Source organism: Streptomyces gobitricini (assembly GCF_039532985.1).
Classification (GTDB): domain Bacteria; phylum Actinomycetota; class Actinomycetes; order Streptomycetales; family Streptomycetaceae; genus Streptomyces; species Streptomyces gobitricini.
On sequence record NZ_BAAASR010000008.1, the window covers coordinates 1 to 52,982 of the forward strand.

51 protein-coding genes, 5 tRNA genes, 1 other RNA gene and 1 pseudogene are annotated in these 52,982 nt (G+C 72.9%); 34 read left to right on the top strand and 24 right to left on the bottom strand.

Translation table 11 applies throughout. The features are described 5' to 3' along the window. The coding region (locus ABD347_RS08100; RefSeq protein WP_344358293.1) for a DNA polymerase III subunit gamma and tau at positions 1-1,383 on the bottom strand (1,383 nt) is incomplete at its 3' end. A gap of 60 nt (positions 1,384-1,443) precedes the next feature. Beyond that, an RNA gene (ffs, locus tag ABD347_RS08105) (signal recognition particle sRNA small type) lies at positions 1,444-1,542 on the bottom strand. Positions 1,543-1,661: 119 nt separating this feature from the next. Between ffs and ABD347_RS08110 the strand changes: the two genes are divergently transcribed. The 3 genes from ABD347_RS08110 to ABD347_RS08120 all read left to right on the top strand — a co-directional run bounded on the left by ABD347_RS08110 (position 1,662) and on the right by ABD347_RS08120 (position 2,870). Then, a tRNA-Ser gene (locus ABD347_RS08110) sits at positions 1,662-1,749 on the top strand. A 420-nt stretch (positions 1,750-2,169) separates the two neighbouring features. Next, entirely contained in the window at positions 2,170-2,448 is a 279-nt protein-coding gene (locus ABD347_RS08115; protein WP_344358296.1) for a ribbon-helix-helix domain-containing protein, read from the top strand. After that, positions 2,445-2,870, top strand: a complete 426-nt coding sequence (locus tag ABD347_RS08120) for a hypothetical protein (RefSeq protein ID WP_344358299.1) — start codon at positions 2,445-2,447, stop codon at positions 2,868-2,870. Before ABD347_RS08115 ends, ABD347_RS08120 begins: the two co-directional genes overlap by 4 nt. Positions 2,871-3,308: 438 nt before the next feature. Here ABD347_RS08120 and ABD347_RS08125 read toward each other — a convergent pair whose 3' ends face one another. Next, complete coding sequence (locus ABD347_RS08125; RefSeq protein ID WP_344358301.1) at positions 3,309-3,785, bottom strand: tetratricopeptide repeat protein; 477 nt, start codon at positions 3,783-3,785, stop codon at positions 3,309-3,311. A 106-nt stretch (positions 3,786-3,891) separates the two neighbouring features. On the opposite strand from ABD347_RS08125, the gene ABD347_RS08130 reads away from it, so the two are divergent. The 6 genes from ABD347_RS08130 (at position 3,892) to ABD347_RS08155 (ending at position 10,376) form a co-directional block, all read left to right on the top strand. Continuing rightward, positions 3,892-5,238: an ATP-grasp domain-containing protein gene (locus ABD347_RS08130; RefSeq protein ID WP_344358304.1), complete on the top strand. Its 1,347-nt coding sequence runs from the start codon at positions 3,892-3,894 to the stop codon at positions 5,236-5,238. Positions 5,239-5,317: 79 nt separating this feature from the next. Beyond that, positions 5,318-6,226 carry a LysR family transcriptional regulator gene (locus tag ABD347_RS08135; protein WP_344358307.1) on the top strand — a complete coding sequence of 303 codons (909 nt, stop codon included), beginning with the start codon at positions 5,318-5,320 and terminating at the stop codon, positions 6,224-6,226. A 183-nt stretch (positions 6,227-6,409) separates the two neighbouring features. Beyond that, on the top strand, positions 6,410-6,754 hold the full coding sequence (locus ABD347_RS08140; RefSeq protein WP_344358310.1) for a hypothetical protein: 345 nt from the start codon (positions 6,410-6,412) through the stop codon (positions 6,752-6,754). A 368-nt stretch (positions 6,755-7,122) separates the two neighbouring features. Beyond that, positions 7,123-8,409 (top strand): hypothetical protein, encoded by a 1,287-nt coding sequence (locus ABD347_RS08145; RefSeq protein ID WP_344358313.1) that lies wholly within the window; start codon positions 7,123-7,125, stop codon positions 8,407-8,409. A gap of 169 nt (positions 8,410-8,578) precedes the next feature. Further along, positions 8,579-10,015 (top strand): MFS transporter, encoded by a 1,437-nt coding sequence (locus tag ABD347_RS08150; protein WP_344358317.1) that lies wholly within the window; start codon positions 8,579-8,581, stop codon positions 10,013-10,015. A 142-nt stretch (positions 10,016-10,157) separates the two neighbouring features. Further along, the gene (locus ABD347_RS08155) at positions 10,158-10,376 is read left to right on the top strand and encodes a hypothetical protein (RefSeq protein ID WP_344358319.1); all 219 of its coding nucleotides are present in this window, start codon (positions 10,158-10,160) and stop codon (positions 10,374-10,376) included. Between the two features lie 80 nt (positions 10,377-10,456). On the opposite strand, the gene ABD347_RS08160 is transcribed toward ABD347_RS08155, so the two are convergent. Together ABD347_RS08160 and ABD347_RS08165 are read right to left on the bottom strand one after the other, a co-directional pair. Next, positions 10,457-13,717: an AfsR/SARP family transcriptional regulator gene (locus ABD347_RS08160; protein WP_344358321.1), complete on the bottom strand. Its 3,261-nt coding sequence runs from the start codon at positions 13,715-13,717 to the stop codon at positions 10,457-10,459. A gap of 235 nt (positions 13,718-13,952) precedes the next feature. After that, positions 13,953-14,216 (bottom strand): hypothetical protein, encoded by a 264-nt coding sequence (locus ABD347_RS08165; protein ID WP_344358324.1) that lies wholly within the window; start codon positions 14,214-14,216, stop codon positions 13,953-13,955. 224 nt (positions 14,217-14,440) lie between these two features. Here ABD347_RS08165 and ABD347_RS08170 point away from each other — a divergent pair, with 224 nt between their 5' ends. From ABD347_RS08170 to ABD347_RS08185, 4 genes are all read left to right on the top strand, one after another. Then, positions 14,441-15,100, top strand: coding sequence for an HhH-GPD-type base excision DNA repair protein (locus ABD347_RS08170; protein WP_344358326.1), 660 nt, complete (start codon positions 14,441-14,443; stop codon positions 15,098-15,100). Positions 15,101-15,238: 138 nt separating this feature from the next. Beyond that, positions 15,239-16,783, top strand: coding sequence for a M28 family metallopeptidase (locus tag ABD347_RS08175; RefSeq protein WP_344358546.1), 1,545 nt, complete (start codon positions 15,239-15,241; stop codon positions 16,781-16,783). 221 nt (positions 16,784-17,004) lie between these two features. After that, positions 17,005-17,301, top strand: coding sequence for a type II toxin-antitoxin system VapB family antitoxin (locus ABD347_RS08180; protein WP_003999914.1), 297 nt, complete (start codon positions 17,005-17,007; stop codon positions 17,299-17,301). Between the two features lie 106 nt (positions 17,302-17,407). After that, positions 17,408-18,037: a LytR C-terminal domain-containing protein gene (locus ABD347_RS08185; protein WP_344358331.1), complete on the top strand. Its 630-nt coding sequence runs from the start codon at positions 17,408-17,410 to the stop codon at positions 18,035-18,037. Here the strand turns inward: ABD347_RS08185 and upp are convergent, their stop codons facing one another. Next, positions 18,038-18,673 (bottom strand): uracil phosphoribosyltransferase, encoded by a 636-nt coding sequence (gene upp, locus ABD347_RS08190; protein ID WP_344358333.1) that lies wholly within the window; start codon positions 18,671-18,673, stop codon positions 18,038-18,040. A gap of 84 nt (positions 18,674-18,757) precedes the next feature. Between upp and ABD347_RS08195 the strand changes: the two genes are divergently transcribed. The 8 genes from ABD347_RS08195 to ABD347_RS08230 all read left to right on the top strand — a co-directional run bounded on the left by ABD347_RS08195 (position 18,758) and on the right by ABD347_RS08230 (position 23,229). Further along, entirely contained in the window at positions 18,758-18,961 is a 204-nt protein-coding gene (locus ABD347_RS08195) for a hypothetical protein (protein ID WP_344358548.1), read from the top strand. 215 nt (positions 18,962-19,176) lie between these two features. After that, the gene (locus tag ABD347_RS08200) at positions 19,177-19,707 is read left to right on the top strand and encodes a tRNA adenosine deaminase-associated protein (RefSeq protein ID WP_344358336.1); all 531 of its coding nucleotides are present in this window, start codon (positions 19,177-19,179) and stop codon (positions 19,705-19,707) included. 65 nt (positions 19,708-19,772) lie between these two features. Next, positions 19,773-20,201 carry a tRNA adenosine(34) deaminase TadA gene (tadA, locus tag ABD347_RS08205; protein WP_344358339.1) on the top strand — a complete coding sequence of 143 codons (429 nt, stop codon included), beginning with the start codon at positions 19,773-19,775 and terminating at the stop codon, positions 20,199-20,201. Between the two features lie 90 nt (positions 20,202-20,291). Then, positions 20,292-20,376: transfer RNA gene (locus tag ABD347_RS08210), tRNA-Ser, on the top strand. 179 nt (positions 20,377-20,555) lie between these two features. Continuing rightward, on the top strand, positions 20,556-20,720 hold the full coding sequence (locus ABD347_RS08215) for a hypothetical protein (RefSeq protein WP_198944136.1): 165 nt from the start codon (positions 20,556-20,558) through the stop codon (positions 20,718-20,720). 9 nt (positions 20,721-20,729) lie between these two features. Further along, the gene (locus tag ABD347_RS08220) at positions 20,730-21,023 is read left to right on the top strand and encodes a Dabb family protein (RefSeq protein WP_344358344.1); all 294 of its coding nucleotides are present in this window, start codon (positions 20,730-20,732) and stop codon (positions 21,021-21,023) included. A gap of 239 nt (positions 21,024-21,262) precedes the next feature. After that, the gene (locus tag ABD347_RS08225; protein ID WP_344358550.1) at positions 21,263-22,069 is read left to right on the top strand and encodes an RNA polymerase sigma factor SigF; all 807 of its coding nucleotides are present in this window, start codon (positions 21,263-21,265) and stop codon (positions 22,067-22,069) included. 233 nt (positions 22,070-22,302) lie between these two features. After that, complete coding sequence (locus tag ABD347_RS08230; protein WP_344358347.1) at positions 22,303-23,229, top strand: RNA polymerase sigma factor SigF; 927 nt, start codon at positions 22,303-22,305, stop codon at positions 23,227-23,229. 874 nt (positions 23,230-24,103) lie between these two features. On the opposite strand, the gene ABD347_RS08235 is transcribed toward ABD347_RS08230, so the two are convergent. Further along, entirely contained in the window at positions 24,104-24,304 is a 201-nt protein-coding gene (locus tag ABD347_RS08235) for a hypothetical protein (RefSeq protein WP_344358350.1), read from the bottom strand. Positions 24,305-24,463: 159 nt separating this feature from the next. Between ABD347_RS08235 and ABD347_RS08240 the strand changes: the two genes are divergently transcribed. The 3 genes from ABD347_RS08240 to ABD347_RS08250 all read left to right on the top strand — a co-directional run bounded on the left by ABD347_RS08240 (position 24,464) and on the right by ABD347_RS08250 (position 28,417). Next, on the top strand, positions 24,464-24,919 hold the full coding sequence (locus tag ABD347_RS08240) for a MarR family winged helix-turn-helix transcriptional regulator (RefSeq protein WP_344358353.1): 456 nt from the start codon (positions 24,464-24,466) through the stop codon (positions 24,917-24,919). A gap of 99 nt (positions 24,920-25,018) precedes the next feature. Next, the gene (locus tag ABD347_RS08245) at positions 25,019-27,484 is read left to right on the top strand and encodes an MFS transporter (RefSeq protein ID WP_486388593.1); all 2,466 of its coding nucleotides are present in this window, start codon (positions 25,019-25,021) and stop codon (positions 27,482-27,484) included. 114 nt (positions 27,485-27,598) lie between these two features. Further along, on the top strand, positions 27,599-28,417 hold the full coding sequence (locus ABD347_RS08250; RefSeq protein WP_344358358.1) for a YceI family protein: 819 nt from the start codon (positions 27,599-27,601) through the stop codon (positions 28,415-28,417). Between the two features lie 95 nt (positions 28,418-28,512). Here ABD347_RS08250 and ABD347_RS08255 read toward each other — a convergent pair whose 3' ends face one another. The 6 genes from ABD347_RS08255 to ABD347_RS08280 form a co-directional block, all read right to left on the bottom strand. Continuing rightward, positions 28,513-29,259, bottom strand: coding sequence for a TetR/AcrR family transcriptional regulator (locus tag ABD347_RS08255; protein WP_344358361.1), 747 nt, complete (start codon positions 29,257-29,259; stop codon positions 28,513-28,515). A gap of 29 nt (positions 29,260-29,288) precedes the next feature. Then, positions 29,289-30,809, bottom strand: coding sequence for an MFS transporter (locus ABD347_RS08260; RefSeq protein WP_344358364.1), 1,521 nt, complete (start codon positions 30,807-30,809; stop codon positions 29,289-29,291). A gap of 311 nt (positions 30,810-31,120) precedes the next feature. Next, the gene (locus ABD347_RS08265; protein ID WP_344358367.1) at positions 31,121-31,870 is read right to left on the bottom strand and encodes a response regulator transcription factor; all 750 of its coding nucleotides are present in this window, start codon (positions 31,868-31,870) and stop codon (positions 31,121-31,123) included. Positions 31,871-31,922: 52 nt separating this feature from the next. Next, positions 31,923-32,810 (bottom strand): amidohydrolase family protein, encoded by an 888-nt coding sequence (locus tag ABD347_RS08270; RefSeq protein ID WP_344358370.1) that lies wholly within the window; start codon positions 32,808-32,810, stop codon positions 31,923-31,925. Continuing rightward, on the bottom strand, positions 32,791-32,979 hold the full coding sequence (locus ABD347_RS08275) for a hypothetical protein (RefSeq protein ID WP_344358372.1): 189 nt from the start codon (positions 32,977-32,979) through the stop codon (positions 32,791-32,793). The genes ABD347_RS08270 and ABD347_RS08275 overlap by 20 nt, the downstream gene beginning before the upstream one ends. A gap of 83 nt (positions 32,980-33,062) precedes the next feature. Then, complete coding sequence (locus ABD347_RS08280; protein ID WP_344358374.1) at positions 33,063-33,923, bottom strand: DUF2797 domain-containing protein; 861 nt, start codon at positions 33,921-33,923, stop codon at positions 33,063-33,065. 110 nt (positions 33,924-34,033) lie between these two features. On the opposite strand from ABD347_RS08280, the pseudogene ABD347_RS08285 reads away from it, so the two are divergent. After that, positions 34,034-34,177 (top strand): annotated as a pseudogene (locus ABD347_RS08285) (NUDIX hydrolase); the annotation flags it as partial. Positions 34,178-34,417: 240 nt separating this feature from the next. Here ABD347_RS08285 and ABD347_RS08290 read toward each other — a convergent pair. Continuing rightward, positions 34,418-34,490 (bottom strand) — tRNA-Arg (locus tag ABD347_RS08290). Between the two features lie 227 nt (positions 34,491-34,717). After that, positions 34,718-34,811 (bottom strand) — tRNA-Ser (locus ABD347_RS08295). Between the two features lie 226 nt (positions 34,812-35,037). Here ABD347_RS08295 and ABD347_RS08300 point away from each other — a divergent pair. Next, positions 35,038-35,484, top strand: a complete 447-nt coding sequence (locus tag ABD347_RS08300) for an SSI family serine proteinase inhibitor (RefSeq protein ID WP_344358376.1) — start codon at positions 35,038-35,040, stop codon at positions 35,482-35,484. 87 nt (positions 35,485-35,571) lie between these two features. Further along, positions 35,572-39,309, top strand: coding sequence for a hybrid sensor histidine kinase/response regulator (locus tag ABD347_RS08305; protein ID WP_344358378.1), 3,738 nt, complete (start codon positions 35,572-35,574; stop codon positions 39,307-39,309). A 98-nt stretch (positions 39,310-39,407) separates the two neighbouring features. On the opposite strand, the gene ABD347_RS08310 is transcribed toward ABD347_RS08305, so the two are convergent. The 3 genes from ABD347_RS08310 to ABD347_RS08320 all read right to left on the bottom strand — a co-directional run bounded on the left by ABD347_RS08310 (position 39,408) and on the right by ABD347_RS08320 (position 42,498). Further along, on the bottom strand, positions 39,408-41,054 hold the full coding sequence (locus tag ABD347_RS08310; RefSeq protein WP_344358381.1) for a long-chain fatty acid--CoA ligase: 1,647 nt from the start codon (positions 41,052-41,054) through the stop codon (positions 39,408-39,410). 128 nt (positions 41,055-41,182) lie between these two features. Then, positions 41,183-41,728: a SigE family RNA polymerase sigma factor gene (locus ABD347_RS08315; RefSeq protein ID WP_344358384.1), complete on the bottom strand. Its 546-nt coding sequence runs from the start codon at positions 41,726-41,728 to the stop codon at positions 41,183-41,185. Positions 41,729-42,192: 464 nt separating this feature from the next. Further along, positions 42,193-42,498, bottom strand: a complete 306-nt coding sequence (locus tag ABD347_RS08320) for a hypothetical protein (RefSeq protein WP_344358386.1) — start codon at positions 42,496-42,498, stop codon at positions 42,193-42,195. Between the two features lie 319 nt (positions 42,499-42,817). Between ABD347_RS08320 and ABD347_RS08325 the strand changes: the two genes are divergently transcribed. After that, positions 42,818-43,711, top strand: a complete 894-nt coding sequence (locus ABD347_RS08325) for a bifunctional DNA primase/polymerase (RefSeq protein WP_344358388.1) — start codon at positions 42,818-42,820, stop codon at positions 43,709-43,711. Here the strand turns inward: ABD347_RS08325 and ABD347_RS08330 are convergent. After that, a complete protein-coding gene (locus tag ABD347_RS08330) occupies positions 43,671-43,979 on the bottom strand; it encodes a hypothetical protein (RefSeq protein ID WP_344358391.1) in 309 nt (102 codons plus the stop codon). The genes ABD347_RS08325 and ABD347_RS08330 overlap by 41 nt on opposite strands. 681 nt (positions 43,980-44,660) lie before the next feature. On the opposite strand from ABD347_RS08330, the gene ABD347_RS08335 reads away from it, so the two are divergent. From ABD347_RS08335 to ABD347_RS08345, 3 genes are read left to right on the top strand one after another with little or no spacing between them, the layout of a single operon-like run. Next, the gene (locus ABD347_RS08335; RefSeq protein ID WP_344358394.1) at positions 44,661-45,158 is read left to right on the top strand and encodes a hypothetical protein; all 498 of its coding nucleotides are present in this window, start codon (positions 44,661-44,663) and stop codon (positions 45,156-45,158) included. Then, positions 45,155-45,460, top strand: a complete 306-nt coding sequence (locus ABD347_RS08340; protein ID WP_344358397.1) for a transcriptional regulator — start codon at positions 45,155-45,157, stop codon at positions 45,458-45,460. Before ABD347_RS08335 ends, ABD347_RS08340 begins: the two co-directional genes overlap by 4 nt. Before the next feature lie 52 nt (positions 45,461-45,512). Continuing rightward, a complete protein-coding gene (locus ABD347_RS08345; RefSeq protein ID WP_344358400.1) occupies positions 45,513-46,412 on the top strand; it encodes a GNAT family N-acetyltransferase in 900 nt (299 codons plus the stop codon). Here ABD347_RS08345 and ABD347_RS08350 read toward each other — a convergent pair. From ABD347_RS08350 to ABD347_RS08360, 3 genes are all read right to left on the bottom strand, one after another. Then, a tRNA-Ser gene (locus ABD347_RS08350) sits at positions 46,394-46,478 on the bottom strand. The two genes, ABD347_RS08345 and ABD347_RS08350, sit on opposite strands and share 19 nt — an antisense overlap. A gap of 67 nt (positions 46,479-46,545) precedes the next feature. Further along, on the bottom strand, positions 46,546-46,776 hold the full coding sequence (locus ABD347_RS08355) for a hypothetical protein (RefSeq protein WP_344358402.1): 231 nt from the start codon (positions 46,774-46,776) through the stop codon (positions 46,546-46,548). 68 nt (positions 46,777-46,844) lie between these two features. After that, positions 46,845-48,287, bottom strand: coding sequence for a S1C family serine protease (locus tag ABD347_RS08360; RefSeq protein ID WP_344358405.1), 1,443 nt, complete (start codon positions 48,285-48,287; stop codon positions 46,845-46,847). Positions 48,288-48,510: 223 nt separating this feature from the next. Here ABD347_RS08360 and ABD347_RS08365 point away from each other — a divergent pair, with 223 nt between their 5' ends. The 3 genes from ABD347_RS08365 (at position 48,511) to ABD347_RS08375 (ending at position 51,149) form a co-directional block, all read left to right on the top strand. Next, entirely contained in the window at positions 48,511-49,311 is an 801-nt protein-coding gene (locus tag ABD347_RS08365) for a glycerophosphodiester phosphodiesterase (RefSeq protein ID WP_344358408.1), read from the top strand. Positions 49,312-49,364: 53 nt separating this feature from the next. Further along, positions 49,365-49,985, top strand: a complete 621-nt coding sequence (locus ABD347_RS08370) for an ATP-binding protein (protein WP_344358411.1) — start codon at positions 49,365-49,367, stop codon at positions 49,983-49,985. A 171-nt stretch (positions 49,986-50,156) separates the two neighbouring features. After that, positions 50,157-51,149: a DUF5926 family protein gene (locus ABD347_RS08375; protein WP_344358414.1), complete on the top strand. Its 993-nt coding sequence runs from the start codon at positions 50,157-50,159 to the stop codon at positions 51,147-51,149. Positions 51,150-51,370: 221 nt separating this feature from the next. On the opposite strand, the gene ABD347_RS08380 is transcribed toward ABD347_RS08375, so the two are convergent. Together ABD347_RS08380 and ABD347_RS08385 are read right to left on the bottom strand one after the other, a co-directional pair. Then, complete coding sequence (locus ABD347_RS08380) at positions 51,371-51,955, bottom strand: hypothetical protein (RefSeq protein ID WP_344358417.1); 585 nt, start codon at positions 51,953-51,955, stop codon at positions 51,371-51,373. Between the two features lie 175 nt (positions 51,956-52,130). After that, entirely contained in the window at positions 52,131-52,814 is a 684-nt protein-coding gene (locus ABD347_RS08385) for a bifunctional DNA primase/polymerase (protein WP_344358553.1), read from the bottom strand. Positions 52,815-52,982: the final 168 nt, after the last annotated feature.

Genomic DNA, 52,982 nt, shown 5'->3' on the forward strand with positions numbered 1-52,982 from the left:
CGAGGCGGGCGCCGGCTTGGGCGCCGCCGCGGGCTTGGGAGCGGGCACCTGGGCGGGCGCGGGTCCCGGAGCAGGGGCGTCGCCCGGCCCCCGTACCGCCGCCCGGGCAGCGGCGGGCCCACCGCCCGGCCCGGCGGGCGGCACCTGGGCGTGGGCCTCGGGCCCGGGTACGTATCCCATGGCGGGCCCCGGCCCCGTCGCCTGGAAGGCGGCGCCCTGGACCACCGAGCCGCGCTCCAGCCGGTCCAGCCGGGCCAGCAGCGACCGCTCGTCGGTGAACGCCGCGGGCAGCAGCACCCGGGCGCAGATCAGCTCCAGCTGGAGCCGGGGCGAGGTCGCCCCGCGCATCTCGGTGAGCCCGGTGTTCACGATGTCGGCGGCCCGGCTGAGCTCGGCGGCGCCGAACACCGACGCCTGGGCCTGCATCCGCTCGACCACGTCGGCGGGCGCGTCGATGAGCCCCTTCTCGGCGGCGTCCGGCACCGCCGCCAGGATCACCAGGTCGCGCAGCCGCTCCAGCAGGTCGGTCACGAACCGCCGGGGGTCGTTGCCGCCCTCGATGACCCGGTCGACCACCTCGAACGCGGCGGCCCCGTCCCCGGCGGCGAACGCGTCCACCACCGAGTCGAGCAGCGAGCCGTCCGTGTAGCCGAGGAGCGCCGTGGCCATGGCGTATGTCACACCGTCCTCGGCGGCGCCGGCCAGCAGCTGGTCCATGACGGACATCGAGTCACGCACCGACCCGGCCCCGGCCCGCACGACGAGCGGCAGCACCCCGTCCTCGACCGGGATCCCCTCCTTGCCGCACACCTCGCCCAGGTACTCCCGGAGCGTCCCGGGCGGCACGAGCCGGAAGGGGTAGTGGTGCGTACGCGACCGGATGGTCCCGATGACCTTCTCGGGCTCCGTCGTCGCGAAGATGAACTTCAAGTGCTCCGGCGGCTCCTCGACCACCTTCAGCAAGGCGTTGAAGCCCGCCGAAGTGACCATGTGGGCCTCGTCGATGATGTAGATCTTGTAGCGACTGCTCGCCGGCCCGAAGAAGGCCTTCTCCCGCAGGTCACGGGCGTCGTCCACGCCACCGTGGGACGCGGCGTCGATCTCGATGACATCGATCGACCCCGGCCCGTTCCTGGCCAGGTCCTGGCAGGACTGGCACTCCCCGCAGGGGGTGGGCGTGGGGCCCTGCTCACAGTTCAGGCAGCGGGCCAGGATCCTCGCACTGGTCGTCTTGCCGCACCCGCGCGGCCCGCTGAACAGGTACGCGTGATTGACCCGGTTGTTCCGCAGGGCCTGCTGCAGCGGGTCGGTGACATGCTCCTGCCCGATGACCTCGGCGAAGGACTCGGGGCGATAGCGGCGGTACAGCGCAAGGGACGACACCCTTACGACGATATCGGGCCCCACCGACAAACGACCCGGCCCACCGCGACCCCCGCCCCCAACGCAAGCGCCCCTCACGCACCCGCCAGAGCCGACCTACCCTTGCTGCCTTCCGGCCCTGGGGGAGTTCAGTCAGATAGCGCCACGTGAGGGGCTGCGCCCAGCCTACCCGATGCCCCGGCCTCCCGGAGCACCCCCGGGCCCCTCGGACACCATCGGCCGGCGGCCGGAGGGAACGGGTTCGCGAGCACTCCTCAACGTCTTGTATTGTTTGCGGCGGAGGATTCGCCTAGAGGCCTAGGGCGCACGCTTGGAAAGCGTGTTGGGGGCAACCCCTCACGAGTTCGAATCTCGTATCCTCCGCCAGTGCCTCACCGGGCACGATGTCGAAGGGCTCCACCGTTCGCGGTGGGGCCCTTCGACGTGCGTGGTCGCAGTTTTCGTCGCAGTTCCCGTCTACCGCCTGTTGAGGACGGACCGGCACACGTTGCAGTACATGGCGGCGTTCCGCCCGTAGCGCCGCATCATCTGGCCGCAGTCGGCGCGCTCGGCTTCTCGGCCGAGGGCCGGCCGACGGCGACAGCGGACGGCGACACCGCCGCCTGAGCGCCCCCATCCGGCCTGTGCGCTGAGCTCCGCCGGTGAAACACGCCTGGGGTCGGGCCGCAGGGCATGCGGCCCGGCCTCAGGCCCTGCCCAGACTTCGTGATCAACCCTCCGCGTCCCGAGCCTGACTGGTTCAGCAGCCCTGGTAAGGGTGCTTACACCAGGAGTATGGTCTCGTATATGGCGACGAAGAAAGTCACTGTGACGATTCCCGAAGACCTCCTCGAGGAGATCCGCGCCGACGCGGCCGAGCGGGGACTCTCGGCGTATGTGGCCGAAGCACTGCGGTTCAAGCGCGACCGGGACCGGCTGCTGGAGCTGGTCGACTGGCTGCAGGATGAACACGGCCCGGTCACCGAGGACGAGCACGCGGCAGCACTCGCAGGACTGGAAGATCTCGACGCTGAGCACGAGCGCCGCCGCACCACCGGAGGACACAACGCCGGAGAGGCCGCGTGAAGAAACGCGCCGGTGAGCACAGCCAGCGGCCACTGCGCGTCTTCGTACTCGACTGCGAAGCCCTGTCCCTGGCCGTGCGCGGCGACCGGAAGATGATCGCCTGGCTCGACCTCGCGGCCCGGGGTGAAGCCGAAGTGGTGACGTCCCCGCTGACGCTGATCGAGGCGTACGACGGCAGAACAACCGAACAACGCTGGGACTGGGTGCTCTCCCGGCTCATGGTCGCCGACATCGGAAAGGACGAGGCCCGCCAGGCCCGGCGCCTCCTGGCTGACGCCAAGCTGCACGGTCACGAGTACGCGATCGATGCCGTGCTCGCTGTCATCGCACGCCGGCAGAAGGGGCAGGTCACCGTCTTCACCTCGGACGTGGACGACCTGGAGAAGCTCCTCCCGGACACCATTGTCGTCAAGAAGGTATGACCCGGCGCCCGGTCTCAGTTCTGGTCTCGTTCGCCCCCGTCCAGCACCGTCCACCGCCCGCCCCATCCCGCACTGCGCCCCAGGCCGGGAAGAGCCCGGCTTCGATCGCTCCCCTTGAGGTTGCGGCTCACCAGCGGTCAGCCGTCGGCCAGGGCGGTGCAGGCCTTCCACGGCGGACCACGCCACTGGGCACTTCCCGGCTCCAGGTCGTCGGCATCGGGAAGGACGACGCCCGCCAGGCACGTCGGCCGCCGACCGATGCCGGGTTGCACGGGCACGGGCACGGGCACGGGCACAAGTACGCGATCGATGCCGCGTCCGCCGTCGTGGCCCGACAGCGGAAGGGGCAAGTCACCGTCTTCACTTCGGACGTGTGACCCGGCCCGCGCTGCTCGCTCCGGAGGGCTGGTCCGCGGGAGCGGGCCGGCCCTCCGGCTTTCACCCGGCGAGCGGCCCGGCCGTGGCGTCGAGGTCCTTGGCGTACAGGTCGATGGCGCGGCGGTACTGCTGGACGGAGGGGTCCTGGCTCGTGGTCGCGAGGAGGTCCAGCAGGATGCCCATGGCCTCGTGGTGGTCGCCCGTGTTGTAGAGGGCCATGGCCAGGAAGGTCCGCAGACCGCCGTCGTCCGGGTACTCCGCCACGCCGCGGCGGAAGGTCTCCACGGCGCGGGCGTACTGGCCGAGTACGCGGTAGGTGCTGCCCAGGCCCAGGAGGGCGCCGCGGCGGTCCTCGTCCGGGAGGCCGGTGCCGGCCAGGCAGCGCTCGTAGAAGGGGATCGCCTCGGCCTCCAGGCCCAGCCGGTCGTGGACGCAGGCCGCGCGGTAGTTCACGCGCGCGTCGTCCGGGTCGCGGGCGACCAGGTCCAGCAGTTCGCGGCGGGTAACTTCGAGGTGGTCGTCTTCCGTTGCGCTCATGCGCACATCGTCGCAGCGCCGGCTTCCCGCGGGGCCGGAACCACGAGGGAACGGATCGGGAAGCCCTCCCGCCAGACTCGCCGCAGTCGATGGAGGAGGCCGCCCCATGACGGACACCCTGTCCGGCTCCCCGCCGGACACCCGGTCCGCGGAACGCGTCCTGATGGTGCTGCCCTCGGAACGGCTCGTACGCACGGCCGCCGCGGCGGGATGCCGGGTGTGGTCGGTGTGGGACCCGGCGCTTCGCGAGCGGGCCTATCTCGACGAGGTGGCCCGGCACTCCGAGCGGCTGCTGCTGGCCGACCTGGACGACGAGGCGGGCTTGCGCGCCCTCATCGCCCGTACCGCCCGCGAGCACCGGGTGACCCATGTGCTGCACCTGGGCGGCGCCCGGGCCGTGACCCCCGTCCTCGCGGAGGCCGAGGCCCTGGGGCTCGGGGCCAACCCCGTGGACGCCGTACGGACGCTCGGCGACCGGGGTGCGATGCGGGAGCTGCTGTGGAGCTACCCCCGCCTGCGCGTACGGGCCGAGCGCGCCGTCGACGCCGCCGCGGTCCGGCGGGCGGTGACGCGGTTCGCGGGCTTCCCCGTCGTGGTCAAGTCCGCGGAGGTGTCGGGTTCGTGCGGGGCGACGCTGCTGCGGGGGCCGTACGGGCTGGCCGACTGGGAACGGGCGGTGGTGGCCCGCGGCACGCCCGGGCCCTTCCTCGTCGAGGAGTACCTGCCCGGTCCCCAGTACGCCGTGGAGACGCTCAGCGTCGACGGGATGCACCAGGTCGCCGGCATCACGACCACCCGGACCACCGGTCCGCCGCACTTCGAGACGGTCTCCCACGTGCATCCCGCGCCGCTCGGCGACCGTGCCGAGGCGGAGATCCGGTCGGCGGTGTGCGCGCTGCTGGACCTCGCCGGATTCGAGAACGGTCCCACGCACACCACGGTGGTGCGGACGCCGGACGGGATCCGTGTCCTGGCTTCCCGCGCGGGCCTCGGCGGGGACGGCATCCCCCTGCTCGTGGAGCTGGCCCGCGGCACGGACCTGGAGGCGGAGTCGTTCCGGGCGCTCACCGGCGGTCTCCTGACCCCGCCCGCCCTCGGCCGCACCGCCATGGCCGGTTTCGTCCGGCTCCCCGGCGCACGCCCACCCGGCGGCCCCGCGATCGACGCGCTCCGGGCGCTGCCGTACGTCCGCGACGTCGACGTACGGGCCGACGACGTCCGCGCCGATGAGGGACGGGCCGACGACGCACGTGCCGACGAGGGACGGGCCGACGACGTACGTGCCGACGAGGGACGGGCGCGGGCCGTGGACGTACGGGCACCGGCCGGGCTCCGCGTACGGGTGGTCGTCGTGGGGGACGGGCCGGGGGATGCCGCCCGGCACCTTGCCGCCGCCCGGAGGCTGCTGGGGGCGCCGCACGAGAACCGTCCGGAAGCCGCGCGCATCACGTGAGGCGTACGGACCGGTGAACCGCAACCGACCTCGACCAGGGAAGCCAGCAGGACGCAACGATCCGGAGGACGGACCACAGGTGGACATTCGCCAGCTCACGACCTTCCAGAGGGCCGCCACGCTGCTCAGCTTCAGCCGGGCGGCGGCCGAACTCAACTACGCGCAGTCCAGCGTCACGGGACAGATCAGGGGTCTGGAGAACTCCCTGGGAGTCGCGCTGTTCGAGCGGCTCTCCGGCCGGCAGGTCCGGCTCACCCCGGCCGGCCAGCGGCTGCTCCCGTACGCGGAACGCCTGCTGTCCCTCGCCGACGAGGCACGCGGGGCGACGGCCGGTCCGCCCGAGCCGTCGGGGCAACTGGTCATCGGCACCATGGAGACGCTCGCCACCTACCGGCTGCCGCCCGTCCTGGAGTACTTCCACCACCGTTACCCCGGGCTCCAGTTGGTGCTCAGACCGGGGTCCGGAACGGAGATCCTGCACGCCCTGCGGCAGGGCACGGTCGACCTCGGCCTGCTGATGTCGGCCGAGACGCAGCACCGCGGGGTGGACAGCGAGGTCCTCGGGCCCGAGCCGCTGGTCGCGGTCGCCGGTCCCGGACACCCGCTGGCGGGGCGGGCGCGGGTCACCTCGGCGGACCTGCGGGACGTACCGGTACTGGCGCCGGAGTCGGGGCGTGGCCACCGGCGGCTGCTGGAGGCGGAGTTGCGCAGCCGTCCTGGGGCTCCCGTACCGCTGCTGGAGTCGGGGACCGTCGAGTCGACCAAGCGGTGGGCGGCGGCCGGACTCGGGGTGGGGCTGCTGCCCGCCGTCGCCGTACGGGAGGACGTGGCAGGCGGCGCGCTGGTCGCGCTGGCCTGGCGGCCGCCCTTCGAGGTGTTCACCCAGCTCGTCCGGCGCCGCCGCACCTGCCTGACCCGTGAAATGCGGCTCTTCGTCGAGCAGACCGGTGCCTTCCTCGCCGAGGAGCAGAAAGCCGCCGCGGCATGACCCACCTGGCCTTTTCCCAGCACCGGATCCCCACCCATCGGAATGTCCGAATGCCGAATTGCCGTAAGCCGATGAGGAATTCATTGACCGACCCCGCGCCGGCTGATGGAATCACATCATCAACACGGACCGCCCCTCACAGCGGAAATACCGTGACCGTGCTCGGCGAAAAAGGAGTCGACCATGAACAGCAAGGCGATCACCACCACCCAGGCCCACCAGATGCTGACCGGCCTGTACGCCTCCGGCGCGCAGTTCGACGCCGACTGGAGCGGCGTGGACGACGAGACCATGGCGAAGCTCCGCGACGCCGCCGCCTCCGGTGACGAGGCCCTGCAGACGCTGCTGACGAACCTGGCGTTCACCAAGTTCGAAGGTGCCGACCAGGCCGCTCGCCTCTCCGCCTCGCTGGCCGGCATCAAGCAGGCCGCCGTCGCGGAGATCTTCGACGAGCTCCCGACCACGTCCATCGAGGACCTGCGCGCCGCCGCCGAGGCGGCGGGCTACGAGGTCGAGATCCTCGCCTGACGCGGCAAGGGGCGGCACGGTCCGGTCCCGGACCCCAGGGTCCGGGACCGGGCCGCCCCGGGACCGCCTTCCGGGCCTTCCCGGGCCGTTTCCGGGCCTTCCCCGGATTCTTTCCGGACCTTCTCCGGGTTTCCTTCCGGGCCTTTTCCGGGTCCTTTCCGTGACCCTTTCCGGGTTATTTCCGTGACCCTTTCCTGGGTTCTCTCCGGATCCTTCCGGGCCTCCCAGGCCTTCCGGGTCTCTCCACCCGGACGGTTCTCCCGGGTACTTGTCCAGGGAGCTTCTCCCGGGCGCTTCCCGGACGATTCTCCGGGCCGCCGGCCACCGCCCCGCCACCGGCCGACACGACGAAAGAAAGAGGGACCATTGTGAACGAGCCGTTCTCCATTGATGGACTTTGCTGGCAGGAAAACTGGCGGATCGAGAACGGGAACGATTCCTACGTCGTCCCCTTTCCGACGCTGCGGCCGGCGACGCTCGTGTTCCACGGCGAAACGAAATTCAGCTACGGGCACTACGGCATCCACCTCGGCCAGGCGGACGTCCTGACCTTCCTCGGCCCCAGCACCGGGACGGTCACCGGCCACTTCATCGACTGCCGTGAGGGCTCCCCGACGGCCGGCGTCCGAGAGGTGCACACCTGGGCCCCCGGGTCGGCCCGGGCGCTCTACATCCCGCCGGGCGTGGCCCACACCTTCGACGGCCTGGAGTACGTCAACACGATCAACTCCTACGAGCTCTTCCTGCCCGACCCCGAGGAATGGGTGCACGGCACGCTCGACTGGCAGCCCGACGCGGACATCATCAACCTCCCGCTCGACGTCACCGACGAGAACCTGCCGCTCTACAAGCCCAACTCCCACCCGGCGAGCGAACTCTGGTACGACATGGTCGCCGCCCAGCAGCGCGCCATGATCCCCAAGGTGGCGTACGAGTACCCCGTCACCCGCGACGTGCGGCTGGCCGACGGCACCGTCCGCCGGGTGGAACTGCGCAGGCTCCTCCAGCGCAGTGAGCGGAAGAACTGGGAGCCCCTGGCCGAGGTGTTCGGTCTCGGCTGGGTGCGGCACCCGGTGATCTCCTCCGGTCCGGAGTCCGGCTTCTCCGCCCTCCTGGACCGGCACCCGCTGTACTTCATCGACCACGGTGAGACCGCTTACACGCACGACGCGTACGGGATCCACCTGGGCCAGGAGGACCGGCTGACCTTCGCCGGACCCCGCGACCAGGAGGTCACGCTCCACCTCATCGACACGCGGGTGGACTCACCGACGTACGGTGCCGACGTCACCTACCGGTTCTTCCCCGACCCGGAGCGCTACCTGCTGATCCCGCCGGGAGTGGGCCACGCCTTCGAGCACCTGGAGAACGTCTACACGGTCAACCGGCCGCGCACCCTCCTGCCCGAGGACGGGAGCGAGTACCAGCCGGGCAACGACGTCATCGACTGGCCGGTCGCCAAGCGCCCGATCCCGTCCCTGCGGGCCAACACCGTGCCGGCGGGCCGCGAGTACTACGAGGCCAGGGTCGCCGACCAGAAGCAGCTGCGGGCGATGCCCGTCACCCACTCCACGCCGTCCGTGATGATGATCAAGGGCAAGGACGGCAAGGAGATCCGGGTCGCCCTGCGCAGGAAGGTCCCCGCCGCCTCCTGACCCGGGTGATCCCACGACCCCGCGACTCCACGACCCCACGCCCCACGCCCCACACCCTGCCCCCTCCCACGACCGTGGGCGCGGCCGCCGCGACGACGCCGGCCGCGTCCACGGCGCCACGCGTCGCCCCGTCCTCACCCCCAGGTGCCCTACCGGAGTTGGGAATCCGATGCTGTCCCTGTCCACGCCACTGGCGCCCTTGCGGCACCGGAACTACCGACTGCTCTTCATCTCCTTCGTCATCAGCATGCTCGGGGACGGCGTCTGGCTGGTCGCCCTGCCCTGGGTCGCGATGGAGCTGGGCGGCAACAGCTCCGATCTGGCGATGGTGGTGGGCGCCGAGGCCGTCGGCCTCATCTCCTGCGTCCTGATCGGAGGTGCCCTCGCCGACCGGTACCCGCGCAAGCTGGTCATCGGCTGGTCGTACGCGGCCGCCTTCACCGTCCTGACCGCGCTCGCCGTCGTCCACCTGACGGGGAGCCTGCAGATCTGGCAGCTGGTCGGCGCCGCGTTCGTGCTGGGCGCCGCCGCGGCGATCAGCGGCCCGGCGTCGGACGCCTTCACTCCCGACCTGGTGCCGAAGGACGACCTGCACGCCGCCAACGCGATGGAGTCGGTCGTACGGTCCCTGGCCGTCAGGATGGTCGGGCCGGCGGTCGGCGGACTGCTCATCTCGCTGATCGACGCGCTCAGCATCATCGTGCTGAACGCGGTCAGCTTCGGTGTCGCGGCCGCATGTGTGGCGATGATCGTCGTGCCCCGTTCCGTGAACGCCTCCATGAACGCCTCCGAGGACGAGACCCGGGCCGAGGCCGGGGCCGGCACCGAGGCGGCCGACGCGGACGGTGTCCCGTACCGCGAGGCGCTGCGCTACCTCTTCAGCGAGCGCTGGCTGTGGGTCCTGATCGTCTGGTCCGGCCTCGTCCTGCTCCTCCAGTCGGGGCCGCGACAGATCCTGCTGCCGTTCGTCATCCACAACGACCTGGGTGGCGACGCCCGTGACTACGGGGCGCTCATCGCCGTCACCGGTATCGCCGCGGTGGTCGGGTCGCTGGTACTCGCCTCGCACAAGCCACCGCGTGACTACCCGCGCCGGATGCTGCTGGCCTGGACGGTCGGTGCCGCCCCGCTCGCGCTGATGGTCTTCGTACCGTCCTTCTGGATGCTGCTGCCGCTGGGCGCCATGTACGGGTTCTTCTCGACCGTCGGCAACGTGTACTGGTCGACGCTGGTGCAGACCTCGGTGCCCAACGCCGTCCGCGGCCGCGTCATCAGCATCGACTGGCTGGGCTCCCTGGCCCTCGTCCCGCTGTCGGCGGTGCTGGCCGGCCTGAGCCCGGACCGCGACTTCATCGTCTGGCTGTTCGTGCTCGGCGGCGTACTGCCCGTCCTGCTGACGCTGGCCACCGTGCGATGGGTGGACCTGCGGGCGCTGCGCACCGACGGGCCGGACAGCGCCGCCGGCCCTGCGGAGACGGACGGTGGCACGGCGGACGGACGGGCCGAGAAGGACGGCGGCACGGCGGACGGACGGGCCGAGAAGGACGGCGGCACGGCGGACGGACGGGCCGAGAAGGAGCGGGCGACCGCGACGACACCGTCCTGACCGCCCTCCTGACGTACGGACGTCCGCTCGGTACCGTCCCCCGAGGAAGACGGGGGAAGGGAAGGGGACGGGTTCGGGAACCCCCACCACCAGTATCGGGAGCACCAAGAGCAACCGGACGGACTGATCCAAGGGGTGGGACATGCGCAGCAGGGTGGCCAGAGTGGCCGGAGGACTCGTCATGGTGTTCGCGGTCGCGGTGGGGGGCGTTGCCACGGCGGCGCACGCGGGCCAGGTGCCCGGCGGTACGTCGCGGGTCGTCGCGGGTGACGAGGGACCGTCGGCCCCGAAGCCCGGAGTGGCGGCCGTGACCGGGGCCTCTGCCGAGGGCTCCCCCGCCGGGACCTCCGCCGGAGCCTGAACCGGGGCCTGAACCGGCGCGGTGGCGCGGCCCCTGGCCGGGCGACTCCCGGGGGTGCCCCGGCGGGCCGGGGGTGTTCGTCAGGCCCAGGTGCGGTGGGTGGCCGGAAGGCCCAGGCGGTCCAGGAGCGCGTCGGCCTCGCGGCGGTGTTCCCCGGCCGCCCGGGTGTCTCCCGCATCCTCGGCGGCGCGGGCCAGGCCCGCCAGGGCGCAGGCGGCTTCCACCCGGTAGCCGAGTTCGGTGCAGCGCCGCAGGGCGCTCGCGTGCAGCCGCAGCGCTCCGGTCGGGTCACCGCTCCGGCGGTGGACCCGGCCCACGATGTTCTCGACCTCGGCGGACCGGAGCCTCGCCCCCGAGCGGGCGACGATGTCCAGGGCCCGGTCCGCGTCCGCGAGGGCACGCGCCCGGTCGCCGAGGAGCTGCCGGGCCTCCGCCGCGAACGCCAGGGCGAGGGCGTGGTTCTCCGACCTGCGGGTCTCGTCACCGAGCGCCAGGGCCCGTTCGAGGGTGCCGAGCGCCTCCTGGACGTCACCGGTGGCCAGGTGGGTGGCCGCCAGTTCGATCAAGGCCATCTTCTCGTTGTCGTACGAGCCGATCCGCCGGTTGATGAGCACGGCCCGCCGTGCCGCCCCGGCGGCCTCGGTGAACCGGCCGAGCCAGCGGTAGACGGGGCTGAGGTTGTTCCAGCTCTCGGCCTCACCGACCTCGTCGCCGCTCTCCTTGCGCAGCACCACCGCCCGTTCCAGGTGGCGGAGCGCGGTGGCGACGTCCCCGAGCGCGCTGTGCAGCAGACCGAGCCGGCCGACGCTGATGGCCTCGTGCTGCCGGTCGCCGGACCGCCGGGAGATCTCCAGCGCCTCGGAGGCCGCCGCCACGCCGTCGGTGAACCGGCCGAGCCTCCAGTACGCCACGGCCAGGTTGTTCAGGCTCAGGCTCACCAGCGTCGGGTCGCCCAGGCGGCGTGCGGCGCGGACGGCGGCGAGGCCCTGCGCCGCCTGCTCCTCGACGCGGCTGCGCGTGTAGTAGTAGAAGGCGAGGTTCCGGGAGAGGTGCAGCACACACCGCTGGTCCGCCGCGTCTCCCGCCCGGTCCAGGGCGAGCCGGATCGCGTGCTGCTCCCGGTCGAACCAGGCCAGCGCGTCGTGGGCCGTGGGGAAGGTCGGCAGCTCCACCGGCACGGTGGCACCCGTCGCGTACCGCAGCCGGTCGGGGAAGAGCACCGCGCACGCCGCCTCCGTCGCTCCCAGGTAGTACGGAAGGAGGCGTTCCGCCACGACGCCCACACCGTCACCGTCCGCTCCTCCGACCCCGTCACCGCCCGCTCCTCCGGTCCCGGCGCCGCTCTCCGGGGCCCGTAGCGACCGGGCGAAGCTGCGTACCAGGTCGTGGAAGTTGTACAGCTCCTCGGTGTGCTGCTGGAGGAGGTGGACGTCCAGCAGGTGTTCCAGTACGTCCTCCACCTCGCGGGCCGGCGCGCCCGCCAGCGCCGCCGCCGACCAGACGTCGATCTCCACGCCGGGGTGCTGCCCCAGCAGCTGGAACACGGCCCGCTGCCGTGCTCCCAGCGACTGGTACGACAGCTCCAGCGCGGCCGTGACGCTGCGCTGTCCGGCGCTCAGCTCGTCCAGCCGCCGCGTCTCGTGCCTGAGCCGCTCCACCAGGTGGCGCACCGTCCACCGGGGCCGGTTGCGCAGCCGGGCCGCCGCGATGCGCAGGGCGAGGGGCAGCCCGCCGCACAGCTCGGCCAGTTCGGCCACCGCCTCCGGTTCCGCGGCCGTACGCGCGGCACCGAGGGTCTCGGCGAGGAGCGCCGCGCTGTCCCCGGGCGCCAGCATGCCGATGGAGAACCACTCCGCGCCGTCGAGGTCCACCAGCCGGGCCCGGCTGGTGACCAGGACCAGGCAACCCGGGGACGCGGGCAGCAGCGGCAGCACCTGGGCGGTGTCCGCGGCGTTGTCCAGCAGGACCAGGACCCGCTTGTCCGCCAGCGCCGCCCGCCACACGCGGGCACGTTCCTGCACGCCCTCGGGGAGGGGCCGGTCGGAGGGGCCCAGCCCCCGCAGCAGACTCTCCAGGGCCGCGCCGGGCTGGAACGGGCTCTCGCCGGGGGTGAAGCCGCGCAGATCGATGTGGAGCTGGCCGTCGGGGTAGTACGGGGCGAGCCGGTGGGCGGCGTGCACGGCCAGCGCCGTCTTCCCGGCGCCGCCCATCCCGTCGATCGCGATGACGCGCGTCGACTCGCCACCGGAGCGGCGGGCATGGGCGAGCAGCGCCTCCAGCTCCTCGTCGCGGCCGGTGAAGTCCGGGAGGTCGTACGGCAGGGCGCGGATGCCCTGCGGGTGCGCGGGATCGGAGGTGGACGAGGGCGTTGCTCCCGTTGCCGCCCCGCCGCGCTCACCGGCCGGCGCCGTCGCCTCCGGCACGGGCGCGCCGTGCGTGGCCGGGTCCGCGGGCCCCGCACCCGGCCGCGACCCCGCCGTGCCCGTGCCCGTACCGGTCCCTGTCCCTGTCCCTGTCCCTGTCCCTGTCCCCGGAGTGTCCGGTACGGGTACGGGTACGGGGCCGGCGATCCGGAGAGGCGCGGCGAGCGCCGGGTCCTCCCGCAGCATCCGCTCGTGCAGCGCCACCAGCCGCGCACCGGGGTCGATGCCCAGCTCCTCCGCGAGGAGCGCCCGCACCGCACGGAACTCCTCCAGGGCCTCCGCTCCCCGCCCCGCCCGGTACAGGGCCAGCATCAGGTGCCCGCGCAGTGCCTCCCGCAGCGGGTGCTGCGACACGAGTCCGCGCAGATCACCGACCAGTTCACCGGACTCTCCCAGAGCGAGACGCAGCTCGTAGTGCTGCTCGGCCGCCGCCAGCCGGCGCTCCTCCCACACGGCCGCCGCCGCCTCGATCACCCTGCCGCCGCGCCCCGCCATGACCGGCCCGCGCCACAGCGCCAGCGCCCGGCCCAGCGCGTCGGCCGCCTCCTGGCGCCTGCCGAGCGGGACGGCCTCCCGCGCCGCACGCAGCGCGTCGGCGAACTCGGCCAGATCCAGCCCGTACCCGGAGCTCTCGGCGCGGTACCCCGGGCCGTCCGTGACGATGACCCCCGCGCCGCCCGGGATGCGCCGGCGCAGGTCCGACACCGCCTTGCGCACCTGGTGCCCCGCGCTGGAGGGCGGCGCCTCGTCCCAGGCCGCCTCGACGAGCCGCGCGACGGGGACGACTCTCCCGTGCTCCAGGAGCAGGGTGCCGAGGATGCGCTCCTGGATCACGCCGCCGAGCCGCAGCCGCGTCCCCGCGTACCAGGCTTCCATCGTGCCGAGGACGTGAAAACGAAGACCTGCCCCGAAATCCACGCGCGCCCCCTTCCGCTGGTCCGGCGATCCTAGTCTCGTGGGTCTCCAGGGCAATGGCTCACGCCAGCCTGATCAGCGGAAATGCGTCGGGGGCGAGGAGCCTGCGGCCGGGGGCCGGTCCTCGCCGTCCGGGCTTCCGGCGGCGTACCGCCACGTTCGCGCCCACCCCCCGCGTCCACAGCCTCGGCACCGGCGAGGGCGGCGGGCGCCATGGCGGAGGGCGCGTGCGTGTCGGTCAGGCTCCCGTGGTGGTGCGGGGGCGGAGACCGCCCGGGCCGGCCGGATGGAGGTGGAGCCCCGGGCCTGGGGCGGCCGGCGCCGGGGCGGGCGGCCGGGGCGGGCGGCCGGGGCGGGGCAGCGGGCCCAGGCGGCCGGGCCGGGCGGCCGGGGTGCCCGGCAGGCGCCCGGCAGGTGCCGCCGCGACGATGCCGGAGCCGTACTCGCAGGACTCCGGTCTCCCGCCGTACGCCCCGTCGTCGCCGAGGTGGTCGGCGGCCACGGGGCCGGGATGCCGGCCTCCAGGCCTGCCCGTGACGTCGGCGTGGGCCCCGGCCGCCGGGTTCTCGACGGCGCCCGCGCAGTGATCGGAGTCGGCGTCCAGCAAGTCCCGGGAGCCGGCCGTGGACCCACGGGACGGCCGGCAGGGCGTCGGCCGGTCCCGCCACCGAGCCCGACCGACGCCTCCGCCGTGCGGCCCGTCGGGACCGGCGCGATCATCGAATCATGACGACCACGATCCGCCTCGCCCAGCAGCCCGAGGCCGACGAGCTGCTGGGCCGCAGTCCGCTCGCCGTGCTCGTCGGCATGCTCCTGGACCAGCAGGTCCCCATGGAGTGGGCGTTCTCCGGCCCGTACACGATCGCGCGGCGCATGAACGCCGACGACCTGGACGCGCACGAGATCGCGGCGTACGACCCGGAGGCCTTCGTCGCCCTCCTCTCCGCGAAGCCCGCCGTGCACCGCTACCCCGGCTCGATGGCCAGGCGGGTACAGCAGCTGTGCCAGTACCTGGTGGACGAGTACGCCGGTGACGCGAGCGCCGTCTGGTCGGACGCCGCCACCGGCGAGGAGCTGTTGGGCCGGCTGCTCGCACTGCCCGGGTTCGGCAGGCAGAAGGCGCAGATCTTCCTGGCGCTGCTGGGCAAGCGGTACGGCGTACGGCCCGAGGGCTGGCGGGAGGCGGCGGGCGCGTACGGCGAGGAGGGCGCGTACCGCTCGGCCGCCGACATCACCGGGCCCGAGTCGCTGGCCAGGGTCCGCGCGTACAAGCAGGAGGCCAAGCGCGCCGCGAAGACGGCCAAGACGGCCAAGACGGCCAAGGGTGCCAAGACCGCCAAGGGTGCCGAATCGGTCGGCGACTCTGGAACTTCGGCGCCGGAGTGACATGTTCCGTTGCCAAACGTACGGAACGGCGTATGAGTTGGGGCACATCTGTTCACAGGAGCGTGGGAGATCGCTAGCTTCCCTTCAACCTCGTTCCCCCCGGGAAGGACCTCTGTGAACGCATCCCATCGCAGAGCCGTGGCCACCCTGGCCGCAGCCGCACTCGCGACCCCGCTCCTGCTGGCTTCCGCGTCCCCCGCTTCCGCCGGCCGGCACGACCCCGGCAAGGAAGCGGCCAAGGACGCCGCGAAACTCTCCAAGAAGCTGGTGCGGGAGGCGTCCGGCCAGGACGCCTACAGGCACCTGGAGAAGTTTCAGCAGATAGCCGACTCGGCCGACGGCCACCGGGCGGCCGGCTCGCTCGGACACGACGCCTCGGCCGCGTACGTGTACCAGCAGCTCAAGAAGGCCGGTTACCAGGTCTCGTACCAGAAGTTCGAGTTCATCTACACCCAGACCCAGGCGGAGCGGCTCTCGGTCGTCTCACCGTCGCCGCGTGACATCACCATCGGCGCGATGACATACACCAGGTCGACGCCGGTCGGCGGGGTGAAGGCCGGCCTCGCCGCCGTCCCGGCGCCCGCGGACGACGCGACGCCCGGCTGCGAGGCCGCCGACTACGCGTCCGGCACCTTCACCGGCAAGATCGCCCTGATCAAGCGCGGCGGCTGCACCTTCGCCGACAAGCAGGCCCAGGCGGCCGCGGCGGGCGCCACCGGCGCGATCATCTACAACAACGTCCCCGGCACCCTCGGCGGCACCCTCGGCGACCCGGCGGCCGGCAAGATCCCGACCGGCGGCATCTCCCAGGCCGACGGCGAGAAACTCGTCGCCGACCTGGCCAAGAGCCCGGTGGAGGTCGACTTCGAGATCCGCCAGCTCCAGGAGAAGCGGACCACCAACAACGTCATCGCGGAGACCGCCCGCGGCAACGCCGCCAACACCGTGATGCTCGGCGCGCACCTCGACTCGGTGGCCGCCGGCCCCGGCATCAACGACAACGGCTCCGGCTCCGCCGGTCTGCTGGAAGTCGCCCTGGACCTCGCCAAGTCCAAGGAGAGGCCCACCAACAAGGTGCGCTTCGCCTGGTGGTCCGCGGAGGAGAACGGCCTGCTCGGCTCCGAGCACTACGTCGCCAACCTCAGCGAGCTGGACCGCAAGGAGATCAAGCTCTACCTGAACTTCGACATGATCGCCTCGCCGAACTACGGGCTGTTCGTGTACGACGGCGACGACTCCGACGGCGTCGGCGCGCCCGCCGGTCCCGCCGGCTCCGCGCAGATCGAGCGCGACATCAACGAGTTCATGGACAAGCAGGGCCGCCCGCACGAGGGCACCGACTTCACCGGCCGCTCCGACTACGGTCCGTTCATCGAGATCGGCATCCCCTCCGGCGGCACGTTCACCGGCGCCGAGGGCCTCAAGACCGCCAAGCAGGTGGAGAAGTTCGGCGGCACGGCGGGAGTCGCGTACGACGCGTGCTACCACGCCGAGTGCGACGACATCAACAACGTCAACATGACGGCGTTCGACGCCAACATCGACGTCATCGCCAACGCCGTGGGCGTCTACGCCCACGACCTCAGCTCGCTGCGCAAGCCGGTCGTCACCGTGCCCACGGACGGCGACGCGGGCAGCGGCGGCGGTCTGCACGACGGCCACGACCACGACGTGACCGAGTAAGGGCCCGGGAGACACGGGCGGGACGGGCGAGACGGGCGACCCGCCCGGACGGCGCGCCACGGGGCACCCCCCGCGGCGCGCCGTCCTGCGCTCCGTCCCGCGCTCCGCCCGCGCGGACACCGGGCCTCGCCCCCACCTGTCCCGGTTTGCGGGAAATCCGGCCGCATCGCACCGGCGTCGCGTGGCTGCGCCGGGAGCCGCTTGCCGGGTAGGCTTTCCGTGTGATCTTCAAGCGCATCGGTAACGGGCGGCCGTATCCCGACCACGGCCGGGAAAGCACCCGGCAGTGGGCGGATGTCGCGCCGCGCCCGGTCCGCCTCGATCAGCTCGTGACCACCAAGGGCCAGCTGGACCTGGAGACGCTCCTCGCCGAGGACTCGACGTTCTACGGCGACCTCTTCGCGCACGTCGTGAAGTGGCAGGGCGACCTCTACCTCGAGGACGGACTGCACCGCGCCGTGCGCGCGGCCCTGCAGCAGCGCCAGGTGCTCCACGCCCGCGTGCTCGAACTGGACTGAGCGGACCGCCGGGTGGTGTCAGCCTTTCGGGCCCTTTCCCACCCGTCCGGCCCCATCCGCTGATCGTTTAGTAGGCATAGTCACCGGGCCGCATTACGCTGCGCTCATGAGCATGCTCACTCCCCCCGGTATGGGCGGAAAGTACCGCATCACGGGTAACGCCTACCCGCGCATGCGCCGCCCCCGACGACGTCGCCGCATCGTGGTCGCGGCCCTCGCCGCAGTGGTCGCCCTCGGCCTGGCCGGCTGGGGAACCGTGCAGCTCATCGACGTCTTCGGCGGGGGCGGGGCCGACAACCGCGCTCGTACCGCGGCCGGCCCCGGCTGCAAGCCCCGGAAGATCCCCGTCACACCGGTCCACGTACCGCTCAAGCCCGCGCAGATCACGGTGAACGTCTACAACGCGACCCCCCGGGCGGGCCTCGCCAAGTCGACCGCCGACGAGCTGAAGAAGCGCGGCTTCGCCATCGGCAAGGTGGGCAACGCCCCGGCCGCCTACGACAAGAAGGTCCCCGGCCCCGGCATGGTGCTGGGCGCCGCCGGGGCCCGCGAGAACGCCTTCCCCGTGCTGAGTACGCAGGTGCGGGGCGCCACGCTCAAGACGGACACCCGCGCGACGGCGGACGTGGACCTGATCATCGGCACGGCCTTCAAGAGCCTCACACCGCCGAAGGACGCGACCGCGGCCCTGGCCGCCCTGGCCGAGCCCGCGCCCGCACCCTCCGGGAAGTGCTAGCTACTCGGCCGTTCCGTACATGCGGTCGCCCGCGTCACCCAGGCCCGGCACGATGTAGCCGTGCTCGTTGAGGCGCTCGTCGACCGAAGCCGTCACGACCGTCACCGGCGTCCCCGCCAGCTCGCGCTCCATGACCTCGACGCCCTCGGGCGCGGCCAGCAGCACGACCGCCGTCACGTCGTCCGCGCCGCGCTTGATCAGCTCCTGGATCGCGGCGACCAGCGTGCCGCCCGTGGCCAGCATCGGGTCCAGGACGTACACCTGGCGCCCGGAGAGGTCCTCCGGCATACGCGTGGCGTACGTGGACGCCTCGAGCGTCTCCTCGTTGCGGATCATCCCCAGGAAGCCCACCTCGGCGGTCGGCAGCAGCCGCACCATGCCGTCGAGCATGCCCAGGCCGGCCCGGAGGATCGGCACCACGAGCGGCTTCGGGCTCGACAGCTTCACGCCTGTCGTCGTGGTCACCGGTGTCTCGACGTCGACCTGCTCGGTGCGCACGTCCCGGGTGGCCTCGTACGCGAGCAGGGTGACCAGCTCGTCGGCGAGCCGCCGGAATGTCGGGGAGTCGGTGCGCCTGTCGCGCAGCGTGGTGAGTTTGTGCGCCACCAGCGGGTGGTCGACGACGTGGATCCGCATGTCCTCAACAGTAGCCCGCACTGGCATCAACCCCCGCCGCGGAGGGAAGGTGGGGTGGACGGACCCAGCCTGGGGGTGGTCGTGATGCCGGACCCGCGAGAGCCGGAGCGGGAGCAGGACAGCCGGGCGCCGGCCCGCCAGGAGGCCGACGCCGAGCGCAGGCGGCGGCGTGCCCAGTTCCTGCGCGAACTGAACGAGGCGAAGGCGCTGCGCGACCGCGTCCAGCCCCGCCGGGCGAGGGCCGCGAGGATGCGCCAGCAGATGCGGATGCGCACGTTCCGCTGGTGAACCGCCCTGGTCCGCCGGGAGCCGTGCGCAAGCTGTGCGGGGGCCGGGCGGGGGTCCGCTGGTGACACGGACCGGGTGGCGGACTCAGACTGGTGCACGACGCAAGAGCGGAACACCTCTCCTGAGGGCCTCGCATCTGCCACGATGCCGAGTGGGCGGGGCATTCAGGAGCGTGCCGCCCGATCGTCACACCTCTGATCAGTGGGAGAGTCACGGTGTACTTCGCCGCACTGCTCGCGCGCACCGAAGACGGGTGGGAAGCGAGCGACACAGAGCTCGACGATGTGGAGACCTTGTCGGATCTGACCGAGCTGGCCCGTGATGCCTCGGTGGACGACGACACAGTGATCGTCTTCATCGAGCAGGAGGACGCATGGTTCGGCATCGTCCGCGTGGAGGGTGAGGACGACCCTCGCATCTACGTCTCCGACGGAGCGGCCGCCGCCCGCTCCTCCTACGGGGAGATCCTCACCAAGGAACTGCTGGGCGACGACCAGGAGGACGACGGCCCCGACCTGGACGCGCTGGACCTCGACGGCACCGAGGACGGGGAGCCGGACGAGGACGACGACGAGGAGGAATCGGCGGTGGCGGCCGAGGTCGTGCCCGCGGAGCCGGTCGGCGACCGGCTGGTCCTGGCCGACCTGGGCCTGTCCGAGAAGGAGCTGCTGGCGCTCGACACCGACGCGCTGTCCGAGATCGCGGACGCGCTCGGCGCCGCGGAGGTGCTGGAGGCCGTCCGCTAGTGCGTCCGGCACCGACCCCCCCGCCCACCGCGACCGACCCCGTCCGGGAGCCATGGCGGGCACCCATGCGCCGCGCGCTGGAGGAGGCCGAGCGAGCCGCGCGGGCCGGCGACGTGCCGGTCGGCGCGGTCGTCCTGTCCCCGGACGGCACGGTGCTCGCCACCGGTCACAACGAGCGCGAGGTGACGGCGGATCCGACCGCGCACGCCGAAGTGCTGGCGCTGCGCCGGGCGGCCGAGGCGTACGGGGAGTGGCGGCTGACGGGCTGCACACTGGTCGTCACGCTGGAACCATGCGTGATGTGCGCGGGCGCCCTCGTGCAGTCCCGGGTGGACCGGCTGGTGTTCGGGGCGCTGGACGAGAAGGCGGGCGCGGTCGGCTCGCTCTGGGACCTGGTGCGGGACCGGCGGCTCAACCACCGGCCCGAGGTCGTCCAGGGCGTGCTGGCGGAGGAGTGCGCGGCCCTGCTCACCCGCTTCTTCCGCGACCGCTGAAGGTGCTGCCGGGAGACCGGAGACGCGACCGTGCGCCCTCCCTGATGACGGATTTCTTCGAAGCGGCACCCTTGGGCTAAGCTCTCTCTCGGTAGCGTGTCCGAGCGGCCGAAGGAGCTCGCCTCGAAAGCGAGTGTGGCGCAAGTCACCGAGGGTTCAAATCCCTCCGCTACCGCTCTTCTGTGAAGGGCCCCGACGCTTCGACGTCGGGGCCCTTCGCGTTGCCTCTTCGCTTTGCGTGTGGACGGGGGGACCGGCAAAAGGCCCCGATGGGGAGAGCCTTGGTCCTTGGAGGCTCGGTTAGACTCACCCGACCGCGCAGCGGATCACAGGGGAGACGGGGAGACCGGGTCGATGGTGCAGGCCAAGAAGATCACGCTGTACGTCCTCGTCGTCTTCGTGCTGTACACGATCATCAACTCCCCGCAGCGAGCCGCCGACCTCGTAGGGGTAGGGTTCGAGGGCATTTCGAGCGCCGCGCAGGGCGTCGGCGACTTCATGACCGAGCTCGTCAACTAGGAGTCCGCTGTGATCCGCCACCTGGTCCTCTGCAAGCTCAACGACGGGGTGCGGCGGGACGAGCCGCGCGTCGCCGAGGCCGTGAAAGCGTTCGAGGAGCTCGGTGAGCTCGTCCCGGAGCTGCGGTTCTGGGAGTGCGCCTGGAACATCACCGACCGGGACATCGCGTACGACTTCGCCATCAACTCGGCGGTGGACGACAAGGACGCGCTGAAGCGGTACATCGAGCATCCCGCCCACCAGGCCGCCGCCGGTCTGTGGCGCGAGTTCGCCACATGGGTGATCGCCGACTACGAGTTCTGAGCCGTACGCCGCCCCCTGCGGCTGACGGAACGCAAGCCCCGCACCCCTCCGGTGCGGGGTTTTTCGCGATGTACGGCGACAACACGACGTTAATAGGTGCTTGCACACAGTGGACATGTCTTGTGATGCTATGACCGCTTTTGACGGATGAGTTGACCGTAATTGACCGCGTATATCCACCGCGCAATCGACCGCGAAGGGGTGGCGTGAACGTGCCGGCCAGTACGACGCCTCAACAGGTGCCGCCCCAGAACGAGCCGGAGGCCCGCACCGCGGCACAGGGGCGGGCCGCCGACACCCGAGCGCTCACCCAGGTGCTGTTCGGCCAGCTCAAGACATTGGAGCCCGGCACCCCGGAGCACACCCGGGTCCGCGCGGCGCTCATCGAGGCGAACCTGCCGCTGGTGCGGTACGCCGCCGCCCGCTTCCGGTCCCGCAACGAGCCCATGGAGGACGTCGTCCAGGTCGGAACCATCGGCCTGATCAACGCGATCGACCGGTTCGACCCGGACCGCGGGGTGCAGTTCCCCACGTTCGCGATGCCGACCGTCGTCGGCGAGATCAAGCGGTACTTCCGCGACAACGTACGGACCGTCCATGTGCCACGCCGGCTGCATGAGCTGTGGGTGCAGGTCAACGGCGCCACGGAGGACCTGACGACGGCTCACGGCAGGTCCCCGAAGACCGCCGAGATCGCCGAGCGGCTGAAGATCTCCGAGGACGAGGTGCTGTCCTGCATCGAGGCGGGCCGCTCGTACCACGCCACCTCCCTGGAGGCGGCCCAGGAGGGCGACGGCATGCCGGGCCTCCTGGACCGGCTCGGCTACGAGGACCCGGCACTCGCCGGGGTCGAGCACCGGGACCTGGTGCGGCACCTGCTCGTCCAGCTGCCCGAGAGGGAGCAGCGGATCCTGATGCTGCGGTACTACAGCAACCTGACGCAGTCCCAGATCAGCCAGGAACTCGGCGTCTCACAGATGCATGTGTCAAGGCTCCTCGCCCGCAGCTTCGCCCGCCTGAGGTCCGCAAATCGAATCGACGCGTAACCTGATCGGGTAGACCCGTTCGGCCTATCACCGGGGGCCCAAAAGCCCCACACCCCCAGTTTCCTGCGCATACTTGCCGCATTCTTGTCGACAAGTCACTACAGCGCGTTGCCGACATGTGACATTCTGCTGGAACCGCGTTTGCCGCAGTCTCGGCTCCGGTATTCAGGTGGAGGCTGCGTTCCTCCGATGGTCGCGGCCCACGCGACCGTCCGCGACCTCAAGGGGGTGGCATGTCCGCAGAACAGGGCAGCTCGAAGGTGCTCACGCTCACGCCCGTGCCGGCGTCCGTGCCCGTGCCCGTGCCGGAGTCCGTCCCGGTGCCGGTGCCCGTACCCGCGCAGACCGGCCCCGCATCGGCTCCGGACACCGCGTCGTCGGCGTCCGAAGCCATCGACACCCGCACTCTGTCCCGCTCCCTGTTCCTGCGGCTCGCCGCCCTGGACGCCAAAGGTGTGGACGGCCCGGAGCGCACGTACGTCCGCGACACGCTCATCGAGCTGAACCTGCCCCTCGTGCGGTACGCCGCGGCCCGCTTCCGCTCGCGCAACGAGCCCATGGAGGACATCGTCCAGGTCGGCACCATCGGCCTGATCAAGGCGATCGACCGGTTCGACTGCGAACGGGGCGTGGAGTTCCCCACGTTCGCGATGCCGACGGTCGTCGGGGAGATCAAGCGGTTCTTCCGCGACACCTCGTGGTCGGTGCGCGTGCCGCGCCGGCTCCAGGAGCTCCGCCTGGCGCTGACCAAGGCGAGCGACGAGCTGGCGCAGAAGCTCGACCGGTCCCCGACCGTCCCCGAACTCGCCGCCGTACTGGGCGTGTCGGAGGACGACGTGGTCGACGGCCTCGCGGTCGGCAACGCGTACACGGCGTCCTCGCTCGACTCCCCCTCGCCCGAGGACGACGGCGGCGAGGGTTCGCTGGCGGACCGGCTCGGGTACGAGGACAGCGCCCTGGAGGGCGTCGAGTACCGGGAGTCGCTCAAGCCGCTCCTCGCCAAACTCCCGCCCCGTGAACGGCAGATCATCATGCTGCGGTTCTTCGCCAACATGACGCAGTCGCAGATCGGCGAGGAGGTCGGCATCTCCCAGATGCACGTCTCGCGCCTGCTGACGCGGACGCTCGCGCAGTTGCGCGAAGGGCTCATCTCCGACTGACGCACACCCCCGCACCCCCCGCAAGCCGACGGTCCGTCAGCCGGAGAGGAACGACGGACCGCCGACGACCGGGGGCCGGGGCCGGTGGTGGCGGCGCTCCCCTGTCCGGGCGGAGCGCCCGGCCGCGTGCGGGCGACGGCGCCGGTAGGGCCGGCCGCGCCCGTACCCCCGCACGGCGTGGGAGGCGGTACGGGGACGAGGGCGCCGCCCCGGGACACCCGCGCCGTCGTGCCACCCGCCGCCGGCATCGGCGCCCGTCCCGAAGGCCGCTGCCGACCGGCCGGGCCACCCGCCGCCGCGGTGCCGCGCAGCCCGGCGTACGGCACCCCACCAGGTTGGCAGCGCCCCTGTCGACGGCGCCCGTGAAGCCACCCCACCGCCGGATCGGTAGCCGGCCGAGCCCCGCCATGCGCGGTCGGCGAACCGCTCCGGGCGGGCCGTGGACGGGCGCTGACGCGAGAAGGTCACCGTGCGGTTGCGCGCGCAACCCCGGTGGCCCACCGGCCCGTTGGGCACCGTGCCGTCCGGGACGCGGATCAGCGGGGCGCCCCGCGTCTGCCGGGCCACCGTCGGCCCGGACCTGCCGCTGCCCGCGCCGATCGCAGCGGGCGCGCCGGGACGCGGCGCGGATGGCGGGCGGGCGCGCCGGGACGCGGGCACGGCACGGAGGGCGAGCACGCGCCGGGGTAGCGGCGGGCACGGCACGGAGGGCGGGCACGCGCCGGGCGCGGCGCGGACGGCAGCGTGCTGGGGCGCGCCGGGACGCGGCGCGGATGGCGTCGTACATGGTCCGCGTGGAGGCCTGGCGAGTCCCGCCGGGCAGCGGATCGAGCCCCCGGGGGCGTCACCGCGTCCCGGGGGTGAGTGGAAACGGTCAGCCGAGTGCGAGCCAGGCGACCGCGGCGACGATCACGACGACCGCGACGACGCCGGCGATCAGACCGACCCGGGGGCCCGGCCGGGCCGCGACGTGCTGCTGCCGCTGCGGCGTGCCCTCGTCGACGAAGGCGCGGAACATCTGCGTGCTGCCCGCGGGGTCGTAGTTGCCGTCCGGGCCCTGAGGGTTGTGTGCCATGGGGCAGGACCCTAGCGAACCCGGCCCCGCCGCCCAACCGCCGCCCGGCCCTCACCCGTCTTTGCCAGGACTTTAGCCGCCTTCGCCCACTTTTAGTTTGCCTGTAGCAACCAACGGCTTCTATGGTTGCCCTAAGCAACGAGATGTGTGGGGGTGTCCATGGCCGAGCGGCTTCAGTACGAGGAACTGGCCCGGCAGCTCAGCGCCATCGGCGCCGTCAAGCGCGGACTCTCCCGGGCCCTGCCCGCCGAATGCCCGGGCGGCTCCGCGGCCGTGCTGTCCCTCATGGCCCACCACGGCGACATGCGGATGAGCCGGCTCGCCGAGCTGCTCGCCGTCGACATGTCGGTCACCAGCCGCCATGTCGCGCACGTCGTGGACCGGGGCTGGATCGAGCGGCTGCCCGACCCGGACGACCGGCGCTCGCGCATCCTGCGGCTCACCCCGGCGGGACACGACATGCTCGCCGACCTCGGCCGTCGGACCACGGACATGCTCGCCCGCACCCTCCAGGACTGGTCCGACGACGACGTCGGTCGGCTGACCGCACTGCTGGCCCTCCTCCGGGACTCCTTCGGAGACTGCCGGGCCCACGCCACCCGTACACCCGCGTAAGTACGTACGTCGGTACGCAAGTAAAGGAAGTTCATGGCTACGACCACACCGGCCGGTGTGCGGGGCGGCCACGCCAAGACCCCTGACGGCGGCTCGCCGATGACGCACCGGCAGATCATGGAGGCGCTTTCCGGGCTCCTGCTCGGGATGTTCGTCGCCATCCTGTCGTCGACGATCGTCTCCAACGCCCTGCCCGAGATCATCTCCGACCTCGGCGGCGGCCAGAGCGCCTACACCTGGGTCGTGACCGCCGCGTTGCTCGCGATGACGGCGACCACCCCGCTGTGGGGCAAGCTCTCGGACCTCGTCTCCAAGAAGCTGCTGGTCCAGATAGCCCTGATCATCTACGTGCTGGGGTCGGTCGTCGCCGGCCTGTCCCAGAACGCCGGCATGCTCATCGCCTGCCGCGTGGTCCAGGGCGTCGGCGTGGGCGGCCTGTCGGCCCTCGCGCAGATCGTGATGGCCGCGATGATCTCCCCGCGCGAGCGCGGCCGTTACAGCGGCTACCTCGGGGCCACGTTCGCCGTCGCCACCGTCGGCGGCCCGCTGCTCGGCGGCGTCATCACCGACACCGACTGGCTCGGCTGGCGCTGGTGCTTCTACGTCGGCGTGCCCTTCGCGGTCATCGCGCTGATCGTGCTGCAGAAGACGCTGAAGCTGCCGGTCGTCAAGCGCCGGGTGAAGGTCGACTGGTCCGGCGCGTTCTTCATCAGCGCGGCGGTGTCGCTGCTCCTGGTGTGGGTCACCTTCGCCGGTGACAAGTACGACTGGGCGTCGTGGCAGACGTACACCATGGTCGGCGGTTCGGTCCTGCTCGGTGCGCTGTTCCTGCTGGTGGAGTCGAGGGCGAGCGAGCCGATCATTCCGCTGCGGCTGTTCCGCAACCGGACGATCACCCTCGCCTCGGTCGCCTCGCTCTTCGTCGGTGTCGCGATGTTCGCCGGCACGGTCTTCTTCAGCCAGTACTTCCAGCTGGCGCGGGACAAGTCGCCGACGATGTCCGGCGTCATGACCATCCCGATGATCGGTGGACTGTTCCTGTCCTCCACGGTCAGCGGCCTGGCCATCACCAGGACGGGCCGCTGGAAGGCGTGGCTGGTCGCCGGTGGCGCGCTGGTCACGGCGGGCCTCGGCCTGCTGGGCACGATCCGGTACGACACGGAGTACTGGCACATCGCGGTCTTCATGGCCCTCCTGGGCCTGGGCCTGGGCATGATGATGCAGAACCTCGTGCTGTGCACCCAGAACCAGGTCGCCCCCTCCGACCTCGGTGCCGCCTCGTCCGTGGTCACCTTCTTCCGTTCCCTCGGCGGCGCCATCGGCGTCTCGGCGCTGGGCGCGGTCATGGCCAACCGGGTCACCCACTACGTCCAGGACGGCCTCGCCGACCTGGGTCCGCAGGGCGCGGCCATGGGCCACGGCGGCACGGGCGGGGGCGCCATCCCCGACCTGGACGCGCTGCCGGCCCCGCTCCGTACGGTCATGGAGACGGCGTACGGGCACGGTGTGGCCGACGTCTTCCTCTACTCCGCCCCCTTCGCCCTGATCGCCTTCCTCGTGACGCTGTTCATCAAGGAGGTCGCGCTGAAGAGCCACGCGAAGCCGGAATCCGAGCCCGAGGTGATGCCCGAGGCGACACGGGAAGGAGCGCGGGAAGGGGCGCGGGAAGGGACGACGCAAGCGGCCCCAGCCACTGCCCCGGCCACGGCCACGGCGGTCACCGCCGAGTCGTCCGCCGTCGCACCGGCCGGCGACGGCACCCCGGTCCATGGCACTCCGGTCCACGGCACCCCCGTGCACGGCACGCCGGTCCACGGAGCCGTCCGCACCGCCGAGGGCACGCCCGTCGCCCGCGCCGCCGTCACGCTGATCTCCCTCGGCGGGCGCCAGCTGGGCCGCGCGGTCGCGCAGGCCGACGGCCGTTACTCGCTGGACGCGCCGGGGCCGGGCTCCTACGTCCTGATCGCCTCGGCCGACGGCTTCCAGCCGCAGGCGTCCACCGTGGTGGTGGGCGACGAGGCGCTGGCGTACGACATCCTCCTGTCCGGTACGAGCGGACTGGTCGGCGCCGTGCGGAGCGCCGAGGGCGGCGAGCCCGTCGAGGGCGCGATGGTGGTCGTCACGGATGTGCGCGGGGACGTCCTGGCCACCGGCACGTCCACGCAGGACGGCACCTTCGCCTTCGCCGAGCTGGTGCCGGGCCCGGTGACCGTCGCGGTGAACGCCGAGGGCCACCGGCCGCTCGCCCTGCCGGTCGAGATCGGAGGCCAGGGCGTCACCCGGGTGGAGGCGCTCCTGCGGCCCGGTGCGCGGCTCCGGGGCACGGTACGCGCCGGGGAGGGCAGCCGCCCGCTGGTGGACGCGCGGGTGACGCTCGTCGACGCGGCGGGGAACGTCGTCGCGACGGCGACCACCGGTGAGGACGGCGCCTACGCGTTCGCCGACCTGGACGCGGGCGAGTACACGGTCATCGCGACCGGCTACCCGCCGGTGGCGGGCTCTTTGACGGTGGCCGGGCACGGAGTCGACGGCCACGACATCGAGCTCGCCCACCCCGGCGAGTAGCCGGGACCCAAGGACCCCGGCCGCGTGTCGAGCGGAGGCGCGGCCGGGCACCGGGGCGGCAGGCAGGGGACGGCCTGCCGCCCCGCTTTTTTCTGTACGAGGAGAGACACGGGAATGGGACTGCACGCACAGGTACGCACCCGCGACGGCTGGCCCGTCCAGCACGCCGTGGTGACCGTGACCGACATGACCGGCGCGCAGGTGCTGCGCGCCGAGGCCGACACCGAGGGGGCCGTCGTCGCGGACGCGCCCCTGGCCCCCGGCCCGTACACGGTGATCGTGACGGCGGTCGGGTACGCCCCGGCGGCGTCCACCGCGCTGGTGACGGCGAGCGGGCGGGCCGAGGCCGGCACGGTGGTCCTGGCGCGGGCGGGCGGTGTCGAGCTTCCCCCGCCGGGTGTCTGGACGCTGGACCCGGCGCACTCGTCCGTGGGGGCGGTCGCCCAGCACCTGGGCATCTCCAGCGTGCACGGCAGGTTCACCGACTTCGGCGGCCGGATCGAGATCTCGCCGGACCTCGCCGCCTCGCGCGTGGACGCGGTGATCTCGGCCGCGTCCGTCGACACGGGCAACGCGCTGCGGGACAAGCACCTGAAGTCGCCCGACTTCCTGGACGTGGAGGCGTACCCCGAGATCACGTACCACGGCCACGGGCTCACCCCGGCGGGCCCCGACCGCTGGACCGTGCACGGCGCCCTGTCCCTCCACGGGGTCGTCCGGGACGTCGACCTCGACCTCTCGTACCTGGGCATGGGCCCCGACCCCTGGGGCGGGGTACGGGCCGCCTTCCGGGCGACGGCGCGGCTGCGCCGGGAGGACTTCGCCATGAACTACAACCAGGTGGTCCAGGCGGGGATCTCCGCGATCGGCACGACCCTGCGGGTGGAGCTGGACGTCCAGGCGGTACGGGGGAACACGCTGCCGCAGGGGTGAGCCGAGGCCCTCAGGGAGCCCTTGTCCTCAGGTGCCCGTGGCCCTCGGGGAGCCCTTGTCCTCAGGTGCCCGTGGCCCTCAGGGAGCCCTTGTCCTCAGGAGTTCCTGGCCACCATGGCCTCGATACCCGCGATCTGCACCTCCAGCGCGAACCGGAAGTCCCGGTCCCGCATCTCCGCCACGGTGTTCCCGCCCCTGGCCTCCATCATCCGCTCGGCCCGCTCGAAGTGCTCGCCGTAGCCGGGCTGTTCGCGGACGCTTCCCATGGCGGCGCGGAAGTACTCGTCCTGGCTCATCCCGGCCTCCTCGCACCGCTGCCGGAACTGGCCCTCGGTGGTGCCGAAGCCGTAGACGAACTGGAACACCGAGGCCATCGCGCCGGTCTGGAGGTGCAGCGGCAGCCCGGTCGCGGCGATCACGTGCTGGGCCGTGCGGGCGAGTTCCATGGAGTGGGGCCCGACGTTGAGGAAGCGGCCGACCAGCGAGGACGCCCAGGGATGGGCGACGAAGAGCGAGCGGTAGGAGGCGGCCAGCTCCCGGAGCTGGTCGCGCCAGTCCGCTCCGGGCGCGGTGTCCGGGAGGACCGGCTCGCCCATCACCCGGTCGAGCGCCAGCTCCAGGAGGTCGTCCTTGGTGTCGACGTACCAGTAGACCGACATCGCGGTGACGTTCAGCCCGGCCGCGAGCTTGCGCATCGAGAACCTGGCCAGGCCCTCGGCGTCGAGCAGCCGGACCGCCGCCTCGGTGATCTTCTCGCGGTCGAGTCCGGAGGGCTGGTCGGCCTTCCGCGCCCGGGGCGCCTTGCCCTCCAGCCACACGCTCGTCCGTCGCGCCGACACCATGGGCTTTCCTCCTCGTTCCTGGCCCGATGCTATGCCCCGGCGAGGGGCGCGTCGGCGCGCTCGGCCCGCCGCAGCAGCACCGCCGCCAGCAGGCCGCCTGCCAGGACCGCCACCGCGCCGACCAGCTGGCTGGTCTCCAGGCCGGTGGCGAACGCGTCCGAGATCCGGGCCTTCTCGGCCGGTCCGTCGGCCGCCGCCAGCGCGGCGGGCAGGGAGGCCGCCGGCACGGACACCAGCGCGGCGAACCGGGAGTTGAGCACGGCGCCGAGGACGGCGACGCCGAGCCCGTTGCCGAACTCCGCGAGGGTGCCGTTGATCCCGGCGCCCACGCCCGCCTTCTCCGGCGGGATCGCGCTCATGATGGCGTTGGCCATGGCGGGCATGGACAGCGCGACGCCCGCGCCCATGACGACGAGCCCGATCAGCATGCCGCCGTATCCGTGCGCCCCGCCGAGGACGGCGATCGCGGCGAGACCGGCCGCGACCAGGGCCATGCCGACGGCGATGGTCCACGGCGTGCCGAGCCTGGACAGCAGCCACGCGCCGACACCGGCCAGGTTCAGCACGACGACGGTGAGGGCGAGCGGCGCGGTGCGCAGACCCGCGTCGAGCGGCCCGTAGCCGAGCACGAACTGCAGGTGCTGGGTGAGCAGGAACAGCGAACCGGTCATGCCGAAGGCGACCAGGATGGCGCCCGCGACGGCGCCCACGAAGCGCTGGTTGCGGAAGAAGTGCATGTCGAGCATGGGGTACGGGGTGCGCAGCTCCCACACGGCGAAGGCGGCGAGGACGACCACGCCCAGGGACGCCGGGACGAGCACCTGTCCGGAGGACCAGCCGTGCTCGGGCCCGGAGATGATCGCGTACACCACCGCCGTCATACCGATGGTGGAGAGCACGGCGCCGACGAGGTCCGGCCGGGCCCCCTGCTTGTGCTTGGACTCCGGTACGAGGGCGGCGACGGCGACGAGGCCGATGAGCACGACCGGGATGTTGACCAGGAAGATGGCGCCCCACCAGAAGTGGTCGAGCACGAGACCGCCCAGCAGCGGCCCGGCGGCGAAGCCGAGCGAGCTGACGGTCGACCACAGGGCGATGGCCTTCACGCGCTCGGTGTCGTCGAAGATCTGGACGACGACCGCGAGCGTGGTGGTCATCAGCAGCGCGCCTCCGACGCCCATGCCCGCGCGGGCGGCGATCAACTGGCCGGAGGACTGGGCGAGCCCGGCGGCCAGCGAGCCGATGCCGAACAGTGCGAGACCGGTGAGGAGCATCTTCCTGCGTCCGTAGCGGTCGGCGGCGTTTCCGGCGGTGAGGAGCAGTCCGGACTGGACGAGTGAGTACGCGTTGATCATCCACTGGATGTCGGCGGTGGAGGCGTCGAGCTCCCTGGTGAGGGAGGGGATCGCGACGCTGAGGACGGTGTTGTCCAGCAGCACGGTGAGCTGGGCGAGGCAGATCACGCCGAGGATCAGCCAGCGCTGCGGGTGGCCACCGCCGCTTGCCGGGGCGGTGGGTGGCTTCTGGTTCCCGGCGGTGGTCGCCGTCATGCGGAGGACTCCTTGTACGGTGTACGGGGCGTGTTCCCGTACACCGTACAAGTCTTGCTCTACGCCGTATAACGCTTTTCCGGTCACGTCGCTCGGCACAGGGGCGACGGCCCACCGGGCGGGCCCCAGCCTCCGCCGGCCCCGCCACCGCCACGCCACCGCCACCGCCGACGGGGCTCCGGCCCTTCGCCGCATACCGTCGAAAGCCGGCGGGAGCCGTTGGAACCGGTTGACGCCGTCGCAGCCGTTGCAGCCGGTGGGAGCCGTCGCAGCCGTGAGGGAGCCGCGCGAGCGTGGGCGGGGTGTCCGCGTCACTCGCCCGGCCTGATCAGATAACCGGCGCCCCTCCGGGTGTGGATCATCGGCGGGCGGCCCGCGTCGATCTTCTTCCGCAGGTACGAGACGTAGAGCTCGACCACATTGGCCCGGCCACCGCAGCCGTGGCTCCACACCCGGTCGAGGATCTGCGCCTTGCTGAGCACCCGCCGCGGATTGCGCATGAGGAACCGCAGGAGTGCGAACTCGGTGGCGGTCAGGTGGATCGCCCGCCCGCCCCGGGACACCTCATGACTGTCCTCGTCGAGCACCAGGTCCCCCACCACCAGCAGCGACTCACCACGCCCCGGCGCGGCCCCGGACCGCCGCACCAGCCCGCGCAGCCGCGCCACGACCTCCTCCGGGCCGAACGGCTTGATGACGAAGTCGTCGCCGCCCTCCGTCAGTTCCGCGATCCGGTCCCCCACCGCCCGCTTCGCCACGAGGAACAGCACCGGCACGCCCGGCAGTTCACGCCGCAACCGGCCGAGCACCGCACGCCCGTCCGTGTCGGGCGGCACCATGTCCAGCACGACGGCGTCCGGCCGGAAGTCGCGCGCCGCGCGCGCCGCACCGGCACCGTCGCCGACGCCGACGCCGACGCGGCGCACCTCCCACCCCTCGTACCGCAGGGCCATGGAGAGCAGCTCGGCGGGCGAACCCTCGTCGTCCACGACGAGCACCCGGACGGCGCTTCCGTCGGGTCTGAGCGGGCCGGTGTGCTTCCGGGGCGAGAAGACGGTCATGCCCCGACACTGCCGGGCGGCGCTGAGAGAGGCCTTTCCCCTCCCTGTGAATTCACTGAGAGAACAAGCGGGCCCCGTTGTCGTGGCAGACCGCCCGCAGCCAGTCGTCCCCCAACTCGAGCCGCTCCAGGGCCTCCAGCTGGTGCAGGTATCCGTACGGGATGTTCGGGAAGTCGCTCCCCAGCAGGATCCGGTCCCCGAGCTCCAGCAACCGCCCCCGCTCGCCGACCGGGAAGGGCGCCATGCGCTCGCCGAAGTCCGTGAACGCCATCGTGGTGTCCAGCCGCACCTCCGCGTACCGCTCGGCGAGGTCGAGGAAGTCGCCGTACTCGGGCAGCCCCATGTGCGCCACGACCAGCCGCAGCCGCGGGTGCCGGGCGAGCAGCCGCGCGATCGGCTCGGGCCCGGTGTGCCTGCCCGGGGCCGGCCCCGAGCCGCAGTGGATCACCACCGGTACGCCGGCCTCGGCCAGCAGCCCCCAGGCGCCGTCCAGCAGCGGATCGCCGGGGTCGTACGCGCCGACCTGCACATGCGCCTTGACCACCCGCGCCCCGGTGGCGACCGCCTCCGCGACGTACTCCTCCACGCCCTCCTCGGGGAACAGCGTCGCCGTCCGCAAGCACCCCTCGACCCGCGCGGCGAACTCCGCCGCCCACCCGTTGAGCCACTCCGCCATCCCGGCCTTGTGCGGATAGACCATCGACGTGAAGCGCACCACCCCGAACTCTCTCAGCAACTCGACCCGCCGGTCCTCCTCCTCGCGGTACGTGATGGGCCATGGCGTCCCGGTCAGCGGGCCGACGGCGTCGAAGTACGCCCACACCTTCCGCAGCACGCGCTCCGGCATGAAGTGCGTGTGCACGTCCACCAGCCCGGGCAGCCCGAGCCGGCCCCAGAACGCCCGGACGCGTGCCGCCTCGTCACCGGCGCTCAAAGCCATGTCTCCGCTCGGCTCCGCCGGTTGCGCGGCCGTACCGGTCGCACCGGTCCGGCCCGTCCACGCGCCGCGCGGTCGTCGCGCACGCGTCGTCGCCGTCATCGGTCCGTACGGACGTGAACACGGCGGTGCGGTGGGAGGGATCGACGCCGCCCACGAGGTGATCGCTCATGCGGTTCACCCTCCGCCGGGGCGCGGGCGCTGTCCAGGCCCCCGCCGGACCGGGGCACCGAGCCCCCGCCCGGGGCCGCCCGGTCAGAACAGGCCTGCCTGCGCCCCCGGCGGCAGGACGGTGACGGGCACGGTCGTCGTCACCGTCCCGCTCCCGGCCGCCACGAGCTCCCACCCGGTGATCAGCCGGGTGTCGAGCACCAGCGCCCGCCCGCCGGGGTCCACCAGATGGAGGTCCGGCCCGGCGGCGGCGGTGAGCGTCCCGCGCACGCACCCGCCGTCCACGAGGGCGGTGACCACCCCGTCGATCCGGTCCACCCGGCCGAGCCCGAACACCTCCGCGTGATCGACGACCCGCAGGTCCACCGGCTCCAGCGTGTCCGCCCAGCCGGGCACCGCCATGGCCCGCCCGTACAGCGCCGCCACCTCCGCCGCCCGCTCCGCCTCGCCCGGCAGCCCCACGCGCGCGGCACGCTTCGCGGCGTACGGGATCCTGTCGGGCACCCCCAGGGCCGTGCCGAGCACCTCCTCGGTGCGCCGCGCCGCCATCAACGGCCCGCGCCCCAGCCAGCCGTACGTGACGGCCCCCTGCTCCCGCAGCCGGGCACCACCGCGCTCCTCCGCCGTGATCCCGACCTTGACCATGCCAACACCGAACCACGCCAGGTACACCCGGTAGACCCGCGCGTCGTCCGGCGCCCCGTCCGCCGCCACGGAGTGCACCCGGTCCAGCCGCGCGCACTCCCCGCACCGCGCCCCGGTCCCGCGCCCGCTCACGACGGCGCGCGCCGGACACGGATTCCCCCGCGCCCCGACGCACCGGCGCTCCCCCACGGCCCGGAAACCGATCTCCCGCCCGTACCCCAGCGCCCCGGCCCGCCCGCCCTCCCACACCAGCACGGGCTCCCCGCCCGTCCACCGCAGTCCCCCGCACCGCCACACCATGCCGCCAACGGTACGGGGGACCGTTCCCCGCCGCCCCCACCAACCCGACCGGTCCAGCCGGCCGGCACGTGACACAGAACAAGGAAGGCACGTCGGTCTTCTGAGGGTGGCCACCGACCGAGAAGAACGAGTCGGACAGGGTCGAATGGATCCCGCTGGCTGACGTACGGGACATGATCGACCGTCGCGGGATCGTCAGCGGCGGCTCCCTCGTCGGACTGCTCTACGTGCTCAAGGACGAGGCGGTCCGGTGACCCAGCGCTCCGCCTCCGACCGCCGTGTCGGGGACGCGCCGAGGGCTGACGGCGACCGGCCGGACGATGACGACGCGCGGCCGGTGTCCTCGCGGCCGTCCGGTCGGTCCGGCAGCGGCCCTTCCAAACGGTTGCCGTCAATCACTGCCATCGATCACCGCCGTCAATCACTGTCATCACTGTCGTCGCGACATACGACAGAGGCCCTCAGGATCTCTCCTGAGGGCCTCTTGCCTGCTGTGCACTCGGCAGGATTCGAACCTGCAACCTTCTGATCCGTAGTCAGATGCTCTATCCGTTAAGCTACGAGTGCTTGTGCTTCCCGGGCTTTTCTGCCCGGTCGGCGTTGCGGGAACAACATTACATGACCTGCGCCGTGACGCGAAATCCATTAGCCACACCCCCTCTGACCTGCGAAAACGAGAAACAGGCCCCGGATGGGTGAACGCCGGGCGGGCGCGTTGGACAGGGTCGCGGGATCGGTCTCGGGGCCGGAAACGGCCGAAGCCCCGGCCGTGGGGCCGGGGCTTCGGGTGGTGCTGGCGGAGGCGGAGGGATTTGAACCCTCGATGGGCTTTAAGACCCAAACCGCATTAGCAGTGCGGCGCCATAGACCGGACTAGGCGACGCCTCCAGCTTGTGCCTCACCCACGCGAGCGCGAGTGGTGCGTGCAGATGATGACACAGCCCGAGGGGCTGTCACCAATCGCTCCCCACGGTACTAGGCGGGCGGGGCGCAGGGCAAAGGCGTTCGGCGTCGTGCCCCGGATGCCCGGCTTGCGCAACGCGCCGGGGGGTGGAGCGTTAGTGGGGTGAGGGATGCCGGGCATCCCGACGGATCCGTGACCCCAGGAGTTCGTATGCTGCGCCGTCTCGTCCTCACCTCCGCCGCGTCCCTCGCCGCGCTCGGTGTCGCCGCCCCCGCCGCCACGGCCGGGGGCGGGCCGCTGCCGCTGCCGCTGCTGGCGGGGACCGACTCGTTGACCGTGACCGTGAGCAACTCGGGCAACCCGATGGCGGACGGCACCTTCGAGCTGAAGTGCGGCCTGCGCACCGCCGAGGGCAACCACCCCCGGGTGCAGGGCGCGTGCGACCGGCTCGACGAGCTGGCCGAGGAGGGCCGGGACCCGTTCGCGCCCGTACCGAAGGACCAGATGTGCACCCAGCAGCACGGCGGGGACGCCACCGCACACGTCACCGGCACCTGGCAGGGCCAGGACATCGACGCCCACTTCAAGCGGACCAACGGCTGCGAGATCAGCAGGTGGGACGCCCTGAAGCCGGTGCTGCCGATGGCCAGGTCGTAGAGGAACCCGCACACAACCGCCGTCGGGCCCACATCACCTGCCTTTAGACTCCCTCCAGTGACAGGCCGAGTGGGAGGAAGCGTCGTCGTGAGCAGCAGGCCATCCCGAGGCGCTGCTCGCCTCGCAGCCATACTCGACGCGCTGCCGGACGGGCTCGTACTCGTCAATTGCAATGGCACGGTCGTCAACGCCAACACCATCGCCCTCGAGATGTTCGAGACGCCCGGTACGGCCCTGGTCGGGCGCGGGCTGCTCGATCTGCTCCCCGCGTTCGACTCCCGGCTGATCCCCGGGTCGATGCGCCGGCCCGAGGCCGCCGACGCGCGCGGGCGCACCAAGCCGGCCCGGATGGTCGCGCGGCGCACCGACGGGAGCGAGTTCCCGGTCGAGGTGACCAGCGCGAGCCTGGAGGACGGGCGGGAGGCCTACGACTCGTACGGAAGCGGTGGGCCCACTTACACCGGTGACGAGCTGCTGATGCTCGTGGTGCGGGATCTTTCCGGGACGATCGACACCGAGGCCGAGCTGGCGCGCTCGCAGCGGCAGACCGAGATGATCCTGCGCGCCGCCTCCGAGGGTGTCGTCGGCACCGACACCGACGGGCGGATCGTCCTGGTCAACCCGGCCGCCGCCCAGATACTGGGCTGGCGGGCCAGCGACCTGGGCGGCAAGGAGCTGCACGGGCTGATGCTGCACTCCCGGGCGGACGGGGAGCCGTTCCCGTTCGAGGGGTCGCCGCTCGCCGACACGCTGCGGTCGGGGCGCAAGCACCGGGTGCGCGGGCAGGTGGTGTGGGCCAAGGACGGTTCGCCGGTGCCGGTCGACCTGACGACCGCGCCGGTACGGGACGGGGACCAGCTGGTCGGCGCGGTAATGACGTTCGCCGACCGGCGGCCCTACGAGGAGCAGGAGGCCCGGCACTCGGCCGAGGTCGCCGAGCTGACCGAGCGGCACGCGGCCGAGGTGGCGGAGCTGACCGAGCGGCACGCCACCGGGATGGCCGACCTCAGCGAGCGCCTGTCGGTCGAGATCGAGCGGCGCGAGGAGCGGTACGCGGCGCTGGCGGCGCGGCACACCCAGCTGACCGCCGTGCTGGGCGAGTCGCTGCGCGGGCCGCTGGAGGAGCTGCGCCGGGAGCTGGGCACGCTGGCCGCCGACCCGGCCGGGCAGTTGTGGCCCGAGGCCAACCAGGTACTGCACCATCTGGCCGCCGGGTACGCCCGGATGACGACGCTCGTCGACAACGTACTGGGCTACCAGCGGCTGGACGTCGGCGAGGAGTCGCTGCGCAAGACGAAGGTGCTGCTCGACGCGGTCGTCGCCGCCGGTGTCGAGGGCGCGGTGGAGCTGATCGGCCCGGGGCGGGTGCAGTTCGCGGTGCACGCCCCGCCGATAGAGGCCGAGGTGGACGGGGTGCGGATCTCGACCGCGCTCGCCCATCTGATCGCGGACGTCGCCGGGGTCGACTCGACCGGCAAGGCGCGGATCGTGCCGGGCGGCGGGTACGTCGACTCGACGATCGTCGTCGCGGCGGCGCAGCGCGGTGACGTCGTACGGATCGAGGTGCGCGGGCCGTACGCCGGTGGCGACCCGGTGCACGAACCGATCGTGCGCGGGATCGTCCGGGCGCACTCCGGGGTGCTCCAGACGCACGAGGTGCCGGGGATGCCGGGCAGCGCGTACGTACTGGAGGTGCCGCTGGGCGAGGGCGCCGGGACGGTGAAGCAGGCGACGGGCGCGCCGCTGACGGACGCTGCTCCGGTCACGGACGTGCCGGTGGGCCCGGCGGCCCCGGTCGCCCCGGCGCCTGTCGCCATGGTGCCGGCGCAGCAGTCGGGCGACACGTCCGGCGGGTCCTCCGGAGGCGGGCGGCGCCGGGCGCGGCGGGCCTCCACGGACGCCTTCCTGGACAGCCCCGTGCTGGCCGAGGACCCGGTGGCGGCAAAGCCCACCGGGCGGCGGCGCGGGCGGCCGAGTCCGGCGGAGGCCGGGGCTCCGGTGGCCGGGACCGCGCTGGCCGGGGCGCCGGCCGAGGGGTCGGTCGTGACGGCCGCCGAGAGCGCGCAGGGCCGTGCCGCGCTGGGTGAGACGGTGCCGCCCCAGGGCGTACCCGCGGACGCGGTGCCGGTTCCGGCCGCGGGGCGGCGGGCGAGGCGGGGCGGCGAGGGCGCGATGCCGGCGCTTCCGGCTGGCGCCGCGCCGGCCACGGCTCCCGCCGTCGAGGCTCCGGGTGCCGAGCCTCCCGGGGCCCGCCGGGCCCGCCGGGCGCTCGGAGCCGCGCAGGACCGGGCACCGCAGGGCGCCGAGGGCGGCGCCCGTACCGCGTTCGCCCTGCCGCCCGCCGAGGCGGACCGGCGCCCGGACGTACGCCCGGACGTACGCCCGGAACCGCGTGTCGGGGAACGCCCTGCCGAGCACCCCGAGGAACGCCACGACGCCGCGCTCGCGATGCCGGGCGCCGGCCACACGCCGTCCCCGCCTCACCCGGTGCGGCCCGCGCCCTCCGCCACCCCGGAACCCACCCCGGAACCCGCCCCGGAACCCGGGCCGACGCCCCCGCTCACTCCCGCGCCCGCTCCCGCGCCGACGGGGCGGCGGCGCGCGGCCCAGGAGACGACCAACGGAACCGAGGCCGGAACCGGAACCGAGGCCGGGACCGGGACCGGGACCGGGACCGGCTCCGTACCGCTCCCGCCGGAGGCACCGTCCGGCGACGACACGTCCGGCGGCTCCACCCAGGGGCGCGCGTTCAGCGTGCGCACTCTGGGCCAGGGCGTCCCGTTCGCCCAGCAGGTGGCCCAGCAGCCGTCCTCGGGCTCCGGGCGGCGCCGCAAGCTGGCCACGCCCCCGGCGGAGGAGCCGGCCGCCCGGCCGCACCCCCAGTCGCCCACCCCCACCTCCACCCCCACTCCGCCTCCGGCCGCCGGTCCGGCCCCCGCCCTCGCCCCGCCGCCGCGGCTGAACGCCCCGGCCGAAGGGCGGGCGTACGAGATAGGGGCGCCGGACGAGGACGCGGCCGAGGGCCCGGAGCCGCTGGACGGGCCGGGTGGCGCCGTCGAGGTGGCCAACGAGCCGGCTCCGCTGCCGGTCGACGACGAGCTGCCGCCGGAGCCGTTGGACAACCCGCGCCGGCTGCTGGTGTGGCCCGCGCCGGACGTCTCCACGCAGCAGGCGCTGAGCGAGCGCGGCTACCGGCCGGTGATCGTGCACTCCCGTGAGGAGGTGGACGCGCAGATCGCCGCGTTCCCGGCGGCGCTGTTCGTGGACCCGCTGACCGGCCCGATCACACGGACGGCGCTCCAGTCCCTGCGTCAGGCGGCGGTGGCGGCCGAGGTGCCGGTGCTGCTGGCGGCGGGTCTGGGCCAGGCGACCCGGGAGGCGGCGTACGGTGCCGACCCCGCCGTACTGCTCAAGGCGCTGGCTCCTCGGGACAGTGAGCAGCACCCCTCGCGGGTCCTGCTCATCGAGGAGCAGGAGGAGATCGCGCTCGCGCTGACGGCGGCGCTGGAGCGGCGCGGGATGCAGGTGGCGCGGGCGGCCACGGACAGCGAGGCGGTCACGCTCGCCGCGCAGACGCGGCCGAACCTGGTGGTGATGGACCTGATGCAGGTGCGTCGCCGGCGTGCCGGGATCATCGACTGGCTGCGGGCGAACGGGCAGCTGAACCGTACGCCGCTCGTCGTCTACACCTCGGCGAGCCTCCAGCAGGCGGAGCTGCCGAAGCTGTCGTCGGGTGAGACGGTGCTGTTCCTGGCGGAGCGGTCGACGAGCGCCGAGGTCCAGGCGCGGATCGTCGACCTGCTGGCGAAGATCGGTACGAACTGAAGCCGGCGTGCGGAGAAGGTCCGTACGCCCCGGAAGCCCGGCGCTGACGGGGAAGAAGAAGAGGGAGCGCCCCGGAAGGGCGCCCCCTCCTGGGTGCGTCAGAGCCGGGTGACGTCCAGTTCGCCGTTCGCGTACTGCCTGCGGATCACCTTCTTGTCGAACTTCCCCACGCTCGTCTTCGGCACGGCCGGGATGATCGCCCAGCGCTCGGGGAGCTGCCACTTGGCGATCGACTCGGCGAGGAAGGCGCGCAGCGTCTCGTAGTCCGCGGTCGCGCCCTCCTTGAGGACCACCGTCGCCAGGGGGCGTTCGCCCCACTTGTCGTCCGGTACGGCGACGACGGCCGCCTCCGCCACGTCCGGGTGGGCCATCAGGGCGTTCTCCAGATCCACGGAGGAGATCCACTCGCCGCCCGACTTGATGACGTCCTTCGCCCGGTCGGTGAGGGTGAGGAAGCCGTCGGGGCTGATCACGCCGACGTCGCCGGTCTTCAGCCAGCCGTCCGGCGTGAACTTGTCCTCGGGGCGCAGGGGTTCACCGGCCGCGCCGCCGTAGTAGGCGCCCGCGATCCAGGGGCCGCGGACCTCCAGTTCGCCGGCGGACTCGCCGTCCCAGGGCAGGATGTCGCCGCCGGGACCGACGAGGCGGCCCTCGACACCGGCGGGGAAGCGGCCCTGGGTGACGCGGTACGGCCACTCCTCCTCGGCCGTGAGGCCGGCCGGCGGGTTGGCCATGGTGCCCAGCGGGGACGTCTCGGTCATGCCCCAGGCGTGGCAGAGGCGGACGCCGAGCTTGTCGTAGGCCTCCATGAGGGACGGCGGGCAGGCGGCGCCGCCGATGGTGACGTTGGCCATGGACGACAGGTCGCGGGGGTTGGCGGTGACCTCGGCGAGGAGGCCCTGCCAGATGGTGGGGACGGCCGCCGCGTGCGTGGGCTTCTCGCGCTCGATCATGTCGGCGAGCGGGGCGGGCTGGAGGAAGCGGTCCGGCATCAGCATGTTGACGCCGGACATGAAGGTGGCGTGGGGCAGGCCCCAGGCGTTCACGTGGAACTGCGGCACGACGACCAGGGTCGTGTCCTTGTCCGTCAGGCCCATCGACTCCGTCATGTTCACCTGCATGGAGTGCAGGTAGATGGAGCGGTGGGAGTAGACGACGCCCTTCGGGTCGCCGGTGGTGCCGGAGGTGTAGCACATGGCGGCGGCGGCGCGTTCGTCCAGCTCGGGCCAGTCGTACGTGGCCGGGCGGCCGGCGATGAGCTCCTCGTACTCGTGGACGGCGGGCGCGGCGCCGTCGAGGAGCGAGCGGTCACCCGGGCCGGAGACCACGATGTGCTCGATCGTCGGCAGGTGCGGGAGGAGCGGGGCGAGGAGCGGAAGGAGACTGCCGTTGACGAGGACGACCCGGTCGGCGGCGTGGTTGACGATCCAGACCAGCTGCTCGGCGGGCAGGCGCAGGTTCAGGGTGTGCAGGACGGCGCCCATGGAGGGGATCGCCAGGTACGCCTCGACGTGCTCGGCGTTGTTCCACATGAGCGTGGCGACCCGTTCGTCGCCGGTGACGCCGAGTTCGTCGCGCAGCGCTCCGGCCAGCTGTGTGGCGCGTGCGCCGGTGTCGGCGAAGGTGCGGCGGTGCGGCTCGGCTTCTCCGGTCCAGGTGGTGATCCGTGACTTCCCGTGGATCGTCATCCCGTGGCGGAGGATACGGGTCACTGTCAGTGGTACGTCCTGCATGGTGCTCAGCACGGCGTCCTCCCGTTGGGCGCGCGGTTCATGACCCGGGGTCCCCCGGACCCCCGGCATCGGAGGTGTGCCGATTCTGCGCACATACCAAGCGGTATGTCACTACCCAGGAGTAGATTCGCTGGGGCCGATCACCGTACGGGGGAGAGCTCCGGGTCCTCGCGGAGCTTGCCGAGCGCCCGTGAGACGGCGCTTTTGACCGTGCCCACGGAGACCCCGAGGACCTCCGCCGTCTGGGTCTCGCTGAGGTCCTCGTAGTACCGGAGCACCACCATCGCCCGCTGGCGGTCGGGCAGTCTCATCACCGCGCGCCACATCGCGTCGCGCAGCACCTGCTGCTCGGCCGGGTCCGGCGCGGGCAGCCCCGGAGGCTCGGGCAGCTCCTCGCACGCGAACTCGTCGACCTTGCGCTTGCGCCACTGCGAGGTGCGGGTGTTCAACAGCGCGCGGCGTACGTAGCCGTCGAGCGCGCGGTGGTCCTCGATGCGGTCCCAGGCGACGTACGTCTTGGTGAGGGCGGTCTGCAGCAGGTCCTCGGCGTCGCTCGGGTTCGCGGTCAGCGACCGGGCCGTGCGCAGCAGCACGGGTCCACGGGCCCGTACGTACGACGAGAACGACGGGTATCCGGTGGCGGCTGTGGACGCCCCGGTACAGACGGGGCCGGCGGTCGCGGTCATACGTCCACGCTAGGAGCGGGCGCCGCCCGGGGGATCGCCCACAGGTGCCGAACCCGGGTCCGCCTCAGGTTGTAGGGCCGCGGTCCGCCGCACCTCCTGGAGGTGGAGGAGCGGTGCGCGCCGGCTCAGGGTCCGGTGCCGGGCCCGCCCGGGACCGGCACCGGCGCGGCCCGGGGGCGGGGGCTGCGGGCGGGGGCCGCGGTACCGGCCGTGACCAGGGCCGGAGCCGTACCGGGCGCCCGGTTCGGCGGTGACGAGCGCCTGGCCGCGGCACCGGCCTCCCGGCGGCGGCCGAGGAGCCGCAGCGCCTGCACGGTTCGGGCCGCAGCGCCTGAACGGGGCGGCGGGGGCGGGGGGAGCGGACCGGGCGGCGGGGCGGGACGCCGGACGGCCCGTACGCCGGTACCGGAGCACCGGCGTACGGGCCGCCGTTCATCTCGTTCCCCTGCCCCCGCGGGCCGGTCCTACCAGAAGTGCGTGAAGTCCACCGTGGGGCTGTTCTGGCCGATGACCGTGAAGCCCGGGCCGTTCACGCTCGTGGTGTTGCTCTGGTTGGAGGCTCCGCCGCCGTTGGCGATCTGCATACCCGTCGTGGAGTTGCCCGCGTTGCTCCCTCCCACACCGCTGCCGCTGACCGAGGCCGCGGACGCGCTGGATCCGTCGCTCGCGAGGCCACCGGTGTCGGCGTGCGCCGTTCCGGCGAAGAGGGCGGCAGCGAGGGGCAGTGCGGCGACAGCGGCGATGACGCGAGCGGTACGGGTGTGTGCCATGTATGTCCTCCAGGTGCCATGTGCGTGACTACGGCTTGTTCCCGTGCAGTTGGCCGACCGCTCCGGGCGAGTTCTCGACGTCGCGGTTCAAGAGTTGCCCACCGAATCCCCGGCGAACCAGGCCATGGCGCCCATTTCCCCCGCAAGCGTGACGACACGTCGATAAACCCCCTTGGCGATAAGAAAGCGCAGCTCACAGCCGCCGACGGATCGAGGAGCGGGGCGGGGGCCACCTCAATGCGGCGGCGAACCGTTCCGGCGCATTTCCGGTCAATCACGCCCTCTTCCCATGGTCGAACCTCTGTACGAGCATGGAGTCATGGCCGCTAGCGACCGGCGAACCGCCACCCTGGCCCTGGCTCACGCGCTGTCCGCCGCCGAGCGCGGACTGCCCGTCTTCCCCCTGTCACCGTCCAAGCTCCCCGCCCTGCCGTCCCCGCACCGGCACGACCCCGAGCCGGTCCGCTGCCGGGGGGAGTGCGGCCGGCCCGGGCACGGCGTCCACGACGCGACCACGGACGCCACCGGCGTACGGGCCCTCTTCGCCCTCGCACCCTGGGCGACCGGCTACGGCATCGCCTGCGGCCGCCCGCCCCACCACCTGATCGGCGTCGACCTCGACACCGAACCCGCCGCCCTCCGGCACCTCGCCCGGGTGCACGGCTTCACGATCCCCGGGACGACCACCGTCCTCACCCCCAGCGGCGGCCGGCACCTCTGGCTGGCCGGCCCGCCGGGCCTCGCCGTCCCCAACTCGGCCGGCCGCCTCGCCCCCGGCATCGACATCCGGGGCTCCGGCGGCTACCTGGCCGGCCCCGGCTCGGTCACCGCGCGCGGCGCCTACCGCCTGGCCCCCGGCACCGCGTCCCTGCCCCCGGCGCCGTGTCCGCCGGCCCTGCTGCGCCTGCTGGTTCCCCCGCCGCGGCCCCCGGCGCCGCCACGGTCTCCCGCCCGCGCGCGACGGCCCGAACCGCACCGCGAGGGTGAGGGGTTGGTCCGCTTCGTCCTCGCCGCCCGGGTGGGGCGGCGCAACACCCGGCTGTTCTGGGCGGCGTGCCGGGCGTACGAGAACGGCATCGGCGACGCCCTCGCGGACGCCCTCACCGACGCCGCCGTACGCACCGGCCTCACCGCGCACGAGGCGCGCGCCACCATCGCCTCGGCGGCCCGCCTCACGGCGCCGACAGGAGCAGGGCCACCGCGAGCGCGATGATCAACGCGCCGCCACCGGCCAGCAGCAGTCGCCGGCCGGCGGGCGCGAGGAAGGCGGCGAGCCCGAAGGCGGCCTGCTCGATCGGGGCCGGCGCCGGAGCCTCGATGGCACGGCTGCCGATCACCAGTACCGCGAAGCAGATGACGGTCATGGGGATGAGCACCGTGAACCCCAGCAGTGCCAGGTACGCCCGCAGGGGCCCGACCGGTGTCCCGTCGTCCCGTGCCGCCGCGCGCCGCCCCCCGGTACCGTCCGATCGCCACGGCACCACCGCGCACCGCCAGCACCACGAACACCACGAACACCAGCGCCGACGACCACCGCATCGCAGGGGCGGCGCCGGCACCCCTCATGGCATCGATGGTGGTGCCGTGCGCCGTGCCCGGGGTGGCCACCGCCGACGGGCTGTACGCGCTGGTCGCCACCGTCGCCCCGACCCGCCACGACGCCCGCGCGGTGAGGCCACCAGGTACGCCCCGACGGCTCCCACCGGAACGGCGATCCCGAATCCGGCGAGCCCCCGCGACCATCGCGCGCCGATCACGACCGCGTGACAGCCGGCCTCCGCCATGACCCGCACTGCTGCCCGGACGCGCCGATCGGGCGGCGGCGGTCGGCGGCAGGAGAGGCGTCAGGGACCTCATGACCCGGTACTGACAGGCTCCGGACCGCCCCGGCAACGCGTTTTCGCGGTCCGCCCGCCTACACGTTCTCCAGCACGCCCCTGAAGAAGCTCGCCACCCGGTGCCTCACCTTGTGCCAGCGGTTGCAGTGCTGCCGTGGGAACCAACGGCGGTCCTGACGGAGCGGCCGGTGACACGACCTGCACAGCACGGTCCGGCCCTGACTAGCGAAATCCCCCATGGGGCGACTCTAGCGACACCTGAGACTTTCCACTCCGGAAAATCGACACTTGCCATGACGGAAACTCAACTCTAGAGTTTCCGTCATGGAAAGCAACGGGGACACCATCCGACCGACCGCACAGCAGGCGCTCGCCGCCCTGACCGACGCCGAGCGGGTCAGGACGTCGACCACCGCCCTGTCCGCCACCCCCTGGCCACGCTGGTTCACCACCGCGCTCACGCTCTACATCGCCGCCATACCGCCCGTGTACGGAGGCACGGTGGCCTCTCACGACTGGCTGCTGCCCCGGGCGACCTGGAGCATCATCATGGTGGTGCTGACGGCGACGTACATGGCGCTGTTCGCGGCCGCGGCCTCGAACTGGCGCAAGAAGACCGGCGTGGCACTCCGCTTCGACGTCCTCCCCAAGCGCGTCACCCTGCCGCTGGCGACGGGACTGCCCGTCGTACTCATGGGATCCGCCCTCGTCTTCCGCGCCACCCACGAGCCCCTGTGGCTCCTCGCCGGGTCGGCCGTCGGCGCCGGAACGTCGGTCGCCTTCCACCTCGTCTTCGTCCGCCTGCACCGGAAGGCCTCATGAGCAGGTCCACGCCCGATCCCATGGACGGGTTCGACACCACCATCCACGCCCCCAACCGCCTGCGCATCTGCGCACTTCTGGACGCCGCCGGGGAGGCCGAGTTCGCCACGGTCCAGGAGCGACTGGGCGTCTCCGCCTCGGTCCTGAGCAAGCACGTCACGGTGCTGACGGACGCCGGCTACGTCGAGCACCGCAAGGCGGTACGCGACACCCGCCCACGCGTCTGGCTGCGCCTGACCCGCCCCGGCCGCGACGCCTACCACGCCCACCTCGCCGCCCTGCGCGCCATCGTCGGCCCCTGAGGCGCGGCTCTGGCGCTGTGACCGGGCGGTCTGCCTCACCAGGGTGCCGCTCATGTTCTTCCGCTGGGACTGGCTCAGGCCCCGACTGACCGCCCCGATCGTGCCGACCCTCGGCCCCGTCCACCCCGACGCCCTGACCGCCGGCATCTTCGAGGACGTCCTGCGAGCGGTGTCACCGGAGATGTCCTCCCCCTACGACAAGGACCGGCGCTGGGGCGGCGAGAAGGACGAGAAGGTCCTCCGCGAGAACGTGCTCCACCAGCCCGAACGCGTTCTCGTCCCCACCCTGAACCGGCGCGGACGCGGCACCGTCAGGGTCTTCGCATACGGTCCCCGCGACAGCGTCGTGGACGAGGCCGCCGAGCTGGCCGCCGAGCTCGCCGCCGCGTACGCCGTGGTCAACGCCCGGGTCGTACGTCCCCTCGGCCCCGAGACCACGCACCCGCGCGGCACCCGCGTCCAGCTGAAGGACTTCACCGCCGGACACTGCCCTGCCCCCGCCGGCCCGGTCCGCCCCATCACCGACTTGCCGACCGCCGTACGGGAGACCTTCGCCCCCTTCGCCGAGGCGATGCCTGCGGACGGCCTGGCCTTCCTGCGCACCCGGATGCGGGCCGACCGGTGCGGCCCGGTCCTCACCGCCGCCGTTGCGGGCCGTCTCGTGGGCGCGATCGGCCCATGCGCTGGGGCCAGTCCCACGGCGCCGCCTACCAACTCCTCCAGACCGAGGTCGGCGGCCCCTCCGACCGGCTGTGCCAGGCCGAAGGGGGCTGACCTCTCTCGGCTTCAGCCACACCGAGGTTGTCCGCAAGTCGGCCACCCGCCCCGGTCAACGCCGGGAAACGGGCGGTACGGGGTGAGGCAGGGGGAACGCGGACGGCGGGCCCTGGAATCGGGGCCCGCCGTCCGACGTGCCAGTTCTCTGACCTGCTGCGGTGGGTGTGGGATTTGAACCCACGGTGACTCGCGCCACGACGGTTTTCAAGACCGTTCCCTTAGGCCGCTCGGGCAACCCACCCACGCCCCGCGGCAACCGCGGCGGGGCGGGTTACAGCCTACCGGTTGGGGGGTGCGTGGCGGGCGGGTCAGGGGGGTGACTCGGCCCAGACGGCGGGGCCGCCGCCCCGCCAGTGGATGAGGCGGGTGGTGGCCACTTCGTCCGGGCCCAGTTCCAGGCCGACCGTGCTGAGCAGGTCGACGAGGTCGGCGACGCTGTGGGCGAGGCCCAGGAGGTCGCCGTCGGCGTGGACGTCGCGGCCGCCGGACCCGTTCGGCGGGGAGACGGTCACGGGCGGCGGCGGCTGGTCTGCGGTCATGCCCCCACTGTGGCCCCGTGCCCGGCTCCCGGCACGCCGGGGCCGGGAGCCGGGTGACGGGCCGTCCGTCAGCCGCTGTCGCCCTTGCGCTCGCCCAGGACGACGTCGGCCGTCGCGCTCTTGCCGCCGCGCTCATAGGTGAGGGTGACCTTGTCGCCCGGCTTGTGGGTCCAGATCTCGCTGATCAGCGTGGGACCGCTGTCGATGGTCCGGTCGCCGAACTTGGTGATCACGTCGCCCGGCTTGAGACCCGCCTTCGCGGCGGGGCCGCCCGGGACGACCGCCGGGGTGCCGCCCTCCCCCTGGGGGGCGATGCGGGCGCCTCCGGCCTCCTCGGCCATGTTCACCGTGGCGCCGATCACCGGGTAGACCGGCTGGCCGGTCCTGATCAGCTGGTCGGCGACGCTCTTGGCCTGGTTGATCGGGATGGCGAAACCGAGGCCGATGGAGCCCGCCTGGGACTGGCCGAGGCCGCCGCTTCCGGCCGACTGGATGGCGGAGTTGATACCGATCACCGCGCCCCGCGCGTCCAGGAGCGGTCCACCGGAGTTGCCCGGGTTGATGGACGCGTCGGTCTGCAGGGCGCTCATGTACGAGTTGCGGCCGGCACCGCTGCCGTCACCGGAGGCCACCGGGCGGTTCTTCGCGCTGATGATGCCGGTGGTGACGGTGTTGGACAGGCCGAACGGCGCGCCGATCGCGATCGTCGAGTCGCCGACGGCCACCTTCTCGGAGTTGCCCAGCGGGAGCGGGGCGAGGCCCGAGGGGGCGTTCTTGAGCTTCAGTACGGCGACGTCGTAGCCCTGGGCGCGGCCGACGACCTCGGCGTCGTACTTCTTGCCGTCGGAGAAGGTCGCGGAGAGGGTGCCGCCCTCCGCGGCGGAGGCCACCACGTGGTTGTTGGTGAGGATGTGGCCCTCCTCGTCGTACACGAACCCGGTGCCGGTGCCGCCCTCGGCCGCCGGGCCGCCGCCGCCCGACTTGGCCTCGATGGTGACGACGCTCGGCAGCGCCTTGTTCGCGACCGCGGCGACCGTGCCCGGCTCGCGCTTGAAGTCGGCCGGGGCCTCGCCCGCGGCGACGGTCGTGGAGCTGCTGGAGCCGTCGTTGCGCTCGGCCGCCCAGTAGCCGACGCCACCGCCGACACCTCCCGCGACCAGCGCGGCGACCAGCGCGGCCGCGACCAGCCCACCGCCGGAACGTTTGCGCGGCGGCTCGGAGCCGGGCGGGAAGGAGGCGCCCCAGGCGGGAGGGGGCGGCGGGGCCGGCCAGCCAGCGCCGGCGGGCGGGGCGGGGGGCGCACCGTGGGGCGGGTGGGGCGGCGGCGCGTCATGGGCCCGCGTCGGTGCCGATGACGCCCCGGGGGCGTGCGGGGGCGTGTGCGGGGGCGTGCGGGGCGGTTCCGGCGCCGCCGTCCCGTGGGCGTCCTCCGCCGGCGCGGACGAAGAGGGCGGCACGGGAGGTACGGACGGGGCGGACGGGACCGCGTTGCCCTCGTTCTCGGTGCTCACAGCTCGTTCTCCTCGGGGTTCCACGTCGTCTGCGTCGTCTGCGTCGTCTGCGTCGGCTGCGTCGGCTTCGGCAAGAGTCCGCCGTGCGGGTGTCTGCGGTCAGCTTTTCCCATAGCCCGTCAGGCCACTGTAAGCCGGACCTGTGCGTCTTGGGGCCATCCTTTATTTCCGGCAAATCAGACGCCCGTCGAAGAGGGCCGAACAGCGGTGGCACCATGTCGCGGTGACCCACGCACGCCAGCACACGATCCAGGTCGTCGCCCACCGGGGCGCCTCCGAGGACGCGCCCGAGCACACTCTGGCCGCGTACACGAGAGCGATCGAGGACGGCGCCGACGCCCTCGAATGCGACGTACGGCTCACCGCCGACGGCCACCTCGTCTGCGTCCACGACCGCCGCGTCAACCGCACCTCCAACGGACGCGGCGCCGTCTCCACACTGGAGCTGGCCGATCTGGCCCAGCTCGACTTCGGCGCCTGGAAGGACCCGCACGAGAGCCCGGACTGGCGCGACCCCGAGTACACCTCCGTGCTGACCCTCGAACGGCTGCTCGCGCTCGTGGCCGACGCCGGGCGGCGCATCGAGCTCGCCATCGAGACCAAGCACCCCACCCGCTGGGCCGGCCAGGTGGAGGCGCGGCTGGTGGAGCTGCTGGAGCGCTACGGGCTGGCCCGTCCCCGCCCGGGCTCGACCACCCCCGTACGGATCATGAGCTTCTCCGCCCGCTCGCTGCACCGGGTCGCCGCCGCCGCGCCCGCCGTGCCGATCGTGTACCTGATGCAGTTCGTCACCCCGCGGGTACGGGACGGGCGGCTGCCCGCCGGGTCCCGGATCGCCGGCCCCTCCCTCCGGATCGTCCGCAACAACCCCGGTTACGTCGCACGCCTCCACCGGGCCGGCCACCGTGTCCACGTCTGGACGGTGAACGAGCCGGAGGACGTCGAACTGTGTGCCCGGCTCGGGGTGGACGCGATCATCACCAACCGCCCCAAACAGGTTCTGTCCCAACTGGGCCGCCGGTAACTCCCGTTACGCCGAGTGCTCCGGTGCGTTCGCTCCGTGTCCGCCCGTCCCAAGTGCGTCACCGCACACCGATTGGCCGGTTTCCGGTCCAGTCCATTGGGGCATCCACACCGTGGCGTGGGGCAAAGGAGGTCTCGGGGGTGGCGTTGGTGGTGGCACAGGAGGTGCCCACGTCGTCGAGCATGGCCGTACCCCATGGCCCTGCGGGCGTGGGTGAGGCGAGGCACCGCATGCGGGAGCAGCTCCGCCGCGGCGGCTTGGCCGAATCGGTCGTCGACGACGCCGTACTGGTCCTGTCCGAACTGCTCAGCAATTCCTGCCGGCACGGCAGGCCGCTGGGCCATGGCGTGGAGGTGGGCGACGGCGACGTCCGGGCCGCCTGGCGCGTCGACGCTCAGGGCGCCCTGACCGTCGAGGTGACGGACGGCGGTGGTCCGACCCGCCCCGTTCCGTCGACGCCCTCGGTGACCGCGCGCGGCGGCCGGGGGCTGAACATCATCAGCGCGCTCGCCCAGGACTGGGGCGTACGGGACGGCGCGTCGGGTGAGGTGACGGTGTGGGTGGTCCTCACGGGAGGCCATCGGCGCGACGACTTCGCTACGCGCGTCACCGGACCGGGCTTCGACTTCCTGGACGCGTACGGGACGTACGACACGTTCGAGGACGTCGACTGACCCCGCCGGGCGGCGTCCCGCCCCGAGCGCCGCGTGATCGCGTGGAGCGAGCGCCGCACAGGCGCACCGCCCGCACCGCGCACGGGCGCGTGCCCCGGGCGGCGCCTCCGGGCGACTAGGCTCGCGGCCGACACAGCAGTGCCGCACCGCCGTTACGGGAGAAGTCAGACCATGGGCAAGAAGCGTCCCCAGACCAAGGCCGGGAAGCCGCAAGCGACCGACGGGGCCCGCGCCGGAGGCGCCGACGAGCACGTGCCGGTCGTCGGCGCCCGCGAGCCCTGCCCCTGCGGTTCGGGCCGCCGCTACAAGGCCTGCCACGGCCGGGCGGCCGCGCACGCGGTGACCGAGCTGGTCCAGCGGCCCTTCGAGGGCCTGCCCGGCGAGTGCGACTGGGTCGCCCTGCGCGAGCTGGTCCCCGCCGCCACCGCGCCGCTGCACCTCAAGGGCGGCCTGCCCGAGGGCGTGCCCTCCGTGACGCTCGCGACCGTCCTGCCCATGGCCTGGCCCGCGTTGCGCCGTGACGACGGCTCGGTCCTGCTCGCGCTGCAGAACGACACCTCTTCCGGCGACCTGAGCCGGGACCTCGCCGACACCCTCCAGCGCGCGCTGACCGTCCAGCCGGGTACGCCGGTCGCCGGTCAGAGGGTCCCGGCGGGCGGCCCGCGCCTCCAGGACCTGCTGGACGCGGACGCCGCCTTCGAGCCGGTCGTCCACTCGGGCTTCGAGTTCTGGGTGCCGGACTCCGAGAAGAGCGCGGCGCCGGAGGTGGCCGCGTCGCTGGAGCGGGCCAACGCCGCCGCGATCCCGACCGTCAGGCTGTCCGGCGTGGACGCCGCGTACTGGTGCGAGACCCCCGAGAAGAACCACCTGCGCTGGGTCATGCCGCACCCCGAGGAGCAGCTGCTCGACGCGCTGGCCCGGCTGCACGCCGCCGGACGTTCCTCGCTCGGCGAGGGCACCCGGCTGGTCGGCTCCTTCCGCGCGCACGGGCTGATGGTGCCGGTGTGGGACCTGCCGACCGGGATGGGCGCGAAGGAGTGCGAGCAGCCGGCCGCCGACTTCGCGGAGCGGCTCGCGGGCGCGCTCGCCGTGGACGCGCCGCTGACGGCGGAGGAGCGGCGGGCCCGTGGCGGGCTCACCAACCGGCAGGTCACCCTCAGCTGAGCCATTACCAGAGGCGGAATCGATTCACATCCCGACCGGTCGGTGACTTCCGCCACAATGAGCCGCACTCAAGAGTAAATAGCTGTCCGAATAACTGAGATCGAATTTGCGAACAGCCGATCTCTTGTTACGGTGCTTGAAGCCCGGTCGCTGGTGCATCCCCCGTCGCCAGCGACCGGGCCCTTCCATTTCCACGGAATGGGATCTTCCGCCCCGGTGCCTCAACTGGCGGCTCCCTCCGGCGAGTTGCTCCCCGACCGCAGCAGCAGCGGGCTTTCACCGCTCTCCGCGAACTCCGCCACCGCCGTGTATTCGGCGGAAGTGCCGCGTGACGGCTCTCGGGGGGTCTCGCACACCCGCGGTTCGTCTTCCGCCCGCACCTCGCAATGCGCTTGTACGGTACGCCCGCCGGGGCCCATCAAGGTGAGTACGGCCCCGAGCTCCTCTCCCGTCGCATTGCGGTAGTAGGTGCGCCCCCAGGTGTCCGGCCCTTCGGTGAGGACGCAGGTCTGCGCCTCCACCCCGTCCGGCGAGGCCACTTCCGGCCCGCAGCTCGCCGCACCCGCGGCGGACACCGACGGGGACGCCGACGAGGACGGTGGTGATGGTGGGGGCGGAGGGGCGGCGGCCGGGGCATCGATTCCGGCCAGAAGTGCCGAGGCCTCCGCGGGCGCCCCGTCCTGGGGCCCCGGCTTCGCGTCCACGGCGGGGCCGCCGGGGCCGCCGGCCGGTCCGGCGGAGGCGACGGGCGACAGCAGCGCGGCGGCCACCACCACGGCCCCGAGCCCGATCACGCGGAGATTCATGGGGACCCCACCTGCCCAACTGCCCGGGAATTTGACGGTCAGGCGACGATAGCGACGGAACGCCGCCACCCCGGCGGCCGTGCGCCCGAATCCCGTACAACTCGGCCCCGCTCACACCCGTACGAGTGACGCACGGGCGACAGCGGGGCCGGGAGCGGACAGGAGAGGTATGGGCTCAGTAGCGCAGCCGGCTCCCGCCGTCCGGCGCGCTCGTGCTCGCCTCGACCAGCGCGTCCACGACCGCCTCCACGTCCGGCAGCCAGGGCGACGCGGACCCGGCGAGCGGCGCGCGTTCCCAGCGCACCTGTCCGGTCCCGGTCTCCGACGGCGGCAGTACCAGGTAGCCGCCCTCCCCGTGGAAGCGCAGGGAGCTGGGTACGCAGTCCTTCACGTACAGCAGCTCACCCAGCTGTTCGAGGGTGTACGGGGCGACCAGCAGGGACCAGCGGGTCGGCGTCGCCACCACCGGACCGAGTCGCATCTCCTTCCGGTCCAGCACGCCCAGCGCCCGCGCCGCCGCGACGGCGGGCAGGCTCACGGCGCACGGCGCGCGGCCGCCGGTGGCGAGCACGACCGGGGCGTCGGGGCGGTTGGTCCACCACCAGCGCACCAGGCGCTCGTCGGTGGAGGCCGCGAGCAGGCCGGGGTCGAAGGGGTGTGCGCCGGGTACGACGCACTCGGGGTCGGGACAGGCGCAGCCGCGTTCCCGGTCGCCGCGGCCACCGGCCGCCTCGAGTCCCACGCCGGGGAGTACGGGCCAGTCCCACTCGGTGGCGCACAGGAGCGCCGCGTCCAGGTGGGCGGGCCTCCTCCTGCGCCGGAACCGGAGCCTGCGTCGCCTTCCGAGGATCTCGCGCATGAGCGCTCGTTCCTTTCCGTTGAACGCCGAGGTCATCCACATCACAAAGGTGTGCGTCACTTCACTGTGCGTACGGTCCGGCGCGTCACCGCCCCGTGCCGGTGCCGGCATGGGGGCCGGCCTCTCTGCGCCTGCGGCAGGACACACCGCCGGGCCCGCCGAGCGTGG

Excerpts from the sequence above, each read along its gene's own strand:
- ABD347_RS08115 (WP_344358296.1), top strand. The coding sequence starts at position 2,170 with ATGGCGACGAAGAAAGTCACTGTGACGATTCCCGAAGACCTCCTCGAG.
- ABD347_RS08125 (WP_344358301.1), bottom strand. The coding sequence starts at position 3,785 with ATGAGCGCAACGGAAGACGACCACCTCGAAGTTACCCGCCGCGAACTG.
- ABD347_RS08130 (WP_344358304.1), top strand. The coding sequence starts at position 3,892 with ATGACGGACACCCTGTCCGGCTCCCCGCCGGACACCCGGTCCGCGGAA.
- ABD347_RS08140 (WP_344358310.1), top strand. The coding sequence starts at position 6,410 with ATGAACAGCAAGGCGATCACCACCACCCAGGCCCACCAGATGCTGACC.
- ABD347_RS08150 (WP_344358317.1), top strand. The coding sequence starts at position 8,579 with ATGCTGTCCCTGTCCACGCCACTGGCGCCCTTGCGGCACCGGAACTAC.
- ABD347_RS08155 (WP_344358319.1), top strand. The coding sequence starts at position 10,158 with ATGCGCAGCAGGGTGGCCAGAGTGGCCGGAGGACTCGTCATGGTGTTC.
- ABD347_RS08170 (WP_344358326.1), top strand. The coding sequence starts at position 14,441 with ATGACGACCACGATCCGCCTCGCCCAGCAGCCCGAGGCCGACGAGCTG.
- ABD347_RS08185 (WP_344358331.1), top strand. The coding sequence starts at position 17,408 with ATGAGCATGCTCACTCCCCCCGGTATGGGCGGAAAGTACCGCATCACG.
- upp (WP_344358333.1), bottom strand. The coding sequence starts at position 18,673 with ATGCGGATCCACGTCGTCGACCACCCGCTGGTGGCGCACAAACTCACC.
- ABD347_RS08195 (WP_344358548.1), top strand. The coding sequence starts at position 18,758 with ATGCCGGACCCGCGAGAGCCGGAGCGGGAGCAGGACAGCCGGGCGCCG.
- tadA (WP_344358339.1), top strand. The coding sequence starts at position 19,773 with ATGCGCCGCGCGCTGGAGGAGGCCGAGCGAGCCGCGCGGGCCGGCGAC.
- ABD347_RS08215 (WP_198944136.1), top strand. The coding sequence starts at position 20,556 with ATGGTGCAGGCCAAGAAGATCACGCTGTACGTCCTCGTCGTCTTCGTG.
- ABD347_RS08230 (WP_344358347.1), top strand. The coding sequence starts at position 22,303 with ATGTCCGCAGAACAGGGCAGCTCGAAGGTGCTCACGCTCACGCCCGTG.
- ABD347_RS08235 (WP_344358350.1), bottom strand. The coding sequence starts at position 24,304 with ATGGCACACAACCCTCAGGGCCCGGACGGCAACTACGACCCCGCGGGC.
- ABD347_RS08240 (WP_344358353.1), top strand. The coding sequence starts at position 24,464 with ATGGCCGAGCGGCTTCAGTACGAGGAACTGGCCCGGCAGCTCAGCGCC.
- ABD347_RS08245 (WP_486388593.1), top strand. The coding sequence starts at position 25,019 with ATGACGCACCGGCAGATCATGGAGGCGCTTTCCGGGCTCCTGCTCGGG.
- ABD347_RS08250 (WP_344358358.1), top strand. The coding sequence starts at position 27,599 with ATGGGACTGCACGCACAGGTACGCACCCGCGACGGCTGGCCCGTCCAG.
- ABD347_RS08255 (WP_344358361.1), bottom strand. The coding sequence starts at position 29,259 with ATGGTGTCGGCGCGACGGACGAGCGTGTGGCTGGAGGGCAAGGCGCCC.
- ABD347_RS08260 (WP_344358364.1), bottom strand. The coding sequence starts at position 30,809 with ATGACGGCGACCACCGCCGGGAACCAGAAGCCACCCACCGCCCCGGCA.
- ABD347_RS08265 (WP_344358367.1), bottom strand. The coding sequence starts at position 31,870 with ATGACCGTCTTCTCGCCCCGGAAGCACACCGGCCCGCTCAGACCCGAC.
- ABD347_RS08270 (WP_344358370.1), bottom strand. The coding sequence starts at position 32,810 with ATGGCTTTGAGCGCCGGTGACGAGGCGGCACGCGTCCGGGCGTTCTGG.
- ABD347_RS08275 (WP_344358372.1), bottom strand. The coding sequence starts at position 32,979 with ATGAGCGATCACCTCGTGGGCGGCGTCGATCCCTCCCACCGCACCGCC.
- ABD347_RS08280 (WP_344358374.1), bottom strand. The coding sequence starts at position 33,923 with ATGGTGTGGCGGTGCGGGGGACTGCGGTGGACGGGCGGGGAGCCCGTG.
- ABD347_RS08300 (WP_344358376.1), top strand. The coding sequence starts at position 35,038 with ATGCTGCGCCGTCTCGTCCTCACCTCCGCCGCGTCCCTCGCCGCGCTC.
- ABD347_RS08315 (WP_344358384.1), bottom strand. The coding sequence starts at position 41,728 with ATGACCGCGACCGCCGGCCCCGTCTGTACCGGGGCGTCCACAGCCGCC.
- ABD347_RS08320 (WP_344358386.1), bottom strand. The coding sequence starts at position 42,498 with ATGGCACACACCCGTACCGCTCGCGTCATCGCCGCTGTCGCCGCACTG.
- ABD347_RS08325 (WP_344358388.1), top strand. The coding sequence starts at position 42,818 with ATGGCCGCTAGCGACCGGCGAACCGCCACCCTGGCCCTGGCTCACGCG.
- ABD347_RS08335 (WP_344358394.1), top strand. The coding sequence starts at position 44,661 with ATGGAAAGCAACGGGGACACCATCCGACCGACCGCACAGCAGGCGCTC.
- ABD347_RS08340 (WP_344358397.1), top strand. The coding sequence starts at position 45,155 with ATGAGCAGGTCCACGCCCGATCCCATGGACGGGTTCGACACCACCATC.
- ABD347_RS08345 (WP_344358400.1), top strand. The coding sequence starts at position 45,513 with ATGTTCTTCCGCTGGGACTGGCTCAGGCCCCGACTGACCGCCCCGATC.
- ABD347_RS08355 (WP_344358402.1), bottom strand. The coding sequence starts at position 46,776 with ATGACCGCAGACCAGCCGCCGCCGCCCGTGACCGTCTCCCCGCCGAAC.
- ABD347_RS08375 (WP_344358414.1), top strand. The coding sequence starts at position 50,157 with ATGGGCAAGAAGCGTCCCCAGACCAAGGCCGGGAAGCCGCAAGCGACC.
- ABD347_RS08380 (WP_344358417.1), bottom strand. The coding sequence starts at position 51,955 with ATGAATCTCCGCGTGATCGGGCTCGGGGCCGTGGTGGTGGCCGCCGCG.
- ABD347_RS08385 (WP_344358553.1), bottom strand. The coding sequence starts at position 52,814 with ATGCGCGAGATCCTCGGAAGGCGACGCAGGCTCCGGTTCCGGCGCAGG.